Source organism: Nonomuraea sp. NPDC005983, from assembly GCF_040614375.1.
Lineage (GTDB): Bacteria > Actinomycetota > Actinomycetes > Streptosporangiales > Streptosporangiaceae > Nonomuraea.
On the sequence record NZ_JBEXUP010000051.1, the window covers coordinates 1 to 53382 of the forward strand.

A 53382-nucleotide genomic window follows, 5' to 3' on the forward strand; every position below is an offset into this window, starting at 1 on the left:
TGCTTCGCCAGCCACTGGGCGGGCGTCACACTGTTGTCGGCGGCCATCGTCTGGTTCTCCTTCGATCTTGAACTTGCTACTCGAAGGATCACTCGATGGCCGTCTTCATTTCACGACGCCACGCCTGTGACCAGGCCAGACTCGTACACCACTCCCGCGGACGCAACCCTGCCTGACTCTGTTCGACGCGGCCTGAGGAGCTCTGCGCCCCGCAGGATTTGCTGCACGATCTCCTCCAGTGGGCTGTTCTCCCCGATGATCGTCTCGGAGCCGTCCGGCAGCACGTCTCGCTCTATGTACCACTGCCGCATCTCGATGGCGCTGAACTGGGAGCGCTGAGGCCGGGTCTCATGCCTTCGTAGCGTCTCCTCCCAGGAGACGTCGAGGTAGTAGGACGAGGTGCTGCCGAGATGATCGCGGCGCAGCGCTTGGAGCATCTCCCCGTACCGGCTCGCAGTGAGGATGCCCTCCAAGATCACGTGATAGCCAGCATCCAGGGCGTGACGACACATGATGTCGATCAACCCGATGTTGACCGCCCCTGGCTTGTCCAGCTCGCGCAGGATGTCACGTCGCACCACGTCCTGGCTGATCAGGGCCAGCCCGCGGCGACCGTAAACCTCTCGCAGGGCTCTGGCCACGCTCGACTTACCCGAGCCAGAGTTACCGCGAATGACGACGAGTGCCGTTTCAGGTGAGCCTGTTCGCACGCGGTCACCGTAGCGGCTCTTTGCAGACAGCGAGGTCACATCCAGCCCCGCGACTCCGACACTGCCCGTGGCTTGCCGTCACAGGCGCCCCGACCTGCCCGGTCTTGTGGATTGAGCTCGGGGCGGCGATGTGTTCCACCCCATCGGGGGTATCCCGCGTCTACCCCTGCGGTGTACAGAACATATCCGCTGGGCGAGAACGCGCCGCCCTCGGGCCCGGCCGGTCCCTGCTCGCCCCGCGCCCCGGGCGAGCCCTGAATGCCGGGGACGGCGAGGTCGAGCTCCACCACCTGGTGGTGCTGCTCGATCGTCAGCGAGATGCCGCCGTCCTGCTCCACCGTCAGGGCAGGCCCGGCGGGCTGCTGGACGACGAACTCCACGTCCGGGTGGCTCATCGTGTCACCTCGCCGGTCACACGGACCGCGCCGGCCAGGAGGCGGAGCGGGCGGCCGCCGGCGTCCACGAGCTCCAGGTCGGACACGCCGATCCGCCACGTCCAGGCGGCGGACGTCTCCCCGGGGATGTGCAGCGCTACCTTCCCCGCGGCCGCGTCCGTGATGGCCAGGCCGCCGGTGGCCAGGTCGTACAGGAGGGGAGCGTCTGCGCCGTGGTGGGCGCGCACGTGGGCGCGGACGGTGCAGCCGGTCAGGTCGAGTGGCGGATGCCCGGAGGCTTGGGAGCGGACGGTGAGGACACGGTCGTAGTCGGTGCCCTGCTCGATCAGCAGGTCGTAGGTTGCCGCGGCCATGAGCGGCATGGTGGCGGCCGGTGGGGGCTTGCGTCCTGGCCCGAGATGCGTGAAGGGCCCGCCCCCGTGTGGGCCTGGCGACACGTTCCTTAACGACAGGCTGAAATGCCAGCACGGCGACCGCCTGCCGGGAAAATGATCAGGTGGACGATGACGTCCTCCCCTTTCCTCCTGGAGCGCTCGTGTTCAAACGCTTGGTCATGTCCGCCGCCCTGGTCGGCTGCACGCTCATCGGCGTAGCCGGGCCGGCCCAATCGGCGGCCCGCACCCCCGCACGGCTCCTCACCGCAGACGCCTTCCAACAGGACTGCCTCGATGCACACAACACCTACCGCGCTCGGCACGGGGTACCGGCGATGCAGAGCGACCCGCAGATCGTCGCATTCGCCCAGAAGTGGGCCGCCGAGATGGCCAGGACGAGGAAGTTTGAGCACAGCACAGCTGATGTAAGGCTGCCACTCCACCGAGATGGTAGCTGGGGAGAGAACACGTTCTACTCCATGTCCTCCGCCCCCGGCCAGGTGGTCTCCTGCGCTGAGGTCGTGAAGGGCTGGTACGACGAGATCAAGGACTACGACTTCAACAACCCCGGCTTCTCCCAGAAGACTGGTCGCTTCACCCAGGTGGTGTGGAAGTCCTCAACCAAGTTGGGCTGCGGGCGGGCCACCACCAGCGCAATTCCCGGCAGGACCGAGACGTACATCGTTTGCGACTATGCCCCGTTGGGCAACCTTGCCACTGCCGATCTCTTCAAGGAGAACGTCTTTCCGGGTAGGTAACCCGAGCGGGTGGGAAGCAGCGCCGCTGCTCCCGCCCACCGAGTGGCTGACCGACCAGTGCGGTGAATCGGCGGGCGAAGGCGGCCCGGGAGAGTTCGGCCTGCCAGCAACCCCGAACTGGCCCTACTGACTCTCGGCGAGATCCGACGCCTGCTCATTCGACTGCTCATCAGGACCGCTCACACCGAGGGGGTACTACTGGCGGCTTCCGAAATCGCGGAGAAACGGGTCCCGTTCCCATGTGGACAGCAGGCTCGAAGGGATCGTGAGGTCCCGCGCGGAATCCTGGCGGTTCGAGCTGGCGGCGGGCCGGTACCGATCGGTGTCCCTGTGCCAGCGGTACGAGCCGGCAGCCCAGCCCTGGATGGCTTGGGCATGCCGCAGGACGGCACGCTGAGTCTCAGGATCCGCATGCAGGTCGTGCAGCGCTTGCGGGAGGTCCGTCTCGACGTTCTCTTCGAGAGTCCTGACCCGGCCCGTCAGGATGCGGTCAACGAAGGAGACCGCATCCTTGAGGGAGACACCGAGGAGTTCCTGGGCCACGTGCACGATGTTGTTCCTCGCGACGCCCTCGCGGACTTCCTTGGGATAGGACACGATGTCGTTGTGCAGATCGACCGTGTCCCGGAATGAGTCGATCAGCACAGTGAATGGCCGGGTGCCCCGGATGTCATCGGGGATCTCCCAACCGAGCGAGTGCTCCATCAGTAGTGCGCTGCACCCGGCCGCCCCGTAGTCGCGGCGCATCTCGGTCTGCTCGATGAGGTCGGGAAACCGGTGGCGTTCGAGGTTCTCTATCTCCCACAGCGACGCCTCCAGGAACTGCCGTACGGACCTGGTGTACAGCAGGCGCCACGGAATCGATACCGAGGGCGCCGTGCGGCGCCACAGGTCGGCCAGCGCACGTTCCACAGGATGCTCGGCGGGTGGCACCAAGCCGGGTGTCATGATCGGCATGAATGCCATCAGGCGCTCGATACGTTGCAGGATCTGCTCCCGGTTACCAAGAGCTTCACACCCGGCGCTGAAGACGTCGTCCAGGCACCAGATGAGGCTGTGCCAGCCAGACAACAGCTCCAGCTCCTCGGCACAGGCATGGGGATAGGTCCAGGCGGTGAACCGGGTGAAATCCGCCCTGTCGAAGGTCTCCGCACTCCAGCCGCCGTGGTCCGAGTCGGTGCCCAGCGGCTCAAGCAGACCCACAGCGCATGCCCAGGCGCGAACTCGCGGACGGACCGCCGCCAGGTGCGGATTCACCCTGGCCTGGAACGGCATATAGAACAAGGGGAGCTGGAAGGCGTCCGTCAACGCGGCCTCCTGGATGGTGCCGTCAGTTCGAGGTCACGCTCGCTGGGGCGTGGAGCGGTGGATTGCCAGCCACTCGGCAGATCAAGGAGCGCGATATCGCCCGTGAGGCTACTGGTTTCCAGCTTCGATCGGGTCGCGGGTCTTGGCGACGCATTCCCGGTCAGCCTGGAATCGTCTGATCGGACGACCGTCCGGCGGCCGCCCGCATCCAGGAAGGTCCACCACAGCTCCAGGCCCTTTGCATAGCTCTTGACGGTGTTGGGCGAGCGGTCGGTCGAGCGCAGGAACTGCAGGTACCGCTCGACCGGTTCGACGACTCGATAGTCCTCACCCAGCACGGTCCACACCGCCCCCTCCGGAGCGACAACCCGTTGTGTGAACGCCATATAACCCTCTGTCGCAGTCGTTGGCGGCAGCACCCTACGGCATCGGATATCTCTCCGCTGACGAACACGGAACTCAGTCAAGATGGCCTGTCGCTAATGTCAGCGGCGCTCCTTTCTGTACGGGATAACATCTAGTGCCGCTAGCAGAAGCCTGGGACTCCGGCGTCTACGCCTGGGATGCCGCCCAGCGCCAGGACTACGCCAACGACCTGCGTGAACCATGGCACCTCGTTGCGGTCACCGCCCGCGCCAACCGCCAAAAATCCGACCAAGACCCTGCCACCTGGCAACCCCCGTACGAACCGGCCCGCTGCCGGTACGCCGCCGAGTGGACGGCGATCAAAACCCGCTGGCAACTGAGTGTTGATCCTGCTGAACAGCAGGCTCTCAACACCGTCGCGGCCGCATGCTCCCCGACCAGCGTCTCCCCGAGCTGACCGACAATCAGCGCTGACCCCCGCAGTCGCCGCACATCTGTGGCATCCCGCCCCGCCACCCCGTGGGCCTAGGTAGCTATTCGGGCCGGTGGTCGAGGTGGATCAGCTCGGGCGGCAGGGCCGGGAGGGCAACTCCTCGGGCGCGCATCGTCTCGCGCAGGCGGGCGAGCAGTTCCTCGGCGTGGCCGGCCTGCTCGGTGTGGAGGGTGCGCGGCGTCCTTCCACGCGTTCCTGTGCGGCTCGGTGTCGTCGTCGGCGCGGGCTCGGGCGGCGGCCGCGCGGGTGCGGGACGTCCAGTCGGCGAGCACCTTGTGGTGGTCGCGCAGGAGCCGGAGCTCGGCGCGCGGGCCGTCTCCGTCGTCGTCCTGGTCGTCGGGGAGGGGCGCGGTGCCGTCGAGCCAGGCGAACGTCTCCAGAGGTTCGGCCTCGACGCCGGGCAGGATCTCCACGCTGTCGCCGGCGAGCGGAGTGAGCAGGGCGAGCGGCGGCACGTCCAGCGCCTTGGCGACAACGAGCAGCTCGGGGACGCTGATGGTAGCGCGCTGGCCGAGTTCGAGCTTGGCGAGGTTGGATCGTTCGACGGGGTAGCCGAGGCCGCGCGAGCGGGCGGCGATGAGGATGCGGCGGAAGGTGCGCCGGGATGTTGGCGAGTACCGGCGGACGATCACGTGCCAGGGCGCGGTCCGAGTTGCCGGCGGGATATTCCACGCCTGGAGCGGGGCGGGGTCAGGGGCTCGCTCCTTGATGAGGCGGGGCAGGTAGGGCGGCACGATGCCCGCACTCGATGCGAGATCGCCCATCAGCCCGAAGGGCTTGGTGGGGTCCGCGGCTCGGATCAGGTCATATAGTGTGCTAGCGGTCCGGTACCGTGCGCCCGGACGGAGACGAAAAGGACGGCCGCGGTGGCCCGCCGACGTATGGCACTGTCATGCGTAAGTCGTGCGGAACGCCGACGACCTCATAACGGACGACACTGGGGAGCGAACCCGCGCGGCGGGAGTGCGGAGACATGACTCACGATCGCCCCGACTCTCCAACAGGTTCCGCACGTCCTGCCGGTTCGATCACCATGCTGATCCCCTGTGCGCTGCGCACGCGCCGCACCGGGCCCGGGCCGACGCCTACGAACCGCCCCTCGCTCGAGGCTTCAGCGGCACCATGAGAGGCACGGGAAAGTGGCCGGTGGTGAACGCACGCCGGTTCGAGAGCTTCGTGCGCTGGTCTACATACGCCATCGTCTCCACCCCGATCTCCACACTCCCCGGCGGCCTCGTCAGCGCCCAGCCGCTCACCACGGAGAACGTCGCCCTGGTGAGCGCTGTGGCCGTTGTCACGTCGGCACTGGTGTGTTGCAACATCGCGGTCAGCCGATGGAGCTTCAACGCCCTCGAAGGAGGCGGCAAGCGCCTCCCGATCGTCCTCGTCGTCACGTGGCTGCTCCTGCTCGCCGCCGTCCTCGCGGGGGCCGCCGTCCTCCCGATACCGGCCATGCGGGTGGTGGCGGCCACTGCGATCGCCTCAGCGGCCGCGAGCATCGTCCCCATCCTCAACGCCCGCCGCACGCTACTTCTCAACGTCGCGATCCTCGTGCTCGCCATGCCCCTCGTGGCCGTCTTCCAGATCGCGTTGCTCGTGGTCTGCATGACGCTGGTCAGCGCCGTCCTGTGGATCTGTTGGTCCAGCGTGTGGATGCTGAGCGTCCTGCGCGAACTGCAGGACTCACACGAGGACCGTGCTGCACTCACCGTCGCAGAGGAACGCTTGCGCATCTCCCGCGACCTCCACGACGTGTTCGGCCGCACGCTCACCGCGATCGCCGTGAAGAGCGAGCTCGCCTCCGAGCTCATCCGCCGCGGCCGCGACGACCGCGCTGCCGCGGAACTGAAGGAGGTGCGACGACTGGCCGACGAGGCGGGCACGGAGGTCCGCAGGGTCGTCCGAGGCAACCTCCAGACGACGTGGGAAGGCGAAGTCTCTGGCGCCCGCGCACTCCTGGGTTCGGCCGGCATCACCTGCACGGTCACCGGCGAAGCGGTACCGGCACCCTGCGCAGAGGCGCTTGCGTGGGTCGTCCGCGAAGGCGTCACGAACGTCCTACGTCATTCCTCGGCGACACAGGTGACACTCACCACAACGATCGACGCCGGCGAGGTCCTCCTCACGATCGCGAACGACGGAGTCAGTGACAGCAGTCCCGCCCGATCCACCGCGGACGATTCCGCCCCCTCGGACCCAAACGCCGGCACAGGACTTCGGGCGATGTTCGACCGAATCCGCGCGATCGGAGGGCGCGCTGAGACCCGACGGGACGGGAACTGGTTCCTGCTGGAAGCCGCCGTCCCCCTACCGAAAGAGCCCGAATGATCCGCATCCTGATCGCCGACGACGAGCACCTGATCCGCGAAGCGATCGCAGGTCTGCTCGAACTCGAGGACGACTTCGAAATCGTCGGCCAGGTCGCCTCAGGCGACGAGGCGCTGAAGACCGCGCTGCGTCTGCGCCCCGACGTGGCTCTCCTCGATCTGCAGATGCCTCCGCCCGACGGCATCGAGGTCGCCCGGCAGCTCACGAACCAGTTGCCGGAGTGCCGCAGCATCATCGTGACCTCCCACGGCCGGCCCGGGTACCTGAAATCCGCGCTCTCGGCAGGCGTCCGCGGGTTCCTGCCGAAAACCACCTCATCGCGCAATCTCGCACAAGTCGTCAGGAAGATCGCCGCGGGCGGGCGGCATGTGGATCCAGAACTCGCAGCCGAGGCGATCGGTGCGGGCGACTCGCCCCTGACTCCGCGCGAAGCCGACGTCCTCGCGCTCGCGCGCGACGGCGCGCCCGTGGATGAGATCGCGCAGCGGGTGTCCCTGTCACGGGGGACAGTGCGCAACTACCTTGCCGCCGCCATCGCAAAGCTCGGCGCTTCGAACAGGCACGAGGCGGCGCGCATCGCCGCCGAGCACGGCTGGATCTGACGAACCGCCTGGCCTCGAAGATCGATCGCACACTCACGGGGTGGGGAACTCGGCGTGAGTATGGCCCGTGAACACGACCACGGGTCGCCAGATTCCTTCGCCGGGAAGTGCCGGTGGACGGTGCCGGGGCCAACGCCCGCGCGGCGGGCGATCTCGTCGAGCGAGACGCCGAGGCCCTCCGTCGCGAACAGCTGCTGCGCGGTCCGCAGGACCCGCTCGCGATTGCGCCGCCGGGTGAGCTGAGATCAGGATCTCCTGCGCCTCCCTGGCGCGGATCGCCGCCAAGACCGGCATCCCCTCACTTCACCGGTACCCGTCGACCGCGCCTGCTCAGTGCGCCAGCAGGTCGTCCAGTTCGGCCGCGAAGAACATGGCGGGGTCGAATCCCATTCCGGTGAAGTGGCCGGCGAGTTCCAGGGACAGGACACCGTGCAGCCGGGCCCAGAAGCTCAGGGCCCGGTGCAGGACCGCGGGCGAGGCTGGGTGGCCGTCCGCCCAGTCGCGGTGGTCTGCCAGGTGTGCGTCGAACGGCGTCGCGGGACTGTCCGAGGGCAGCGCGATGCAGGCGTCGAGCAGGATCGCCATGGTCTCGGACGAGATGAGCGTGATGTCGTCGGGCGCGTGGTAGCCGGGGACGGGGGTGCCGTAGATGAGGAGGTACCGCTGGGGGTCCTCCAGCGCCCAGGCGCGCAGGGTGTGTGCCAGTGCGGCCAGGTCGGCGCCTGCGGCGGAGGCCGAGCGGAGAGCGTCGGCGAGGCTTCGGTAGGCGTCTTTGATGAGCTCGGTGATCAGTTCGTCGCGGCTGGCGTAGTAGCGGTAGAGCGCGGGCCCGCTCATGCCCATCTGCTTGGCGATCGCATTGAGGGAGAGCGCGGACGCCCCGGTCGTGGCGATCTGCTCCCGCGCGCGTTCCTTGATCTCCGCGCGTACAAGAGTCCGGTAGCGCTCGCGGGGGGTCTTCGTGTCCGTCTCCGCCATGACCTGCCACCTTCCCCGCACGTGACGCTACATCTTGAAGGTTTCGTTAGAGGCTACCACGAACCTTATGGACGCTCCCTCTTGGCGCTTTCGTCGGGTTGATCGCCGCCGCGTCCGCCGCGCTCATCGTGGCCATCCTTCGAGCCCGCCGGCGCTGAAGGAGCGTGCCGGCCATGTCCCTTGCCTCCCAGGAGACGTCACGGGACCATCACGTGAACGGTCGGGAGGCTTCGTCCAGTGCCCGGCGTAGCGCAGGCACCGATGGGGCGCCGTCGAGGGAGCCGTCCTCGCCCCTGAACAGCCGGCAGGACACGCTGAACGGGACATCTGGGGCGGCGAACGGGTCGACGCCGTCGATCAGCAGGGTCGGTGAACCGCGCATCCCGGCCCGCTCCGCCTCTTCCTGGTCGCTGATCACCTTGCGGGTCACCGTCACGTCCGGCCTGCCCGCCAGCGCCTGCTCCACGCGCTCCTCCATCAGCGGCCCGTTCGGGCAGCCCGGCACCGCCAACACCGTCAGCTCCAGCATGAGTGTGAGGTTCCTCTCTCAGGTCGGCGGTGCCATCTCGAGGACCGCACTCATTCACTCGCGCGCCCGGACTCCGTCATCCGGCCATGTCATCGTCGCTCCGCCTCCCCAGTATCCGGGGAGAGACGGAAGGAACCACACGTGAGAACCAGTCCCGGTCCCATGCTGCCCCGGATCGCGGCCGCCGTACTGGCAACCGCCGCGATCGCCGCGTCGGCGATATTAACGCCCCCCACCGCGCCGGCGAGCGCCCAGTCAGCGGAGCGCACCGACCCCGCGAACCCGCGCTTCAGCATCGCCGTCCTGCCCGACACCCAGTACTTCTTCGACGGAGACCCCGGCGACACCGCGCCGCTCGACGCCGCGGTCCGCTGGATCGACCGCAACCGCGAAGAAGAGAACATCGTCTTCACCACCCAGCTCGGGGACATCACCGAGAACGGCGCGAAGGAAGAGTTCGCCGAGGCCGACAAGGTGTTCCGACCGCTGGACCTGAAGCGCATCCCGTACAGCGTCCTGGCCGGCAACCACGACATCAAGGCGAGCACGGGCGACGACCGCGGCCCCAGCCCCTACCTGGACACCTTCGGCCCGCAGCGATTCCGCAAGTCCCCGGCGTTCGGCGGGGCCTCCCCTGACGGCTACAACACCTTCCACACCTTCACCGCCGGCGGCCGCCAGTGGCTGGTGCTGGCGTTGGACTGGAAGCCGTCGGACGCCACGCTGACCTGGGCGCAGGACGTCATCGACCAGCACCCGAAGATGGCGGTCATCCTCACCACGCACGACTTCGTCTCGACGGAGGAGCAGGCGGGGCAGGCCGTGCTGTCAGGCAACGGCGAGAACATCTGGAACAAGCTGGTCGCGAAGAAGGACCAGATCTTCCTGACACTGAACGGACACTACTGGCCGGCTGGTCGTACGACGCTCAAGAACGCCGCCGGTCACGACGTGCACGCGCACATCACCAACTACCAGGACCGCTACTACGGCGGCAGCGGCATGATCCGGCTCTACCGGTTCGACCTGGCACGCGACACGATCGACGTCGAGACGTTCTCGCCCTGGATCATGGACAAGCCAGCGCGCGACCGCAACCCGCTGGAACAGCGCGAGATCGAACTGACGGACCCGGCCAACCGCTTCTCGGTGCCGATCGACTTCACCGAGCGCTTCGCGGGCTTCGCGCCTGAGACTCAGCCGGCGCCGCGCCCGGCCGAGGCGATGGTCATCCCCGGCACCGTCGCCTACTGGCGGTTCGACGAGCGGCGCCCGGACGGCACCGCGGTGCCCGAGAACACCGCGGTGCGGGACCTGTCGGGGCGGGGCAACGACCTCACCCGGGTGACCATTTCCGGCAGCGGCGCGGACGCGCTGACCTTCTCCGGCGAGCACCATCCGGCCCAGCCTGGTCACGGCAGCCTGCTCTTCAACGGCTCGAAGAATCCGGCCCGCGGCGCGTACCTGCGGACGTCCGACAGCGCGCCGCTCAACAAGGAGACGTTCGAGCGCGGCTACACCATCGAGGCGTTCATGAAGCTGCCCGCCGACTGGAACTCCTCCCACGCGTGGATGGGACTGCTCAGCCGCCTGGGGGCCGGTGCGGACGCCGGTCGGACCGGCAGCGACCCGCTCGAACCGGTCGGCACGCTCAACATCAGCGACGGGCACGGCGCCCAGTGGGCGGTCTTCCCCCAGCGCAGGGACGACATCTCCACCAACTGGAGCCACGAACTGCCGACGGACACCTGGGTTCACGTGGCGGTGGTCAACGACGGGCGCCAGAACGTCATGTACATCGACGGAGCGAAGGTGCTGCGCAACCCGTCCACGCCGGCGGTCGGCATCGCGACGGCGGGCAAGCCGTGGCTGGTCGGCGCGACGACGTATGACCGGGTCGTCGAGCAGGCCTTCTACGGCAGGATCGGCGACATCCGCATCGTGGACCGCCCCCTGCGCACCGAGCAGTTCATGACCGCGGTGCCGCGCGGCGACTGATCGGGGCGTGGCACGCCGAACTCCGGGGCGGGGCCGGCCTCGCCCCGGAGGAACGGGCCAGACGGGTCATTCGGCCTTCCAGGTGCGCGCGTCACCGTCCTGGACCACGCGGCCGAACTGCACATCGGCGAAGTGGAGGCCGACGCCGAGGGTGTCGGAGGCGCCGAGCTCCTCGACGAGGCGGCGCCGGACCCCGGTGGACGCGGCCGGGGCGTGGTCGTCAGCGGGCTGTTGAGATAATCCAGCGCGTGAGTACGAGCATGAGGGCGGACGGGATCGCGCCGACGTGGGTGCTGCGTCCCGCTGGGCCGGAAGACGTCGAGGTGATCGCGGAGTTGCGGGCGACGGTGATGCGCCCGGACCTGCAGCGGCTGGGCAGATTCGACGAACGCAAGGTGCGGCAGCGTCTGCGCGATTCGTTCTCCGCTGAGTACACGTCGGTCATCGTGGCCGATGGCGCTCGTGCGGGCTGCGTGACGTTGCGGCCGGCCGCGGATGGATGGTGGCTGGAGCACTTCTACCTCGCCCCGGAACACCAGGGCCGCGGCCTGGGTTCGGCCGTCCTGCGGGCTCTGCTGGCGCGAACGGATGCCGAAGGCGTGGTGGTCCACCTGAACGTCCTGCAGGGGAGTGCCGCGCAGCGGCTGTACGAACGCCACGGGTTCACCGTGGAGACCCAGGACCCGATCGACGTCTTCATGGTGCGACAGCCGGCCGCGAGCAGGCCTGCATGACCACGCACGGATTCACGCTCACCGCCGAGGGCCCCTTCGACTTCGGCGCCTCGCTGCGCTTCGTCGAGGACTGGCCGGCCACCAGCGCGCTGCCGTCCGACGGGCGGGCGCTGCGGTTCGCCTACTGCGCGGAGTCCGACTGGCTGCCGATCGGCGTGAGTGTGACGGCCGCGCCGGGCGGGGTCGCCGTCGCCACGACGCGGGCCGCGGGGCCGGGAATCCGGGGCGAGGTGGCGCGGATCCTCTCCCTTGACGTCGACGGCGCAGGCTTCGCCAAGCTCGGCGAGGCCGAGCCGGTGCTCGGCGACCTGCAGCGGCGCAGCCCCGGCCTGCGGCCGGTGTGCTTCTGGAGCCCGTGGGAGGCGGCGTGCTGGGCCGTGATCGTCCAGCGCTCGTCGATGCTCATCGCCTCCCGGATCAAGCAGCGCATCGCGGACCGGTACGGCGCGAAGGTCACCGTGGACGGCCGGTCGTACGCGGCCTTCCCGCCGCCCGTCACGTTGCTGGAGGCCGGCGGCCTCGGCCTGCCCGTGCAGAAGGAGGAGTGGCTGCGCGGGCTGGCCCGCGCGGCGCTCGACGGCGTGCTCACCACCGAGCACCTGCGCGCGCTCGCCCCGGAGGAGGCCCTGGCCGAGCTGCGCGCCCTCCCGGGTGTGGGGCCGTTCTCCGCGGGACTGATCCTGATCCGCGGCGCAGGCGCGCCGGACGCGTTCCCGGGCGACGAGCCGCGCCTGTTCGCCATCCTGCGCGAAGCGTACGGCCTGCCGGAGGACGCGCCGTCGGCGGCGTACCGGAAGCTGGCCGAGGCGTGGCGGCCCTACCGCTCCTGGGCCTCTTTCCTGTTCCGGGCCTCCACCTACGGCGTCATGGACGACTGAGCGCCTTTCGTCGTCAGACAGTGAAGGCGCCGCTCAGCAGCGCGACACGAGCGTGGCGGAGCAGCGCGTCCGCTACTGGGGTGCGGGGATCGCGGCCAGCAGCTCGCGGGTGTAGTCGGCGTTGGGGTGCTCGAAGATGTCGTCCGCGGTCCCGCTCTCCACGATCCGCCCGCGCTGCATCACGTGGACGGTGTGCGAGAGCATGCGGACCACGGCCAGGTCGTGGCTGATGAACAGGTAGCTGAGCTTCAGCTCCCGCTGCAGCTCGGCCAGCAGCTCGAGAATCTGCGCCTGGACGAGCACGTCCAGGGCGGAGACGGCCTCGTCGAGCACCACGAGCTCGGGGGAGAGGGCCAGCGCCCTGGCGATGGCGACCCGCTGGCGCTGGCCGCCCGACAGCTCGTGCGGCAGCCGCTGCGCGAGCGAGGCGGGCAGCGAGACCTGGTCGAGCAGGCCGGCGACGGCCTGCTTGCGGCTGGCCGCGGTGCCGACGCGGTGCACGCGCAGCGGCTCGCTGATCGACTTCTCCACGGTGTAGCGGGGGTCCAGCGAGGCGTAGGGGTTCTGGAAGACCGGCTGCACGCGGCGGCGGAACGCGAACAGCTCGCGCCGTCCGAGCGAGGTGACGTCGGTGCCGTCGAAGCGGATCTGCCCGGACGTGACGTCGTCCAGGCCGAGCAGCAGGTTCGCGGTCGTTGACTTGCCCGACCCCGACTCGCCGACGATGGACACGGTGTGGCCGCGGGGGATGCTGAAGCTGACGCCGTCGACCGCGGTGAACTCCGCCGCGCTGCCCCTGATCGGGAAGACCTTGCGCAGGTCCTCGATCTGGACGAGGTCGTGGGCGTCCTGCGGCGGCTCGGCCAGCCGCACCGACGACAGGCTGGGCACAGCGCGCAGCAGCCGCCGGGTGTACTCGTGTTGCGGCTCGGCGAGGATCTCGCGCGCCGGGCCGCCCTCGACGAGCTCGCCCTGGTACATGACGGCGACGACGTCAGCGCGCTCGGCGGCCAGGGCGAGGTCGTGCGTGATGAGGAAGACGGCCGTGCCCATCTCGGCGGTCAGCTCGGCGAGCTGGTCGAGGATGCGCCGCTGGACGGTCACGTCCAGCGCGGACGTCGGCTCGTCGGCGATGAGCAGCTTGGGACGGCAGGCCAGCCCCATGGCGATGAGCACGCGCTGCCGCATGCCGCCGGAGAACTCGTGCGGGTACTGGCTGATCCGCTGCGCCGGGTCGGGGATGCCGACCATGTCCAGCAGCTCGATCACGCGCGCGTGCGCGGCCTTGCCGGAGGCGACGCCGTGCACCTCGAGGGCCTCGGCGATCTGGTCGCCGATGCGCATGAGCGGGTTGAGGTTCGACATCGGGTCCTGGGGGACGAGCCCGATACCGGCTCCCCGGATGGCGACCATCTCGCGCTCGCCGGCCTCGGCCAGGTCGCGCCCGTCGAAGAGCACCTGGCCGCCGGTGATGCGGCCGTTGTCGGGCAGGAGGCGGTTGACGGCGGCGGCCGTGGTGGACTTGCCGGAGCCCGACTCCCCGACGACCGCGACGGTCTGGCCCGGCATGATGTCCATCGAGACGTTCTTCACGACGGTGACGTCCTGCTTGCCGCTGCGGAAGGCGACCGACAGGTCACGGATGGCCAGGAGCGGCGTGCTGCTCGTCATGTTGTCCTCGATCGTTGTGTGGTGGCCTTCAGCAGGTCGTGCCAGAGGACGTCCGTGGGCACGGGCGCCCCGTCGACCAGCAGCCGGTTGCTGACCATGACCAGGGAGATGTCGCGGTCGGGCACGAAGCCGATGGCGCCGCCCACGTAGCCGGGATGGCCGAGCACGGTGACGGTCTCGTCCCGGACCTGGAGGTCGTATCTGCGGAAACCGAGCGCCTGCTGGGCGTCGGGGCCCGGCGCGAAGAACTCCCGCGCGACCTCGGGCCGCCACAGCCTGTCGTGCTCGCGGTAGCGCGACAGCGCGGCGCAGTAGCGCAGCAGGTCGGGGACGGTGGAGAAGAGCCCGGCGTGTCCCGAGACGCCGCCGAAGGCATGGTGGGCGTTGCCGTCGCTGACCTGCCCGATCACCGGTTCCAGGCGCCACCCGGCGAAGTCGGCGCTGCGGAACGGAACGGGGTAGGGCTGCTGGGAGTCCAGCATGCCCATTTCGACCCGGTCGTCCCGCGCGCTCATGGCCACCTGCGGGCCCGCCGGGCGGGCGTACCGGGTCGAGGTCAGGCCGAGCGGCTCGGTCACCAGCTCCGCCACGGCCCGGTCGAGGGGCAGCCCCGTGACGGCGGCGACGACCTGCCCGAGCAGGATGAACCCGAGGTCGGAGTAGTGCCGCTCCTGGCCGGGACGGTAGCGCGGCGGCGGCAGCTCCCGCTGGATGTAGAGCGGGTACCACTCCCACAGCCCGCCCCTGTGCAGAAGCAGGTCCCGCACGGTGATGCCGTCGAAGCAGCCGGGCAGGTGGCGGCGCACCGGCGCGTCCAGGTCGACGAGGTTGTCGGAGACGAGACGGATGAGCGCCGTCGTGGTGGCGACGATCTTCGTGATCGAGGCGAGGTCGTGGTGGGTGTCGAGGGTCATCGGCGCCTCGCCGACGCGGACGCCGTCCTCCCAGCGCACGGTGCGATGACCGGCGCACTCGGTCAGCTCGAACCACGGGGTGCGCGCCGCGGTCACGATGCCGGGCGGCACGGTCACGCCAGCTCCTTCGTCAGCCGCAGTTCGGGCTCGCCGAACTCGGGCGTGACGCGTTCGGTTCCGTCGGGAGCCCAGCCCTGGCGACGGTAGAACCCGATCGACGGCAGGTTGTCGCGGAACACCCACAGGAACGCCGTGGTGGTTCCGGCCGACGCCAGCGCGTCCTCCGCCGCTCCGAGCAGTCGCGCGCCGAGCCCTCCGCCCTGCGCCCCCGGGTGCACGTAGAGCGAGTGGACGGTGTCGCCCGAGAAGCGCGTGAGACCGCGGACCCGGCCGTCGTCCTCCGCCACGACGGCCGGCTTGCCCGTCCACAGCCCGCGGGCGCGCTCCGCGGACATGGCCGACACCAGGCGCTCGGGCAGCACCCTCGGGTAGCTCTCGTGCCAGCAGGCGAGGAAGACCTCGACGATGCCGTCCACGTCGTCAGGGGTCGCGGGGCGCAGTCTCATCGAGCCACTCTCATCGGCCCACTCTCATCGACTCAGTCTCATCGGCTCAGCGTGAGCGAGCGCGGCCGGTCGGCGATCGGCGCGGGCAGGACGAGCGGCCCGGCTCCCGGCGTGAGCGTGCCGAGGACGCGGGCGGCGCGCGCGCCCGTTCCCGCGGGGACGGTTCCGGGCAGGCCGTGCGCGGTGCACCAGCCGATGAGGGCGAAGGCGATCGCCTCCTTGTCGTCGGCGGGAGCGCCGTAGTCGTCGGAGAGCGCGACCGTCACGCCGGAGAGCGCGTCCCGCAGCCCCTTCATGAGGACGGGGTTGCGGCAGCCGCCGCCCGAGACGACGAGCAGGTCCACGCCCGCGGCCAGGACGTCCCTGGCGACCGTCCGCACGGTGAGCTCGGTCAGGGTCGCCACCAGGTCGGCGTCGGAGACCGAGTGTCCCGCTTTGGCGAGCGCGTCCTCGACGTAGGCGAGGTGGAACAGTTCCTTGCCGGTGCTCTTCGGCGCGGGCAGCAGGTAGTACGGCTCGTCGAGCAGCACCTCGAGCAGGCGCTCGTCGACCCGTCCCGAGGCGGCGATCCGGCCGTCTTCGTCGAAGCCGCGCCCGCTCAGCCCTCTGCTCGTCACGACGGCGTCCACCAGCGCGTTCGCGGGGCCGATGTCGTAGGCGTACAGCTCGTCGAGCCCGCGCACCACCGTCATGTTGGCGATGCCGCCCAGGTTGAGCGCGGCGGCGCTGCCCGGGTGCCCGGCGAGCAGCAGGGAGTCGAGGACGGAGACCAGCGGGGCGCCGTGCCCGCCCGCCGTGATGTCGCGGATGCGGACGTCCGACAGCACCGGGGCGCCGGTGCGCTCGGCGATCCACGCGGGCTGGCCGATCTGCAGCGTGCCGAGCGCGTGCGCGCCGTCGACCCAGTGGAACACCGTCTGGCCGTGCGAGACGACCAGGTCCACCGGCCCGGCCTGCTCGATCGCCGCGGCGGCGGCCTCGGCGAAGCTCTGGCCGATGAGCGTGTCCAGGACGCACACCTCGGCGAGCGTCGTCGGCGCGGGAGGCAGCGCCTCGACCAGCCTGGCGCGCAGCTCCGGCGGGTACGGCGTGGTGGCGGTGTGCTCGACCCTGCCGTTCAGCACGCCGCCGGCGAGGTCGAAGTCGACGACGGCGACGTCGATGCCGTCATGCGAGGTGCCGGAGATCATTCCGAGGACTCTCATACCTGCTCTCCTAGCGCGGCCCGCAGCCGCCCGCCGCTGCGGGCCAGCCGCGCCGCGGCGTCCTGGGGGCTGAGGTCGAAGCGGGAGGCCACGACCGCCTGTTTCACGTTGAAGCCGTTCTGGCTGAGCACCGCCAGCGCCTGGTCGCGCCCGGCGCCCGTGATGGTCCGGACGATGCCGACGGCGCGCTCGCGCAGCTTGCCGTTGCTGGCCTTGACGTCGACCATCAGGTTCCCGTACGTCTTGCCGAGTTGCACCATGACGATCGTCGAGAACATGTTGAGTACCAGTTTCTGCGCGGTGCCCGCCTTGAGCCTGGTGGAGCCGCTGATCACCTCCGGGCCCACGAGGACCTCGATCGCGTGCTCCGCCTCCTCGCTCAGCGGGCTGCCCGTGTTGCACGACAGGCCCACGGTCAGCGCCCCGCGCTCCCGCGCGCGCCGTACCGCGGCGAGCACGAACGGGGTGCGTCCGCTCGACGCGATGCCCACCACGGTGTCGAGCGGGCCGATCCCGGCCGCGTCGACCGCCGTGACGGCGGCGTCCTGGTCGTCCTCCGCGCCCTCGAGGGGGGAGACGATCGCGCCCTCGCCGCCCGCGATGATCGCGAAGACCTGCTCGGGCGGGGTGCCGAAGGTCGGAGGGCATTCGGACGCGTCGAGCACGCCGATCCGTCCGGGGGTGCCCGCGCCGACGTAGACCAGCCGTCCGCCCGCCTTCATCCGCTCGGACGTGGCCTCGATCGCCGTCGTGATCTCGGGCAGCGCCTTGGCGACCGCGCCGGGGACCGTGGCGTCGGCCCCGTTCATGGTCGCGGCGAGCTCGGCCACGCTCATCTTGTCGATGCCGGAGAAACGGGGGTCGGTCGACTCCGTCGTCAGATCTGAGAGGTTCACCGCTTGCCTCGGTTTCTCGGGTCGAGAGTGTCGCGAAGGCCGTCGCCGACCAGGTTCAGGCCTACCACCAGCAGGACGACGACCGCGCCCGGCGCGATCAGCGTCCACGGGGCCACGAAGACCAGGCTGCGCGCCTCGAAGATCATCGATCCGAGGGACGGGGCCGGAGGCGGCGTGCCCAGGCCGAGGAAGCTCAGCGACGCCTCGGTGAGCACCGCCCATGACAGCGACAGGGCCACCTGGATGACGATGATCGAGGTGATGTTCGGCAGCACGTGCCGCAACATGATCATCCATCGGCTCTGCCCGGTCGAGGTGGCCGCCTTGACGTACTCGATCTCCCTGAGCGAGAGCACGGGGCCTCGGGTGACCCGGATGAAGATGGGCACGTAGACGATCGCGATCGCGACGGCGATGGTGAACCAGTTGCGGTCGAACACCGAGGCGAGCGAGAGCGCGAGCAGCAGCGGCGGGAAGGCGAACAGCACGTTGGTGACCCCGCCGATGGCCCCGTCGGCGAAGCCCCGGTAGAAGCCCGACACCAGCCCGCCGAGCGTGCCCACCACCGTGGAGAAGGCGACGGCGACGACCGCGATGAGCGCCGAGTTGCCCACCCCTGCCGCCACCCTGGAGAAGACGTCCCTGCCGAACTGGTCCGTCCCGAACAGGTGGTCGCCCGAGGGCGACAGGAAACGCGACGGCGGGTTCTGCGCGATCGGGTCGTGCGGCAGCAGGCCGAAGTACGACAGCAGCGCGACGACCGCCAGCAACGCGAGGACGACGCCGCCGATCAGGCTGCTGGGGCTCTTGCGCAAAGCGTTCATGAGGCGCGCACCCGCGGGTCGATGATCCGGTAGAGCAGGTCCGTCAGCAGGTTGACGATCACGAACGCCAGCGCGATGACCAGCACCGTGCTCTGCACGACCGCGTACTCCTTCTGCTGGATGCCCAGCAGCACCTGCCTGCCGATGCCGGGAACGGAGAAGACCTGCTCGACCACCACGGCCCCGCCCAACAGGTAGCCGAACTGCAGGCCCGTCATCGTCACGATGGGCACGAGCGCGTTGCCCAGCACGTGCCTGACCTGAAGGCGTCTCGGCGGTACGCCCTTGGCTCGCGCGGTGCGGACGAAGTCGTTCGAGCGCACCTCCAGCACGGCGGTCCGCGTGGTGCGCTGGATCGGCGCCGCGATGCCGAAGCCCAGCACGAGGGCGGGCAGGAACATCTGCTGCAGGTTGAGCAGCGGGTCGTCGAGCAGGCCCGCGAACCCCTGCCCGTTCGGGTTGAAGCCGAACGAGGCCGCCAGCACCGACAGCAGCGTCGTGGCCAGCAGGAAGGCCGGGATCGACAGCCCGCCCAGGCTCACGACCTGCCCGAGAGCGTCCCTGGGCGAGTTCGTCCTGGACGCGGCGAGCATGCCGAGCGGGACGCCGATCAGCAGGGCCAGCACGATGGAGAACACCGCCAGCTCGAAGGTGACGGGCAGCGAGTGCAGCGTCAGGTCCAGCACGCTCTGCTGCGAGCGTGCCGAGTAGCCGAAGTTCCCGCTGAACATGTTGCCGAGCCAGGAGAAGAACTGGGTGAACAGCGACTCGTCGAGGCCGTAGTAGTGCTCCAGCGCCACCCGCTGCGCAGGGGTGAGCGCGGCGGCCTCCGTGCCGAGCCCCGCGGTGATCTGGTCGCCGGGAATCGCCCGGAGCATGACGAACACGAACACGGCCACCCCGAACAGGGTGCCGAGCACGCCCGCCACGCGCCGGACGACGCGGTTGCGCACAAGTGCTCCCAGCATGGCTAGCCGAGCGTCGTCGTGCGCAGGTACTGCAGCGAGCCGCTGGCCATCGGGACGAAGCCCTTCACCTGCGACGTGGTGCCGGTGTAGGTGTAGCCGGTGAACAGCCAGATCCACGCGGCGTTGTTCTCGAGCTCGGCCGACACCTTGGCGTAGATCTCCTTGCGCTTCGCCTGGTCGGCCGTGGCCTTGCCCTCGGCGAACAGCTTGTCCAGCTCGGGCGAGCTGTAGCCGGCGACCTTGTTCAGGTTGCCCTTGCTGGTGAAGTAACGGCCGTACATCCCGTCGGGGTCGGGACGCCCGCCGTTCAGCGCGACGGCCGCGTCGAAGTCGCCCGCGACCCACCGGTCCACGAACGCCCCCGACTCCAGCACCTCGAGGTCCAGGTTGATCTTCGCCTCGGCGAGCTGCGCCTTGAGGTTCTGCGCCTCGTTGACCGAGGTCGCGTACTCGCCCTGGGAGACCATCGTCTTGATGGTCAGCCCGCCCGCCTTGCCCGCCTTGCCGAGATACTCGGCCGCCTTGGCCAGGTCACGCGTGGGGCACGGGCGCTGCTGCGGGTCCGACTTGAACACCGGAGAGGTGATCGGCCCCGTCACCTCGCCCTCGCCCAGCGCGGCGGTGTCGAGCACCTGCTTGCGGTCCACCGCGCACTGGATCGCCAGGCGCACGTTGAGGTCCTTCAGCTCGCCGTGGGTGGCGTTGAGCTGGAGGGCGTGGTAGTTGAGCTGCGGCGTCTTGGCGACGGTGATCGTGCCGCCGCCCTCCGCGGTCTGCGCGACCAGCGGGTCGTTGAAGACCGCGAGCTGGACGTTGCCCGACTGCATCGCCGAGACGATGGACGACTCGTCGGGGATCACCCGGAACTCGACGCCGTCCAGCTTGGGCTTCTCGCTGCCCCAGTACTTGTCGTTCCTGGCCAGCGTGATCGACTGGCTCGCGACGCGCTTCTTCAACGTGAAGGGGCCGGTGCCGTTGGGGGTCGTGTTGAGCTTCTCCTCGGTGTCGTCAGAGGAGAGCATCGCCATGTTGACCGTTGCCAGGTTGGCGGGCAGCGCGGCGTCGGGCGTGTTCAGGTGCAGCACCACGGTGTTCGCGTCAGGAGCCTCCACCGACTTGACCGAGGAGAGCGAGGCCCTCGCGACGGCGGCCGTGGCCTCGTCCATGATCTTGTCGAGGGAGGCCTTGACGTCCTTGGAGTCGAAGGCGCTGCCGTCACTGAAGGTGACGCCCTTCCTGAGGGTGAGGGTGAGGGTCTTGCCGTCCTCGGAGGGCTTCCACGACTCGGCCAGGCCCGGCACCACGTTGAGGTCCTTGTCGAACTCCGTGAGCGTGCCGTAGATGTTCGTCAGCACGTTGACGGCCTGGAACTGGGTGGCCTTCCAGGGGAAGAGCGTGTCGGGGTCGGTGGTGACGCCCACGACGAGGTTTCCACCCGACGTACCCGACGCGCCGGTACTGGTTGTAGGCCCGGAGGATGATGAGCAACCGGTGAGAGCGATGGACAGCGCTGCGGCTGCTCCGATCGCGGAGAACGCGCCACGGGACATGTGGCCTCCTCGGGCAGTAGGTCATAAAATTACGCAGACCATACCATCGCTGTACAATCATTCCTCAATAGGGTTGGTGAAGATGGCTGACGGCACCCTGCTCATCCGCATCCGGGCGGCCGTGCCCGCGCTGCGGCCCACGGAGAGGCGCATCGCGGAGCTGGTCGTCGGCGACCCCGCGAGCGCCGCCAACCTGTCCATCGCCGAACTGGCGGCCCGCTGCGAGACCTCGACCACCTCGGTGGTGCGCTTCTACAAGCGCATGGGTTACGCCCACTTCAAGGACTTCACCATCGACCTGACCAGGGAGGTCACGCGGGAGGAGCTCGCCACGTCGAACCTGCCAGAGGTGTCGGGCGACATCGACCGCCACGACTCCCTGGAAGGGATCGTGTCCAAGGTGGCGACGAACGAGACGCTCTCCATCGCCGACACCGCCCGCGCGCTGGACATGGACGCGCTCGGCCGGGCCGTGGCGCTGGTGCTGGCCGCCCGGCGCATCGACACCTTCGGAGTGGGCGCGAGCGCCCTCGTCGGGCTCGACCTGCAGCAGAAACTGTCGCGCATCGGCCGGACGGCCATCAACTGGCACGACTCCCACTCGGCCTGGACCTCCGCCGCCACGCTCAACGACACCTGCGTGGCCGTCGCCGTCTCACACACGGGCGCGACCGTCGACACGGTCGAGTTCCTGGCGATCGCCCGCAAGTCCGGCGCCGCGACCATCGCCATCACCAACTTCCACGACTCGCCGCTGGCGGCCACGTCCGACGTGACGCTCACGACGGCGGCGCGGGAGACCCAGTTCAGGTCGGGCGCGCTCGGCAGCCGCATCGCCCAGCTCATGGTCGTCGACTGCCTGTTCACAGGCGTGGCCCAGGCTTCCTACGACGAGTCGATGGCGGCCCTGCGCAACACCTACACGGTGGTCCACGACCGCATCGTCCACAAACGCGGCTGACCCTTCGCGATCAGGGTTGGGATTCTCGCCCTGGTGCGTGTGGTTCAGCAGAGCCGAATCTAGTCGTAACGATCGGACAAGATGATCACTTGGCATTTGCCTGCGCGCGCCAGCAGCACTCCCATTTTGCTGTTGACATACTCATAAGGGGCCTTTGCGTATGTTCCTCGCACCGAGTATCGGCTCGGCTCAATACCAAAGGAACGTGCTGTTTCTTCAATCCTGCCCTGATCGTAGAGATTCCCATCGTCCCCATGCCGTTCAAGCCCCGCATTCTTGAAGAAAGCAGGCCCCTGAGCGCAGTCGGTCGAGAAAGTCAACTCCAGCCAGTAGGGATCATTGTCCATTCTGGATTTGAATTTGACGCTGGAGGCGTCTTCTGGAAGTGTGATCTGGTGATCGGCCAGCACGTTGTCGAGTTTAAGCGTGGGTGCTGTGCCGGGGAGCGCGCGCGGGTCCGAATTGCGGTCAGTCAGAGGAGGGCCGGAGCATGCGCCCGGAGTTCCGACAAGAAGAGCGAGCAGAAAACGTGCGCCGACTCTGGTTAAATTCGCATCCATCTGCCGCCCCTTGTATAGAACCCGCACTTTATCACGGCCCGACTGGACGACCTCCACCTTGGAGTTGGCCGAGAACGCTGACCCGGTCCAGGCCGGTCAACTCGGTGATCTCAGCGAATTGGCGGTAGGTGTTCGTGCTCGAAATGGGTGAGGATGAGGGCGGCGCGGACGTTGTCGCCGTCGGATCCGGAAGGGACGCGGGCGCTCGGGCCGGTCAAGCAGGCGATCCTGATCATCCGCTGGTTCCTGGACGGCACGCGGATTGCCCAGCTGGCCTGTGACAACGGCGGCAGGCGGGTGGTGCGGTGGACGGCCCGTGGTCCCGCCGCCGTCCGAGACCGGCGCCACGCCGCACGCTCGGGCGGCGTTCGCACGCCGCGCCGCCGCGTTTGATTCCCATAAGAACGTATGAACGACCTCTCCCCCGCTGGGGGGAGTGAGGTCGCCTGGATAGGGGAGGTCCAGCCGTCGAAGATCGGAGACAGTGATCTCATGGCGATCAAGTTGATGACCCCGACACCGGCTGTACGCGATACCGAACAGCCAGTTCCGAGATGGGCGGTCATCACCGCTCATGCGATCCCTTTCCTGCTGCTTCCCCATTGCCTGTGGCGGCTGCCGTTCGCCTTCGACTTCAGGATGGGGGTGATCGATCCGAACGCGCCGGCATGGGTGTGGTGGAACGTCCCCTATGTCTTCGGGCTCAGCGTGGTGTCGGAGGCGGCGGCGCTGCTCTCACTCGGTCTGGTGCGGGGATGGGGTGAGGTCGCGCCCACCTGGCTCCCGATCGTTGGCGGGAGGCGCATCCCACCGTTGGCGGTGATCATCCCCTCCACTCTGGGCGGCTTGGCCGCGACCGCGATGTACGGAAGCGGGTTGCTGGCCTGGCTGCACGTCCCGGGATTCCACAGCTTGGGGTTGTCCAACGGCTGGTGGGAAGCACTGGCCAACGTGTGCATCGCCCCTGGGATGTTGTGGGGCCCCCTGGTGTTGGCCCTGACCTACGCCTACTACGTGCGGCGTCGTCGGTGAAGACGTCAGTGCAGCCCTCCTGAAATCATCGATCACGAAATGTGGGCCAGAACCCGCTTCAAGCCGTCACAACCACTGAGACGTTGTCGGCAAGGACCTGTAGCGCTGTTGATCGAGACCGACTGATGCTCCACTCCCAGCCCCAAGGGCTATGACCTCTGGTGGTCGGGCAAGCACAAACACCACGGCGGCAACGTCCAGGTCATCTCCGCCCCGGACGGCTTCCCGATCTGGACGTCTGAGGTACGGCCCGGCTGCGAGCACGACATCACCTGCTCCCGCAAGCACGGCATCCTCGGTCCCTTGGACGAGTCCGCCGGCGAGGGGCTGGTCACTCTCGCCGACCTTGGCTATGAGGACGCACCAGCCGGGATCCGCCTGCCGTACAAGAAGCCCAAGGGCGGCAGGCTGACCGACGAGCAGATCCAGTACAACTACGTCCATCGCGCGCTCCGCTCCGTCGCTGAACGCGCGAACGCCCAGCTCAAGATGCGTTTCAAGACGCTGCGGAACGTCAGTAAGTGTCCGTGGAGGATCGGCGCGATCGTCGCCGCCGCGCTCGTGCTCTTCCACCACGCGGCGCGGTCGAGGGCCTCGTGCAGAGTGGGTCCTTGAGCTGCGAGAACTTCGATTGCTTTGTTGATATAGCGGTAGGCGGTGGCTCGCGAGATACGATGATCGCGACCATTCTTGGTCGCGTCTCCACCGCAGTGCGGATGGCCGGTTGTGTAGGTGCTCGCTCCTGCTGCCGAGCTTGCCGAACCCATAACAGATGCGCTACTCGGCAGGACTGCGGGGCTGGCCCAACCTCAGCGGGTGCTCCTTTCGTCGGGCGGTGGCGAACCACCTCTAGGTAACAGCCTCTACTGCGGCCAGATCTGTGATGGGCGCTCCTACGTGGCCCGCTTCGCCGAATGGGTATCCACTCTGCAACCACAGGATCAGCCCACTCTCAAGGCGTTCGGTCTGGACCTGAAGACTCTGAAAGCAGCCGCACAGCAGGGGCGGATCTACGGCCTCATCTACGAGAATTATGATCCCAAGTCGCTGCTTGCGATCGCTGGGAATCCGCAGGTGAAGGCGCTTTATGCGGCGGCCGTCAGCCTCAAGTGCATTTCCGATAGTTCTGCACTGTGTGCTCCGGAGAAGGAGTGAAGAAACTCCTGTAAACGTTGTTTCGGATCCAGCTGTCATGCCGGCGTGGACACGCGGGTATCGCCTTATGCGCCGGACTTCGAAACACCGTACCTTCTCGACGAGCAGTCCGCGGTGCCCTAACTGTGCCATCTCATGACATTGGTTCCTCGCTGTCAGGCTTGGCGGGCGTAGGACGCGAGGCGATCGGCGAGCGCGGTGACGAGGTCGCGCAGTTCATCGGGGCGCTCGATGACGAACGGTCGGTCGAGTGAGGCGAGTACCGGAGGCAGCCAGTCGAGCCGCTCCGCCCGTAGCTCGACGCGCAGCCAGCGCTCGGCCGCCCGGTCCTGGCCTGCCGCGGGCTCGCGCTCCTCCAGCCTCGCGACGCTGGCGGGAAGGTGGGCGCGGATCTGCTCAACTGTCCCGTAGATCCGCAAGGTCACCTTATGCTGGTACTCAGCCGTGGCGAACCCTGACAACACGCGCTGTGCCGGACCAGGCCCCACGGGCGCTTCGAATGAGCCGGGCAGGGTTCTCGCGTCTGCGATGCGATCGAGCCGGAAGGTTCGGTCCTCGCCGATCTGGGCGTCCTTGCCCGTGACGTACCACCGGCCCGAATGGGCGACGATCCCGTACGCGTGCAGCGTGCGTTCGCTGCGCCGTCCGTCGCGGTCGGTGTAGCGGATCGAGACCGGTCGGCGGTGGCGCACCGCATCGGCGATGGTGAGCAGGACCCCAGCGTCCGGGGTGGCGAACTCACCGGGCTGATCCGTGAAGGCGAGAGCCTCCAGGAGTGTGTCGAGCCGGCGGGCGATGTGCTTGGGGAGCACCCGCCGGATCTTGGCCGATGCCGTCTCGCTTGCCGTGTGCTCCGTCGTCATCAACCCTGCTCGGCGGCCGGCGACCAGGCCGAGCAGGACGGCCAGCGCCTCGTCGTCGCTGAGCATGAGCGGAGGCAAGCGGTACCCAGGGGCGAGTCGGTACCCGCCGTAGCGGCCGCGCACCGATTCCACGGGCACGTCAAGGTCGATCAGCTGGTCCACATACCGCCGCACGGTGCGCCCTTCGACGCCGAGCCGGTCGGCGAGTTCGGCCACAGTCCGGGTGCCGCCCGACTGCAGCAGCTCCAGGAGTGTCAGCACGCGGCCAGTGGGTCGAGGCATGTTCACAGCCTACGTAAATACAGGACCGATTCTGTCCACTATTTCTTCTAGCCTGCGACGTGCACGACTCCAGCACAGCCAAGGAGATCCCCATGGACTTCGTCTCGATCCGCATCATCACCAGCGACGTCGCGCGCCTCGTCGAGTTCTACGAGCGAGCCACAGGGGCGCGGGCGACGTGGGCCACCGAGGACTTCGCCGAACTCAAGACCGCGGGCGCCACCCTCGCGATCGCCAGCACCCGCACCGTCCCGCTGTTCGCCCCGGGCTCTGCCCGCCCGGCGGACAACCACAGCGTGATCACCGAGTTCCTCGTCGACGACGTGGACCGCGTTCACCAGAACCTGACCTGCTTCGTCACCGACTTCGTCAACGAGCCCACCACGATGCCCTGGGGCAACCGGTCGCTGCTGTTCCGCGACCCCGACGGCAACCTCGTCAACTTCTTCACCCCCGTCACCCCAGCCGCCATCGAGAAGTTCGCACGTTGACGCCACGCACAGCCGCTCACGCGGGAGCCCTGAGATCCCAGGGCTCCCGATGAACGCGGCAGCCGAGTCCAGGGGCGCCACCAGCAGGGGACATCGGAACGCACCGCTGCCCCCCGAAGGACGTCTGCGCTTGTGCCGGCGGATCGGCGCCGGACGTCCGATCGCGCACGTCGCTGCGGAAGCCGGGATCTCCCGCCGCTGCCTGGCCAAGTGGTACGCCCGCTGGCGCGCACGGCGAGAACGGCCTGCTCGGCCGCTCCTCCCGCCGCGCCACCAGTCCCGCCCGCACCCCCGAGGGCATCGCTGACCTGGTGGAGGCATTGCGGCGGCAGACCAAGCACGGCCCCGCGCGACATGCTGCGGCGGCCGGAGGCGATCGTGGAGAGGCTGAACGCCCTTCTTCGCGGTTGGGCCGCGTACTTCCATTACGGACACCCCGCATGGTGACCGTCGTCTATGTGCTCCCCCCGCGTGGTTGCTTCCGCCGGGCGCGCCGCGGTGGCGAAGCGCAGGTCAGAGGGGAAGTGCGGCGGCCAGCCGGCGAATCACCTCGGCCTCGGCGGCGTTGTCGGCGCCGTCGGACGGTGCGTGCTCCGTGATGGCCGCTCCGACCACGTTGTCCAGGCGGGAGAGCAGCTCGATGAGCCGTTGCGGCGCCACCCCGTCCGGCTCGGGGTAGCAGATCGAGCCGAACGCCGCAGGGTCGAGGACGTCCAGATCGACGTGCACGTACACCGGGCCGGTGAGACCGTCGAGCACTCTTTCGAGGTCGTCAACCCCGTATGTCCTGACGGGGGCCTTGGCGAGGTACTCGCGTTCCACGTCGGCGCCCGCTCGGACCCCGGCGATTATCACCTGTTCGGGCGCCAACGGCTGTTCCGGGATGAGCGGTGCGGGCCCTTCGCCGAGCAGGGTGCGCAGCACCATCGCGTGGAAGGCGCCCGACGGCACGGTGTGCGGAAGGTAGAGGTCCGGGTGGGCGTCGAACCACAGGAGCGTCAGCCGGTCGCCGTGCCGGGCGCGGGCGGCGGCGATCGGCGCGAGGTCCACCCCGCAGTCGCCGCCGGTGGTGATCACCACATCGTCGATGCCGGCCAGGGCCTCCCGAGTCAGTCGCAGGTTCTCCACGAGCACGTCGAGCGCGCGTACCCCGTCCTCGGTCTTCCCGCCCGCCTCGAGCACCGGCACCGTGATCCGGGCATCGGCCGCGACGAGCTCGGCGGTACGTCGGGCACCCGGCGCGAGCCGCGGCGCAGCGTCCGAACCGGATCCTTGCCACTGTGGCACGCAAAGCACTGTCGTCATGCGGCGACGTTATGAGCCGCGATCGTCGCACCGCCAGCGGATTATCCGCCATCCTCGACCCTGGTGGCGGCGAGATCCACGCCAACCTCTGCCCCTCGTCGACCACCGACACGTTCGGCAGTCGGCTCGGTCACGCCAGTTTCAAGCCGTACCCGGCGACGATGGCGGTCCATGCATGTCGCCCGATCGATGTCGGTGATCTCATCGTCGACCCAGACGAATGAGCGTCCCGCTGCCCAGTCGACGAGAGCGCGGGTTTTCCAGTGCATTCCGAGCCGCCCCGAAACGATAGCCTGGCGGGCCCGGGCGCTTTTGGCAGGGATCATACGGCGAGGCGGCCTCCATCGACCGGAAGGACGGCGCCGTGAACGAAACTGGCGCGGTCGGTGGCCAGGTAGGCGATGGCGTCGGCGATCTCCTCGGCCGACCCGGGGCGTCCGGCGGGCGCGGCCGCGGCCAGCGCGTCGAGCGACTTGCCCATGGCAGCGGTGCCTTCGGTGCGGGTCGGGCCGGGGCTGACCGCGTTGACGCGCACGCCACGCGGCCCGTACTCGGCCGCCCACGACTTCGTGAGCAGCACGAGCGCGGCCTTGCTGGATCCGTAGAGGCTCGTCTCCGCCATGCCGAACTCGGCGACCATCGTGGTCACGTTGATGATCGCGCCCTTGCCGCGCGCGGCCATGTCGGGGGCGAGCTCGGCGACGAGGAAGAACGGCGCCTTGACGTTGACGTTGTACACCGAGTCGAAGTCCTCCTCGGTCATCTTCTCGGTGGGACCGAACGGGAAGACGCCGGCGTTGTTGACCAGCACGTCGACCTTCCCGAGCTCCTCCTTGGCCCGCCTGGCCAGGGACCGCGCCCCGGCCGCGTCGCGCAGGTCGGCGGGCAGGAAGACGGCCGTGCCGCCGGCGGCGCGGATGCCCTGGACGACCTGGTCGCCCCTGGCCTCGTCCCGGCCTGACAGCGCCACGTGGGCGCCGAGCCCGGCCAGCGCGATCGCGGCGGCCCGTCCGATGCCGCTGGTCCCACCGGTCACCAGCGCCGAGGTTCCCGACAGTTCTGTGGTCATGTTCGCCTCACCGTCTCCGTTGGACGAGCGGAGCTGCGGCCGGCACGCGCGGCGGCTGCCTCCCCGACCGGCCCCGGCGCCTGTCACGTTCACCTCGAACGGCTCGTCCTCGTTCACCGTCCGAGGCCCCAGCTGTCATGCCGCACCGTTATCCGGCCAGACATCTCCCGAGCCTTCCCTGATTTAGGGAAATAGTGGGAAAACGACGCGTAGGAAATCCTTGGCGGATCCGGGTGCCGGCGGCCTTGCGTGATCTCCACGTCGCCCGAGGTCAGGACGGCGAAAGCGCCCGCGTCAGGAGTCGAGGGCGGAGGAGACGCCTTGCCGGGCCAGCTTGTCACCCGGGTTGACCAGCAGGCACTGGTCGAAGGACAGGCAACCGCACCCGATGCACTCGGTGAACTGATCGCGCATGCGTTCCAGCTTCGCGATGCGGCCGTTGATGGCCTCGCTCCAGCACTCCGACGCCTTCAGCCACAGCTCGCGGCCGGGCGCTACATCGTGTGGCACGTACTCCAGTACGGCCTCGATCACCGACAGCGGTATGCCCACGCTCTGGGAGGCGCGGATGAACGCGAGCCTGCGCAGCGTGCTGCGGTGGTAGCGGCGCTGGTTGCCGACGGTGCGGCGGCTGGCGATGAGCCCCTTGCGCTCGTAGAAGCGCAGGGCTGAGGCGGGCACGCCGCTGCGGTCGGACAGCGCCCCGATGGTCAGCTCCGTGGCGATCGCTTCGGATTCCGGCATACGGCCAACCTAGCTTGACTTAAACCTTGGTTCAGCAACGAGCCTGGTTCCCGAGGCGGTGGAAGAACGCCGCACACCCCTTGTGGCCAGTGAAGGAACTGTCGTGCCCGAAGAGCCGCTCGAGCTCGCGATGATCGTCGGCAGCGTACGCGACGGCCGGCTCGGCCCGACCGTCGCGAACTGGATCGCCGGCCAGGCCCGCGAACGCGACGACTGGAACGTCGACGTCATCGACCTGGCCGAGATCGACCTGCCCCTGGTGCTACCGGATTTCGGCGGCCCGCGACCGTCAGCTTCCAGCACGCCTGGGGCCAGTTCGACGCGGACGGGAAGCCGACCGACCCCACCGGCTGCGACGCCGCCGCCAAGACCATGCTCGACCAGCTCACCTGGTGGGCGCTGACGCTGCGCAACGGCAGGACGGCCTGCCCGTACACCGCATGAAGGACGAGGAGACCGCGTTGAACGAGACCGTATCCCAGTGGATCAAGCGCCACGCGCACCCACTGACCACGCCGGCTCCGCAGGCACCGCTCGACGACCTGCTGCCGCTGCGTGACATGGCGGCCGATGCCGCCATCGTCGCCGTGGGCGCCTCGACGCGCCAGGCCTACGAGTTGTCGGCCATCGCCCATCGGATCCTGCGCTTCCTGGTCGAGGAGCTGGGATTCCGCTCGCTCGCCCTCGAAGGTGACGATCCTGGGCGCGTCGGGCTCGACGCGTACGTGCGGACCGGTCGCGGGGATCCGCGGGCGGCGCTGGCCGAGGCGCGGCCGTTCTGGCGGACGGAGGAGATCCTCGGCGTCGTCTCCTGGATGCGCGCCTACAACGAACGGCACCCGCACGACCAGGTCCGCTTCGCCGAGCTGCCCGAGAGTTCCAGGCAGGCTCCGCCGCCGCCGTCCCGTGAGGATCTGGAGAAGCGCCTGGCCGACGACGTGATCTGGTGGCGCGGACGCACAGGAGACAAGATCGTCTATTGGGGCGGCATCGCCCACACGGTCGTTTCCCCTGGCAGCCTGGGCGGCCACCTGCGCGAGCGGTTCGGGCCCGCGTACCTGTCCGTCGGCCTGACCTTCGAGGACGGCTCGCTGCCCGGGCCGGTCCCCGCCCCGCCGGCGGACTTCGCCGAGACGCTCCTGAGCACCACCGACATGGACGCGTTCTTTCTGGACCTGCGCGCCGCGCGTCCCGACCCGGTGCGCGCCTGGCTGGAGACCCCGGCCAGGACCCGGCTGGTCGGCCCGGCCCAGGACCCCACAGCACACCTGTCCGGCGGGTCGTTCGGCGACTGGTTCGACGTCGTCGCGCACCACCGGCGCGTGACCCCCGTCCACCTCATCTCCCAGTGACATCCAGGAAGGCACGATGAACACTCTCAACGGCAAGACCGCGCTCGTCACCGGCGCGAGCAGGGGCATCGGCCGGGCCATCGCCCGGCGCCTGGCGGCCGACGGCGCCCGCGTCGCCGTCCACTACGGCGGCAATGAGCGGGCGGCCAAGGAGACGGTCGCCGTGATCGAGTCGGCAGGCGGGCAGGCCTTCGCCCTGCAGGCCGAGCTGGGGGCGTCCGGCGACGCCGAACACCTGTGGGCCGCCTTCGACGCGCGAGCCGACGGGCTGGACATCCTGGTCAACAACGCGGGGATCCTCAACGACGAGCCCGGCATCGAGCACGTGACCAGGCAGCAGTTCGAGCGGATCTTCGCGGTCAACGCCACCGCCCCGTTCTTCGTCACGAAGCTCGCGCTGCCACGCCTGCGCGACGGCGGCCGGATCATCAACATCTCCACGATGCTGACCCGCGGCTCGGCCATGCCCCAATCCATCAGCTACGCCATGTCCAAGGGCGCGCTCGACGTCCTCACCTCGACGCTCGCCAAGCAGCTCGGACCCCGCGCGATCACCGTCAACACCGTGTCACCCGGCGTCATCGACACCGACATGCACGAGGGCAGACTCGTCGGGGACGCGCTGGCGTGGCTGTCGTCGCTGTCGCCCATGGGCCGCGTGGGCGTGCCCGAGGACGTCGCCGACGCAGTCGCCTTCCTGGCCTCCGACGACAGCCGCTGGGTGACCGGGCACTGGCTGGACGCCTCAGGAGGAACCCTGCTGTGAGCAGTACGCCGGTCCTGGCGTTCACCCGTGACTGCTCAGCTGTCCGCCAAGCCGCTGGACGGCAGGGTGGCCGTCGTCACCGGCGCCTCCAGCGGTATCGGAGAAGCCGCCGCCGAACACCTCGCGTGGCTGGGCGGAAGGTCGCGGCCCTGCCGCCGCGGGTGAGCCTGCAGGAGGTCATCGTCATGCCGACCGGCCAGGGCGGCTGACGACCGCGGTGCACGAGGTTCCCGAAGCGGACACGCGGCCGTCGGGTAAGGTCGAGCTTCCGATCCGGACGTGGCCGTCGAAGTCGCGACCCCGACGAAACCCGGCGCAATCTGGCCTGTCGGTAAGGACTGCCCCACCAGCCGCCATCTGTGATGTTTCGGCAGGCAGGAAGTGATGATCAGGCGGCCAGCGTGGCGATGATCTTGACGGTTGGGCGCTGCATGCACTCCGGGTCGGGTGGGGCCTTTCAGGACTGCCGCCAGTTCGGGCGAGCGGGCCGCCTCGGCGCTGCCGTACGCCGACGATGATGGCGGACGCCGGAGACGGCCTCGGGGCTCGTGAAGGTGCTGGCTGAGGTGATCGAGTTTGGCGCCAACCCCGAGGGCGGACGTGCCAGGGCGGGACGGGTCTCGCCCAGCTCACACCCCGGCCGATGATCGCTATCTTGCCAGATGGCGAAGGCCATTCCGCACCAGGGCATGGGCGCCGTTCGCTCGCTGCGCCGTTCACACCTCATTGGACCAGCAGGTTTAGGCCGGCTCGTCCACCCGGCGGTGGAGCCCGTCGAACAAGACGGCCAGAAGCTGATCACGATGTGCGGGGGTCCGCTCCACCGCCCAGGCGACTGAAGCGATCAGGGAGAAAAGGGCGGAAGCGTCAACGTCGGGGCGGATCGTCCCTGCGTGCTGGGCTCTGGCCAGTAGTTGCGCCCCGGCGGCCTTGACGGCTTGGCAGGTGGCGTGGAGTTCGGATGTGGGGTCGGCGAGGCTGTCGACGAGGGCGTCGACCAGACCGCGATAGGCCATGGCGTGCTCGACCGCGGCCGTCAGCCAGGTGGCCAAGGCCTGGTGCGGGGATGGGGAGGCGAGCAGCTCATCTGAGCGTGCGTTCAGACCGCGCAGGCTTTCGCCCAGCAAGGCCTCCAGCAGTGCCTGGCGGGTCGGGAAGTGCCGGTAGAGGGTCACGTTGCCAACGCCGGCGGTGCGCGCGATGTCGTTCAAGGAGGCGCCAACGCCGTGCTCGGCGAAAGCCGCCCGGGCGGTCGTCAGGAGCCGCTCGTAATTGCGTCGCGCATCTTTGCGCCCTACGGGCCGGGCCTGCGCTGATCGATCCGCCACGGGAACCCTCCACCATTTGCCAAAACGAGGAACCTCCTCATATCTTAGCCCATCGAAACCGAGGAGCTTCCTCGTTTCTTTGGGTTCCATCATGAGGAGTGCCATGACCGAGCAGAACACGCACGTGGCGAGAGCGGGATCCGGGCCCGCCGGTGCCGCCCGACAGCAGCGCCACCCCGACCTGGTGCTCGCCATCGTGCTGATCTGTCAGACGATGTTCATCCTGGACACCAACGTGGTGAACATCGCCCTCCCCGACATCCAGCACGACCTGGGCTTCTCTGCGGCCGGCCTGTCCTGGGTGCTCAATGCCTACATGCTGGCCTTCGGCGGTCTGCTGCTGCTCGGCGGTCGCGTGGGCGACATCGTCGGCCAACGGCGGGCTCTCATCGGCGGGGTCGTCATCTTCACCCTCGCCTCACTGGCCGGCGGGCTGGCCACATCGGCTGGGATGCTGCTGGCGGCCCGTGCCGGTCAGGGGATCGGCGCTGCCTTTGCCGCACCGACCGTACTCGCCCTCATCACCGTAGGCTTTCCGGACCCTGCACGCAGGGCTCGGGCGCTGGGAGCCTACGCGGCGGTCTCCGGCTCCGGCGCCGCGATCGGCCTCATCGCCGGCGGCATGCTCACCGACTGGATCTCCTGGCGGTGGGTGCTGTTCATCAACGTGCCGATCGGCGTCGTCCTGCTGATCCTGGCCCCGCTGTTCATCACCGAGACCGATCGCCACCCGGGCCGCTTCGATCTGGCGGGTTCACTGACCTCGACGCTCGGCATGAGCGCGCTCGTCTACGGCTTCATCCGCGCCGCTGAGCAGGGCTTCGGCGACGTGGTCACGCTCGGCGCGCTCGGCGTGGCCGCCGTCCTGCTGGTCCTGTTCGTGGCCGTGGAATCCCGTGCCCGGCAGCCGATCGTCCCGCTGCGGCTGTTCGCTGACCGCAACCGCGCCGGCGGCTACGTCGTGCTGCTGTTCGTCCTGGCCGCGGGCAACGGCATGTTCTTCTTTCTCACCCAGTTTCTGCAGCAGGTCCGCGGCTACAGCCCTCTGCAGGCGGGATTCGCCTTCGTGCCGCTGGCCCTGGTGATCCTGGCGTCTTCCGGTGTGGCGGCCCGGCTGCTGCCGCGCCTGGGTGCCAAGACGCTGATCGCCGTCGGCGCCGGGGCGATCAGCCTGGCCCTGCTGTGGATGACGCAGCTGACGCCCCAAGCCGACTACGCCCTGGCGCTGCTCGGCCCCATGATGATCGCCGGTCTCGGCATGGGCACCTTGCTGGTAGGAGCCACCACCGTGTTGTCCTCCGGGATCCGAGCCGAGGATGCCGGTGCCGCCTCTGGCCTGCTCAATGTTATGCAGCAGATCGGTGGTGCGCTGGGGCTGGCCATCCTCGTCACGGTGTTCGGCGCAGCCACGCGCGCTTCGCGTGGACCAGCCCACCAGGTCCTCACCGACGGAGTGACCACGGCCTTCACCGTCGCCGCCGCGTTCACCGCCTGCACCATCCTCCTGGCCCTGACCATGAAGAACCGGCCGGCTCCCACCGTCGAATCCGCAGCCACGGAGCAGCTCACCCGATGACGTAGGAAGTAACCCCACCTGCGCCGGCGATGAGATGCGGGCACGGGACACCCAGCGTACGTTTCCGTTTCGCCACACTCTGACCCCCGACTCTGGGGAGCAGCGGCCCCGCCTAAATCCGAGGGGCGCGCCCGCTCTTCGGTGAGGCCGACTCGCGCGACGCCACCCACCAGGTCGGAAGTGCCGGTTTGCCAATTGGTGTCGGCACTTCGCTGGTTTCCGGGACACCCTGACATCGATACGTTCAGGATGGAACCCGATTCGGGGAAGGAAAGTGCCGTCTCCGTGTGTTCTCGGCACTTTCCACGCACACATGCCCGCGGCGGCCGACAGGCCGCCACCTTCGTTGACCGTAGAAGAGGGATCGGCACCCCCGTGGCGCGCACTGGCGTCCAATCGGCGCGAGGAGCAGGAACTCGGCATGCTCTGTCTGATGCTCTTGCAGAGCAGCCTCGCCTACATCAACACCCTGATGATCCAAGACACCCTCGCCGAACCCGAGTGGGCCGAGGTACTCACCGACGTCGACTGGCGCGGCCTCACCCCGCTGATCGCCACCAACATGACCCCGTACGGCACCGTTCAGCTCCGGCCCGACCGGCGCCTCGACCTGGCCACCCCCACCCCGCCCACAGCTAACGACGAGGGACCAAGCGCATGATCTCGGGCCAAGTCGGCGCCGAACGCGCAAGCCGGAACCGCAGGCTGCCCGCCACCACCGACAACCGGCCACTCACATGGGCCAAAGCGGCCACCCGCCCCGAACCCCCGCCAAACGCAAGGCCCGCCAACTGGCCAAATACCTGCGCGAGGAGCGGCCCGACTACGCCTACCTCAAGGAGGTCTTCCGGCACCTGCGCGCCGAGCTCGACATCCAGGTGCAGAAACTGCCCTACGTCCCCACCGAGGCCGAGATCCGCAACTACTGCACCACCGTGTGGGCCGCGCGCCGTACCGGCGACATCGTGCTCATCAAGACCCTGCTCTACACCGGCGTCCGCGTCGGGCACGAGTGCGGTTTGAGGGGCCGTCATGACCCTGATGCTGTCACAAAGCATTCCCAGAACATGTCCGGTTCCACTCTTGAGTGAGAACGAGTTGTGACAGTGAAACGGCGATCCGGACCGCTTCCACGGGCCGCCCTTGATCTTGCTCCGGGAAAGGGTCGTTTGTGAGAGCCGATTCGTTTATGCGCCGAGTGAGGCCAGTGCCCGGCGAGTGACGTCGGCCGGGGCAGCAGCGATGACGTCATTGAGCGCGTCCATGGAGGACTGAAGGTCGCTGATGGCCTGAGCGATGCGGTCGCGCTCCTGGTGGAGGTCGGCGAGCAGGTCCGAGCAGGTGGGGACGAGGCGATCGCCAGTGTCCCGCAGGCACGGCAGGACCGTAGTGATTGTCGAGGTGTTCAGGCCGGCGGCCAGCAGGCTGCGGATGCGGCGGACGATGGCAACGTCCTCTTCAACGTATTCCCGGTAGCCACTGGGGCGTCGCTGCGGGTGGAGCAGACCCTGTTCTTCGTAGTAGCGCAGCAGGTGCACGGCCACGCCGGTCCGCCGGGACAGCTCACCGATGCGCACGAGGCCCTCCTGATGGTCGGGCGGACCTTGTCTGCCCGCCTTGACTCTCATACCGATATGAGACTTTAGCTTATGCGGCATGAACGTGAACAAGGGTTTCGCGACGCTTGCGGCATTGTGCGCGAGTGTCTTTGTCGTGGGTACCTCGGAGTACCTGATCGCCGGGCTGCTGCCCCAGGTCGGAGCCGATCTGGACGTCTCCGTGGGAACCGCAGGACAAGCGGTGACCGCATACGCGCTCGGAGTGGTGGCCGGAGGGCCCGTCATGGCGCTGCTGACCGCGCGTCTGCCGCGTAAGGGGCTCGCCATCAGCCTGATGCTGCTGTTCGCGGCGGGCAGCGCGATCAGTGCCGTGGCGCCTTCGTTCGGTCTGCTCCTGGTGGGCCGCGTGGTGTCCTCGCTCAGTCACGCCGCCTTCCTGGCTCTGGCGCTGGTGACGGCGACTCGGGTGGTCCCGGCTGAGAGGACGGGCTCGGCCATCGCCACCGTGGCCTCCGGCTTCACCGTGGCCACGCTCCTCGGAGTGCCCCTGGGGGCACTGCTCGGGCAGGGCGCCGGATGGCGGGCTCCATTCGCCGTGCTGACCGTTCTGTCCCTGGTGGGCACCATGCTCCTGGCCGCCATCCTGCCCCGGCAGGAGGCACCGTCCACGCGGCTGCGTGACGAGATACGCGTGGTGACGCGTCGGCCGGTCATGCTCGCCATCGCCACCACCGCGGTGGGCTTCTCCGGGGTCGCCACGGTGTTCACCTACATCGCCCCGCTGCTGATCCGCGTCTCCGGCTTCTCCGCCGCGGCGGTCTCCGGTCTGCTGCTCGCCTACGGCGCGGGTAGTTTCCTCGGCAACCTCACCGCCGGAAAGCTGACCGACAAGTCGATGAGCGCCACCGTACGCGGGGTCTTCGGCGGGTTGGCGGGGACGCTCTTGCTTGTCCCGTTCGCCGTGGTGTGGCAGCCCACCGCCGTGGCCGCGGTCCTGGTACTCGGCCTGCTCGCCACCGCGACCATTGCCCCGCTGCAGGGACTCATCCTGCACCATGCGGGCGCCGCCCCGAACCTGGCGGTCTCCGTCAACGTGGGCGCCTTCAACCTCGGGGCCGCAGCCGGCTCGGTCATCGGCGGCGCGATCGTCGCCGCCGGCGCTCTGCGGTGGACCGGCCTGGCGGGCGCGGTACTGAGCCTGATCGGACTGGCTCTCACCTATCTCGTCCTACCCCGGACACGGACGTTGGCGAAGGACGCCGAACACGAAGCCTCGATCGCCGCCTGATTCCCCGTCCACTCACCTTCCGCTTGATCCGGTCCCCCTGCCAGTCGTAGCTCGATCAGGTCCTCCGGCTCCCAGTCCTGCCGCATGCGCCCTACCCCTCGCCGTCACTCGTTCAGCTCAACGAGGCAGCCGGGACAGGGAAACGAGGGCTATGGCAGTTACTCAGCGCTACACGCCACCTGGCGGTAGCTATACGAGAACAGGGCCTATTCATCCTTGTGACTACTCATGTCGATGAGTACTATCGGCTGAGGATCTGGAGGTGGTCGGAGATGGCGTTGCGCCACGCGGTGCTGGCGACGCTGCTCGACGGGGAGTACAGCGGTTACCAGCTCGCCAAGCTGTTCGACGTGGGCGTCTCCAACTTCTGGTACGCCGCGCCGCAGCAGCTCTACAGCGAGTTGACCAAGCTGGAGGACGCCGGGCTGATCAGCGGGCGGGAGGTCGTCCAGCAAGGGCGTCCGAACAAGCGGGTGTTCCTCGTCACCGAGGTCGGCATCGACGAGCTGGCGTCTTTCGCGGCCTCCTCGGGCAAGCCGCTGCTCCTCCGCGACGACCTGGCGGTCAAGGTCCACGCGGTCGACCTGCTCGATCCGGCGCCCGTGATCGCGCAGCTTCATGAGCGTGCCGTCGAGGCCGCCGCCAAGCTCGAAGTCTTCGAGCGGGCCTTGGTGCACATGCGCGGCGACCTGGACGAGGAGTCGTTTCTGCGGCAGAGCGACCGGATCGGTCCCTACCTGACCGGCCTGGCCGGCTGCCGCCTCGAACGCCAGATGCGCGACTGGTGTCTGAGCACCGCGCAGACGCTGGGGGAGCGCGCGACCCAGCCGCACTCGGGAGGGAAGGCCTCATGAGCTTCAAGCGGTACGTCGCCCTCGGCGACAGCCAGACCGAAGGGCTCGGCGACGGAGACGACGTCCGAGGCTACCGGGGCTGGGCCGACCGGCTGGCCGAGCACCTGGCCCGGATCGACCCGGAAACGCGCTACGCGAACCTCGCGGTGCGGGGCCGGCTGGCCGCCCAGGTCCGCGACGAGCAGCTCGGGCCCGCCCTGGAGCTCCGGCCCGACCTGGCCACGGTCATAGCAGGGCTGAACGACCTCATCCGCCCCGGCTTCGATGCCGCCGAGGTCACCGCCTGCCTGGAGGAGATGTTCGCCGCTCTCCGCGCGGCGGGCGCGCACGTGGTCACCGTCACCTACCCCGACCCCAGCAAGATCGCCCCCATCGCCCGCCCGTTACGCTCTCGGGTCCTCGACTTCAACGCCCGCATCCGCGTCGCCGCCGCCCGCCACGGTGTCACCGTCGTCGACACCTACCCCCACGCCTTCACCACCGACGCAAGAATGTGGAGCACCGACCGCCTGCACGCCAGCCCCCTCGGCCACGCCCGCATGGCCGCCGCCATCGCCCACACGCTCGGCCTGCCCGGCAGCGACGACACCTGGTCCCTCCCGCTGGCCCCGCCGCCCCCGCCCACGGCCTGGCAGTCCATCGGAACCGAGCTGCGCTGGGTCGCCGCCTTCGCCGGCCCGTGGATCTACCGCCGCCTGCGCGGCCGTTCCTCCGGCGAAGGTCGCCGGGCCAAGCGCCCCCAACTCGCACCGCTCTCCAGCTCGGCCTTCCCCGAGTCCGCAAGCTGACCGTCTCGTCTCTACCGCGGTGAACGAGAGGCGCGGACTTCGACGGCGTCCAACGCCGGGGCGATGACGGCGGTCGTGTAGCGCAGTCGTGGAGGCCGCCGGGTTCCGCGGGTGACCACGGCGGCACCCGCCGGCCTCCACGCCGCGCTTTTGTCGGTGGCGCAGTGCACCATCGGGGCACCGACCTATCGCGAGGACAGGAGATGATCGTGTCGCCCACGAACCAGCAGGTGGTCCACCATGCGTTCCTCAAAGGCATGTACGACGACGGGTACTTCCCGGATCACGTCGTAGACAAGGGGAAGGCGATCCTCCTGAGGCTGTGCGAGCGGATCGAGGCCGAGCGGCCGTCGGATCTGGCGGCGCTGTACACGCTCACGGAGGCTGCGACGGAGGAGTTCAACGCGCTGGAGGCGGAGTTCGAGGCGGCGGGCAGTGAGATCGAGACCGTTGCACGAGAGGTGATCGCCGAGGACTTCTGGTTCGTGGCGTCGGCATACGGGTTCGCGGAGGCGGATGTGGAAAAGCTGATCGCAGCCCGCGATTGGTGATCGGGGCGATCTTTCCCGTCTTTCCGGGCCTCTCATCTACAGAGATCACAAAACCCGCTAATCTACGGCCGCATGTCAGAAGGACGGCACCAGCCGGGAAACGTGATGACACAGCGAGCCACCGATGACTGGCTGAGCGAGGACGATCGCCTTCCTCCCGACAGTTGGGGGCGCCGGAAGTCGGCGGGCCCAAGGTTGCCGTGGGCGATCATCCTCCTGATCACGGCCCTGGTGGCGGGGCGGTTCCTCCTGACCCCGCACCTGACGGCTCCGGCGCTGCGGACGTGGGCCACGATCTTTGTGGCGGTGTGCCTGCAGGCGCTGCCGTTCCTGGTGTTCGGGGTGGTGCTCTCGGCTGCGATCACCGCCTTCGTCCCGCCGTCGTTCTGGACGAAGGCGCTGCCCAGGCAGCCGTACGCCGCCGTCCCGATAGCGGGCGCCGCTGGGGCGGTGCTGCCCGGATGTGAGTGCGCGTCGGTGCCGGTGGCCTCGGGGCTGATGTCGCGCGGGGTGGCACCCGCCGCGGCGCTGGCCTTCCTGCTCGCATCCCCAGCGATCAACCCGGTGGTGCTGGTGGCCACCGCGGTGGCCTTCCCCGGCAATCCGGCCATGGTGGTGGCGCGCTTCGTCGCCTCCCTGACCGTGGCCGTGCTGGCGGGGTGGGCGTGGGCACGGTTCGGCCGTCCAGAATGGCTGCGCGTACGAACCCACACGGCGGCGCCGGGGCAGAGCAAATGGGGGAGCTTCGTCGAGGCGATGCGGCACGACCTGCTGCACGCCGGCGGATTCCTGGTCGTCGGCGGGCTGACCGCGGCGACTCTGAACGTGATGGTCCCAAGGTCGTGGCTCACCTCCGTGGGCGAGCTTCCGGTGCTGTCCGTGCTGGTGCTGGGGCTGCTCGCGGTGCTGCTGTCGATCTGTTCGGAGGCCGACGCGTTCGTGGCGGCGTCGATGACCGCGTTCTCGCCGACAGCGAAGCTGGCGTTCCTGGTGGTCGGGCCGATGGTCGACCTCAAGCTGATCGCGCTGCAGGCCGGAACGTTCGGCCGGGCTTTCGCGTGGCGGTTCGTCCCGCTGACCTTCACGCTGGCGATCGCCGTCAGCTTCGCCGCGGGCTGGGTGCTGCTGTGAATCGGGTGTCGCAGAACCTCCTGCTGCTGGTGGTGGCCGGCATGCTGCTGAAAGTCTCGCTCTTGTCCGAGACGTACGTGAACTACGTCAAGCCGGGGTTCCGGCCCATGATCATCGCGGCGGGCGTGGTGATGGCCGCGCTGGCCCTGGCCGGACTGCTCGGAGCCTGGCGAAACGCGCCGCGCGCCGACAACGATCAGGGCGATCACGGCCCCGACCATGGACACGACCACGGGCATGGGCCACGGGTGGCGTGGCTCATGGCCGTGCCCGTCTTCGCGCTGACGCTGGTCGCCCCGCCCGCCCTGGGAGCGTTCGCCGTCCAGCGCGAGGAACGGCCACCACCGCCCAAGGTGTCGGACTACCGAAACCTCGGCGGCGCCGGGGTGACACCGCTCGCCGTGGGCGAGTTCATCGGCCGTGCCTACGGAAGATCGCTGGTGGGCAAGCGGGTGAAGCTCACCGGCTTCGTGGTGAAGTCCAGCAGAACGGGCCAGTGGTACGTGGCCAGGATGCAGATGAGCTGCTGCGCCGCCGACGCCATCGCGCTCAAGGTGGCCGTCCGTGGCGCGTCCGCCCCCAAGGAGGACACCTGGGTGGAGGTCACGGGCACCTGGATCCCGTGGAAGGGCGGCAAGGTGCCGAACGGCTTCGTCGCGCCCGGCCTGACCGCCTCCGACGTCAAAGAGATCGACCAGCCCGCGGAGCCGTACGAGTGAGGTTCAGGGCCGCCAGCCCCACCCGCGTCCGCACTCGGCGCCGTCCCATGGGCGCATAAACGTTGAGGAAGGAGTGTCTTCGCCTCGCGCGTGCCGTCGATCGCAGGTGGTCTCGTTCGCCGTAGTTGGTGGGGGCGTCATCACCGATGCCCAACGGAAGCGAGGGAGACGACATGCGACAGCTGATGGTGACCACGTTCGTGTCCTTGGACGGGGTCATGCAGTCACCGGGCGCCCCCGACGAGGACCGCGACGGCGGGTTCGAGCACGGCGGATGGGTCGCACCACACTTCGACCAGGAGCTCGTCCAGCTGATGACCGCGCTGGTCAGAAGGGCCGACGCGCTCCTGGTCGGGCGCAAGACCTACGACATCTTCGCCGCCGCCTGGCCGCTGGCCGAGGCCGGCGACCCGATCGGGGAGAGGATGAACAACCTGCCCAAGTACGTCGCGTCACGGACGCTGGACACCGTGTCGTGGCAGAACTCGACGCTGCTCACCGGCGATGTCGCCGAGGCGGTCAGGGACCTCAAACGAGGCGAGGGCGGCGAGATCCAGGTCCACGGCAGCGGCAAGCTGATCCAGACGCTGGTCGAACATGACCTCGTCGACGAGTTCCACCTGCTGGTCTTCCCCGTGCTCATCGGCTCCGGCAAGCGGCTCTTCGCCGAGGGAACCATGCCGGCCGGCCTCAAGTTGGTCGACACCACGACGTCGAGCACCGGTGTCCTGGTCAGCACATACAGGCGGGACGGCAAGGTCGAGTACGGTGCGATGGGCCCCGAGACCGGCAACTGGTGATCGAGCGAAGCGACCGGATTCGTGGTGGAGACCGCCGACCGCGCCCAGGCGGTCGGGATCGGCGAGCTGCTTCCGTTCATGGATGGCGCCGTCGAGGCGCGGCCGCTGCTCGCGGCGTGATCGACGTCCAGTAGGCGCGCACCGTCGCGAGTGGGCCACGGTGCTCGCCGCGACGGTCCGCGTCACCCGCGACCCGGCTACTGGGGCGGTCACGAACGCCCACCGGGTTCGAGCACGCGGCTTTGCGGCGCGGCCGGCCCCAGCGGATACGGGCACGTTCTCGGCGTTGCGCGCCGAGCGCGTCTACCCGACACGAACTCTCCGACGATCCCCATGACTTCGTCGCGACCGAACTGCTCCACCTGCGTGCGGGGCTGACCGGCTCGACCGTCCACTCCGCCGCGGGCGCGAATGGCGCAAGCAGCAGGTCAGCGCCCGGCGTGGATGAGCCGAGGAACCGCCAAGTCATGAATCGGGCGTTAACCTGCCCCGACGATGGTCTGCGTATCGTGAACCCGGGTGAGTCCAGTGACCTGCGGTGACAGGTGGCAATGAGGGGGTTGCGATGCCTGGTGCCGGCGTCGATGCCGCGGCGCTGAAGCGGCGCATGGGTCGGGTAGGGGTCTGGAACACCACGCTGAGCGCAGAGTCGGCCTCGTTCGAGCGGGAGGCGGCCGCCGAGATGGAGAGTCTGGGCTTCGGGACGCTGTGGGTCGGTGAAAGCCCGAAGGGCAAGGAGGCGCTGGCCCATTCGGCGATCCTGTTGGGCGCGACGCAGCGGATGTTGATCGCTACCGGTATCGCCAACGTCTGGGTCCGCGACGCCACCGCCGCCTCGAACGGGGCGAACGCCCTCGCGGAGGCGTTCGGCGGCCGGTTCGTGCTCGGGCTGGGCGTGAGCCACGCGCCTTTGGTGTCGGTGAGAGGGCACGACTACCAAAGGCCGGTGTCGGTGATGCGCTCCTATCTCGACGCCATGGACGCAACGGAGTACAGCGGTCCGCTGCCGGAACCCGCTCCGCGGATGCTGGCCGCACTCCGAACCAGGATGCTGGAGCTGGCCGCGCAGCGCACTCACGGAGCACATCCCTACTTCGTGACCCTCGAGCACACCGCACGCGCTCGCGCGATCCTCGGCCCCGATCCTGTGCTGGCACCGGAGCAGACGGTCGTGCTCGACACCGACCCGGAGCGGGCGCGGCAGACCGCCCGTCGATTCACGTCCTTCTACCTTCGGCTGCCGAACTACGCGAACAACCTGCGCGACCTCGGCTGGGGTGACCAGGACCTCGCCAACGGCGGAAGTGACGCGCTGGTCGACGCCCTCGTGGCCTGGGGCGACCCGGAGACGATCATCGAGCGGGTGCGGGCGCACCACGACGCCGGCGCGGACCACGTCTGCGTCCAGCCGCTTGCCGAGACCGCCGGCGACATGGTGGAGCACCTGCGCATCCTGGCCCGTAGCGGACTGATCTCGGGCTGACGTCCCCCCGCCGCCCGAATCCGGACGTCACTCCTGCGGGATCAGGCGAGCCAGTTGCGCGGCGTTGACCTGCGCGTAGTCGCGGTAGCAGTTGTTCATGACCGCGTGGAGCGTGTCGGCGTCCTCGGCGAGGCGCCGCAGCCTCGAGGCCCAGTCCCGCAGTTCCCCCTCGCGGTAGAGGTAGCCGAACCGCTCGTGGATGTCCTTGCTCGTCCACTTCTCCGAATGGCCGTGGAACCGCACCACGGACAGGTCCGCGGTGGCGGCGAGCACGGGTGGGATGGAGTCGGGGTAGCCCTGCGGCATGTCGACGCACACGTACGGGATCGCGTACGAGGTGAGGAAGTCGAGCGTCTCGGACTGGTTCTCCTCGCTCATCCAGGTGTGGTTGCGGAACTCGACGCAGACCCGCAGCGGAGCGCAGCGCGCCTTGCACTCCAGGATGTACTGCTTGTTGCGGTTGCCGATCGGGAACCAGCGGGGAAACTGGAACAGGACCGCGCCCAGCCGGCCGGAGTCGTGCAGCGGCGCCAGCGCCGCCACGAACCGCTCCCACACCTGCTCGACGACCTCGGGGTCCACGTCGCGCAGGTAGACGTTCCGCTCGGCCTCGCCGAGGCGTTCCCGCAGGTCCTTGTAGAGCGCCGCGGGCCTGGTCGGGTGCTGGGTCAGCAGCGAGAAGGCCTTGACGTCGAAGGTGAACCCGTCGGGCGTCCGGTCACGCCACAGCGCGACGGTGCTCTGCGCGGGCGGCGCGTAGTAGGTGGAGTCCACCTCCACGATGGGGAACCGGCTCGCGTAGAAGCACAGCCTGTCGTGCGCGGAGGCAATGTCGCCGGGATACCACCCGGACTCCAGCAGCGTCCTGTCGGTCCACGAGGCGGTTCCCACCAGGATGCAGCCCATGTCCGGACCCCTACCCGAATCCGCCCCGACGCCGTCACCTCGTCGCGGCCCTGCTCCGTCCGGCGCTCCGCGTCGCCGCCCACAGTGCCAGCGCCGCGCAGCTGAACCCGGCTCCCAGCGCGCACACCCCCGCCCATCCGGCCGCTGCGTACAGCAGTGACGAGCCGATGGCCCCGAGGGCGCTGCCCGCCGAGTAGAAGATCATGTAGCCGCCGATGATCCGGCTCCCCGAGTCCGGCCGCACCGCGTAGATGAGCGTCTGGTTGGTGACGTGGACCGCTTGGACGGCGAAGTCCAGTAGCACCGCTCCGACGCCGAGCGCCCACAGCGACTGCTGCGTGAACGCCAGCGGCACCCAGGACACCGCCAACAGCCCCAGGCCGATGCCGGTGGTCCGCTGCGCCAGGCCGCGATCGCTCCACCGTCCGGCGGCTCCCGCCGCCAGCGCGCCGGCCGCACCCGCCAGCCCGAACGCGCCGATCGCCGTGTGCGACAGCGACCACGGCGGCTCGCTCAGCGGCTGCGCGAGGCTGCTCCACAGCGTGCTGAACGCCGCGAACAGCAAGAACGCCAGCAGCCCGCGCACCCGCAGCAGGGGCTCGCGCGCGAACAGGGTGACGGTCGAGCACACCAGCCGCCAGTACGGCACCCGCTGCATCGTTCCACCGCCGATCCGCAGGACGCGGTGCAGCGCCACCGCCACGGCGGCGGTCAGCACGGCCGAGGCGAGATAGACGGAGCGCCATCCGGCGAGGTCGGCCAGCAGCCCTGACACCGTGCGGGCCAGCAGGATACCGGTGATCACCCCTCCGGTGACCACCCCGACGACGCGTCCTTGCTGGGCCGGCCCGGCCAGCGACGCCGCCGCGGCGACCATCGTCTGGGTGACCACGGCCGACAACCCCACCCCGCACATCCCCGCGAGCAGGACGGCGGCTCCGGGCGCCAGCCCGACGGCCAGCAGCGCCGCCCCGAGCAGGGCCAGCTGGACGGTGATCAGACGGCGCCGGTCGAGCAGGTCGCCCAGCGGGACCAGCAGGAACAGGCCCAGCCCGTAGCCGAGCTGGGTGACAGTGACGATCGCCCCGAGCGTGGCCGGGCTGAGGGAGAACTGCTGCCCGAGCGTGACCAGCAGCGGCTGCGCGAAGTAGACGTTGGCCACCGCGCCGCCGCAGGCGACGGCGAACAGCAGGATCAGCCGCCGGGGCAGCGCGGAGGCCGGGCCCATGCCGATGGTTCGCTCGCCGGCGCGCGTCGACGCTTGGTTGCCGCGGGTCATCAAGCACCCACTCTCCATGTCGGTTGCATGTTGCTACCTGGCAGACCGTAGCCGAGCGAGGTAGCATGTTGCAACTAGCGAAGGAGAGAGCACCATGGTCACCCGGACGAGGTTCGACACCGACTCCTGCCCTGTCGCCCGGTCGGTCGACGCCATCGGCGACTGGTGGTCGCTGCTGATCGTGCGGGACGCCTTCGACGGCAGCCGCCGCTACGGCGAGTTCCAGCGCAGCCTCGGCATCGCCAAGAACATCCTCGCCACCCGGCTGCGCTCCCTGGTCGAAGCCGGGGTCATGGACGCCGTGCCCGCATCGGACGGCAGCGCCCACCGCGAGTACGTCCTCACCGAGAAGGGCCGGGACCTCTTCCCCGTCATCGTCGCGCTGCGCCAGTGGGGAGAGGCGCACTGCTTCGACCCCGGCGAACCGCACTCCCGGCTCCTCGACCGCCACCAAGGACGTCCGCTTCGTCCACTGGAGATCCGCACCGACGATGGGCGCCCGATCAGCCCAGACGAGACGGTTGTGGAAAAGCTCGAGGACGCCGCTCCTTGACGTACCGGGTGACGATGACGCCGGTGCTCGTCACGGCGGCCACCAAGACGATCACCAGCGCCCAGACCGCCGCCGAGCGTACCGTCGGGCCGAAGCCGGGCGGCAGGAAGATCATCTGAACGGCCGCGCCGACCGGCACCGTGAGCTTCGCGACGAGACCGATCAGCCCGGGGCGCGCGATGCTCGCGCCCACGGCACCGAGAGCCGACCCGAGCACCAGGCTCGCAAGCCACCAGAAGAGCGTCTCCCGCCCGTACCAGGCCAACGGTTCCGCCCGCAGGAGGGAGTCCACCGAGTAGTACGCCGCCGTAGCCGCCGCCAGGGCCACCACCCCGGAGGCCACTCCCCGGGCGAGCCCGCCGGCCAGCCACCCCACGAGCACCGCCAAGGCCGCCCAGGTCCAGCCGGCGTCCAGCAGCAGGCTCACCACCGCCGCGCTCTCGGCGACCCACCCCCGCCCCGCATTCACCAACGCGCCCCCGACCTGCCCGTACGGGGAGGAGACGTCGTTGACGAGGGAGGTGATCGCGCCGAATGCCACGCCGATCAGGAGGGCGCTCACCACGCTGCGAATGCTCTTCATATCGCCGAGAATAGTGACATGCCCGATTCCTTAGCGGTGCTAAGGTGTCAGTGATGCGCACGAGCAAAGGGCCCGGTCTCAGCCGGCACCTGTTGATCGAAACGGCGTTGCGGCTGCTCGATGAGGTGGGGCTGGAGGGGTTGACGGTCCGGCGGCTCGCCGCCGAGCTGGGCGTCCAGTCGCCCGCGCTGTACTGGCACATCCGCACCAAGCAGGAACTGCTCGACGGGATGGCCGACCAGATCATCCAGGACGCCGGGATGGGCCCGCCCCGCGAGGGTGAGACCTGGCAGGGCTGGCTCGCCCGTCGGGCGTGCGCCTACCGCGGCTCGCTGCGCGCCCACCGCGACGGCGCCCGCATCGTGGCCAGCGCCACCCGGCTGGAACCGGCCACGATCCGGCTGTTCGACCAGGAACTGGCCGCGATGACCGAGCACGGGTTCACCCCGGGCCTGGCACTGCGGACCATCACGGCGCTGACTCAGTACGTCAACGGATTCGTCCTGCAGGAGCAGGCCGAGTGTGCCGAGCCCGCCGGGCCGCCGCAGGAGCGGCTCGCCGGGCTCGAGGAACTGCTCGGCGACGACGCGCCGGGAACCCTGATCGCGGCCTATCGCGAAGAGGGCGGCACGCTCGGCGAGCACGCCTTCGAGCACGGCCTGAGAGCTCTCATCGACGGCACCGCCGCTGCGTTGGCCCGCCAGGGGCCGACTCGCCCCACCTGACCCCCAACCCTCGGAACAGAGCAGGCCGCAGCGCCCAAGCGTTCCCTAGCCCTTGATGGCGCCCTGGGTGATGCCGTTGACGAAGCTGCGCTGGAACGTCAGGTACACCAGGACGATCGGGGCGATGACGATCAGGCTGGCCGCCGCCAGGAGCGGGATGTCCGTGGCGTACTGGCCGACGAAGAGGCCGAGGCCGCTCGGCGCGGTCCGCCGGTCCGGGTCCTGCATCATGACCAGCACCAGCAGGAACTGGTTCCACGACCACATGAAGTACAGGACCGACAGGGTGGTGATCGCCGGCCAGGAGATCGGCAGCAGCACCCGCACCAGGACGACGAGGTCGCGCGCGCCGTCGATCCGGGCCGCCTCCACCAGCGCGCTCGGGACGCCGGAGAAGTGGGCCTGCATCCAGTACACCCCGAACGGCATGAACAGCGCCGCCTCCGCCAGGACGATGCCGAGGTAGGAGTCGGTGAGCCCGACCTCGCGCAGGTTGAAGTAGAGCGCCACCACCACCAGCTCCACCGGCAGCGTGAGCCCCAGGACGAACCCGGTCGACAGCGTCCTGTTGCCCCAGACCTTGACAATGGTCAGCCCGTACGCGGCGAGCGTGGCCAGGACGAGGGTGAGCGGTACCACGCAGACCGCGATCAGGACGCTGGAGAGCATGAGGTTGCTGAAGTTGCCCCGTTCCCAGGCGAGCGTGAAGTTCTCCCACGACCAGCGGCCGGGGATGCTCAGCCCGCTGATCTGGGCGCCGGGGGAGTGCAGGGCGGCCAGGATGATGCCGGCGAACGGCAGGAGCACCATGACCGCCAGCACGATGAGGATCGCGTACCGGGCACCGACACCGCCGCGCATGCTCAACCCCTGTCTCTCGTGACGTATCGGATGGTGCTGACGACGGCGACCACGAGCACGGTCAGCACGACGGCCAGGGCGCTGGCGCCGCCGATGTCGCCTTCGTTGAACGCCAGCCGGTAGACGAGCAGGGCCGGTACGTTGGTCTGTCCGGCGGGCCCGCCGTTCGTCGTGACGAAGACGAGGTCGAAGCCGGCCAGCGCGGCGATCGTGGTGATCACGCCGGCGATCGTGATCTCTCTGCGGACGCCGGGCAGGGTGACGTGGCGGAACCGCCGGTACGATCCGGCGCCGTCGAGGGTGGCCGCCTCGTAGAGCGATGGGTCGATCTTCTGTGCGCCGGCGAGGAAGAGCATCATGCACAGTCCGCTCATGACCCAGGTGCCGATGAGTCCGAGCGCGACGAGCGCCAGGCCGTAGTCGCCCAGCCAGGCGCGGGTGATCGTGCCGAGCCCGGCGAGGTCGAGCAGTTGGTTGACCACACCGGACTCGCTGTAGAGCCAGCGCCAGGTGATGCCGACGGCGACCAGCGGCAGCACCTGGGGGAGGAAGAAGACGATCCGGTAGAACGTCATGCCTTTGCGTACCTTGCCCATGAGCAGGGCTGTCATGAGCAGCCCCGCGGCGATGGGGATGAACGAGAAGAAGACGATCAGTACGAGGCTGTGCAGGATCGCTTCGTAGAGCGCCGGGTCCTGGAAGATCTTGGTGTAGTTGCCGAGGCCGGCCCAGGTGGCGGGCAGGATGCCGTCCCAGTTGAGGAACGACAGGCGCAGGGTGTTCAGTGCCGGCCAGATGGCGAATCCGAGGTATACGGCGAGTGCGGGCAGGACGTACAGCCAGCCGCGCACGCGTCGTCCCCGCCCGGCGGTGGGCTCGCCGCCCCGGTTATGAGCCATGGTGTTGCTCCCATGACGACTGCAGGGAGCGCAGGAAGTCCTCGGTGGTCGTCCTGCCGCTGATGAGGCCCTGGACGCCCGGGGTCAGCTTGTCGATCATGCCGGGTGATGCGAAGTCGGGGAACGGGACGATCCCGTTGTGCTGCGCGACCGGTGTGAAGGCGGCTGCGATCTCTTGCGGCAGGCCGTCGCCGCCCAGTTCGGTTCTGGTGCTGACCGGCATGAACCCGGCCTCGAACTGGATCTTCGCTGCCTCGGGGGAGCTGAGGTAGTCGAGGAACGCGGCGGCGACGTTGGGGTGCCTGGTCTTCGACGAGACGGCGTAGGCGACGCTCGCCCCGGAGGCGACGTTCTTCGGCTGTTCGGTGGTGGAGGGCAGGAGGAAGAAGCCGACGTCGTCGCCCATCGCCTTCTGCAGGGCGGCGGCGGCCCAGTTGCCGGTCACGAGGAAGGCGCTCCTGCCTTGGGCGAAGGCGGCCTGTGCGTCGCTGTCGGCTGTGGCGTTCGCCGAGGCGGGGATATATCCCCTGTGTACCCAGTCGGTCAGTGTCTGGGTGGCTTTCTGCGCGCTTGGGGTTTCGATGGTGGCCCCTGGCCGGCCGTAGACCCAGGAGCGGTAGGCGTTGACGTCGCCGAGGACGTTGAGCAGTGCGTTCCAGATCTGGAAACCGCCGACCTGGAGGGCGCCGACGCTCAGCGGGGTCTGTCCGGCGTCTTTCGCCTTCCGCATCGCGGCCTCGAATTCGGCCAGTGTTCTGGGCACCTGTTTCACGGTCTTCCTGTTGTAGAAGACGCCGAGTACGGACAGTGCGCCGGGCGCGGCGTACAGGGCGCCGGTGCCGAGCCGTTTGGCTGATTTGTCGGAGCTGAGGACTTCGAGGCTGGCCGGTGGGAAGCGGTTCTTCCAGCCGTAGGCTCTGACCCATGGGCCCAGGTCGAGGATGAGTCCGGCCGGGACGAGGGAGCTCATCGCGCCGGGGTTGTACTGGGCGATGTCCGGTGGCCGGTCCGACGACATCGCCAGCTTGATCGACTTGATGTAGTCGTTGAAGGGAGTCTGCTGGGGTTTGATCGTGACGTTCGGGTGCCGTTTCGTGAAGCCGTCGATGAGCGCCTTGGTGGGTGGGTCGTCGGTGTAGGCGAGGGTCAGCGTGACCGGTTCGCCGGCGACGGTGGTGGACGCCGTGACCTGTCTCGTCGTGCCGCCGTTGGAGCCGCCGGTGCCCGCGCAGGCTGTCAGCGTGATCACGGTGCCCAGGCTCACGAGCCACCGAGCCGGTGCCGTCATCCGCATGCCCTTCTCCTTACTGCTCACCTGGGGCCTTACCGGGTCTCGTGGTGGGCGTTTCGCGCCGCGGCGACCAGTTGCTCATGTTCTCTCCCTGCCCTTGTTCGATGTGGGGGTAAGCGCTGCGGCCTGTCCGTGGGCTGGGACACCGTGCTGCCGCTCCCGCTGACGTCCCTTCCCCATGGCCGCGACGAAGGCGGGCCTCTACGTCAGGCGCACCTCGCCCGCCAGGGCGTCGTGGCGGAGAACGTCTCTGCCGCTGCGCGAGCTCGGCAGGCGGGCGTGGCCGCGCTGGGCGAGCTGTGGGCGGCGTGGTGGCCAACGTTCGGCAACATCGGCGTGTTCAACATGGTCAGGGTGGCGCCGGCGGCGTGGTGGCTGTACGCGTTCGCGCTCGGCACCGCGGCCGGCACCCTGTTCCGGCGTACGCTGCCCGCGATGGCGCTGGTCGTGGGCCGGGGTGGCGGTGACGATGTTCACGCTGTTCCAGCTGAGCACCCTGCGCCGCCCCGGCTGACAGAGGGCGCGGCTTGAGGAGAGCACCATCGAGCCGCACGAACTGCGGCGCTGACGTGCCCCGGCAGGCCCTCCGCGCCGGGCGGTAGCGGCTCTTCCGGAGACACACGAGCCCCGTCGACGCGCAGAGCTGCGGTAGCCCGGGACGTTCAGGCCCCCTGGCTGGTCGCTGATGGCGGGAGGTCGCGGCGGCGCTGGGTGGCGGCGAGCGCGGCCCAGTCGTGCCGCCCGAGACCTGCGTCGACGTTCTCCTGCAGGAGGGTCCGCAGCAGGTTGCCGACGGGCAGGTCGAGCCCGTTGTCGGCGGCGGCGGCACGGGCGAGGTTGACGTCCTTGAGGCCGAGGACGGTGGAGAAACCGGCCGGCTCGTACGCGTCCCGGACGATTCGGTCGGCGTAGCCGGAGTACACCGGCCCCGGCACGATCGTGGAGGTCAGCACCTCGACGACGTCAGCCGCGTCGAGGCCGGCGCGTTCGGTCAGGCTGATCGCTTCCGACAGGGTCTGGATCGCCGAGGCGATGAGCAGATTGCCGGCGATCTTGACGATGGTGGACCGGACCGGATCGTCCCCCAGGCGCCAGGTGCGGGCGCCGATGACGTCGAAGACCGGTTGGGCCCGCTCTATCAGCTCCGCCGGTCCGGCGGCCAGGATGTTCAGCTTGCCGGCCTCGGCGACCGGGACACCGCCGAACACCGGAGCCGCAACGTACCCGACCCCGTGTCGCGCGTGCGCCTCGGCGGCCGTGCGCGCCAGGGTGGGGCTGACGGTGGCCATGTTGACGTGGATCGTCCCCGGACGTGCCGCGGCCAGCACCTCGTCGCGCAGGAACACTTCGGTCACGGCGTCGTCGTTCGCCAGCACCGACAGCACGATGTCGGCCTGCAGCGCCTCGGCCGGAACGGTGACCGCTCGCGCGCCCGCGTCCACCAACGCCCGGACCGGTGCCTGGCTGCGGTTCCACACCGCGACCTCATACCCGGCGTTCAGCAGGTTCCGGGCGATCGGCGCTCCCATCGATCCCAAGCCGACGACGGCGATGCCACTCATCTCGCATTCCTTCCGGTTGAACCATTTAAGACGGTTCAACTATGGCATGTGTGACCCAGCTGAAGCGAACCGGCTAAACTGGTTCGTCCGAGATGAGGGGGTTTGCATGCCGTCCATGCGCAGTGGCTCCGGCGAGTCGTTCCGCCTCGACAACGAGAACCTCGGCTTCCGGTTCACCGCCACCCTGAGCGACCGCTATGGCGCACCGTACGAACGCCTGACCGGCCCGGCGCGGCTGACCGAGTGGCTGCGCCTGAACGAGCTTGACTGGTCCGAGACCGAGGCGACGCCCCGAGACCTCGACCTCGCGCGGCGACTGCGCGAAGCCGTCCACCGGGCCGGGACCGCCGTCGTCCACCGCGAACAGATCGCAGACGCGGACCTCGAGCTGATCAACCGGATCGCACGTGCCGGCCAGGCGCGCCGTCAGCTCCGTCACCTTGGAGCGCACTGGACCACCACCGGCCCGCACCCGATCCGGGACGCGCTCGGCGTGATCGCCTCCGAGGCGATCGAAACCCTCGGCGGTGCCGACCGCGACCGCGTCAAGACCTGCGACAACCCCGGCTGTCGCGGGCTCTACGTCGACACCAGCCGCGGCCGGAACCGCCGCTGGTGCTCGATGAACACCTGCGGCAACAAGGCCAAGAAAGCCGCCATCGGCGCCCGCGCCGCAACGGTCAGATGATCTCGATGTCGTCGCCGCGGACCTGGCACGAGGTCCCGCTCGGGCAGGCGCCCGCCGAGCGCGCAGGGCTGCCGGGGTAACCCGGCTTCGGCGCCGCATGCCGGTGCGACGACACGCCGGGGTCGATCAGGACTCGACCGCGTCAGATCCTGACGGACGCCCGCGCGTCACGGCCGCTCGTGGACAGACCGGCCGCCACCAGCGCGGTGACCAGCGCCACGGGCACGGTCGCCCAGGCCGTCCAGTACGGGCCGCTCTGCGAGGCGTGATCGTAGAACCGCGGCCCGACTGTCGGGTAAACGCACCAGAGCAGCAGCGGCCCCGCCATGCTCG

63 protein-coding genes and 3 pseudogenes are annotated in these 53382 nt (G+C 69.1%); 34 read left to right on the forward strand and 32 right to left on the reverse strand.

The features are described from left to right. Positions 1–110: 110 nt before the first annotated feature. From ABZ297_RS22375 to ABZ297_RS22385, 3 genes are read right to left on the reverse strand one after another with little or no spacing between them, the layout of a single operon-like run. Positions 111–710 (reverse strand): AAA family ATPase, encoded by a 600-nt coding sequence (locus ABZ297_RS22375; RefSeq protein ID WP_355349244.1) that lies wholly within the window; start codon positions 708–710, stop codon positions 111–113. A gap of 35 nt (positions 711–745) precedes the next feature. Next, positions 746–1105, reverse strand: coding sequence for a hypothetical protein (locus tag ABZ297_RS22380; RefSeq protein WP_355349247.1), 360 nt, complete (start codon positions 1103–1105; stop codon positions 746–748). Next, the gene (locus ABZ297_RS22385) at positions 1102–1458 is read right to left on the reverse strand and encodes a hypothetical protein (RefSeq protein ID WP_355349250.1); all 357 of its coding nucleotides are present in this window, start codon (positions 1456–1458) and stop codon (positions 1102–1104) included. The genes ABZ297_RS22380 and ABZ297_RS22385 overlap by 4 nt, the downstream gene beginning before the upstream one ends. 143 nt (positions 1459–1601) lie before the next feature. Here ABZ297_RS22385 and ABZ297_RS22390 point away from each other — a divergent pair, with 143 nt between their 5' ends. Beyond that, on the forward strand, positions 1602–2237 hold the full coding sequence (locus tag ABZ297_RS22390; RefSeq protein WP_355349253.1) for a CAP family protein: 636 nt from the start codon (positions 1602–1604) through the stop codon (positions 2235–2237). 195 nt (positions 2238–2432) lie between these two features. Here ABZ297_RS22390 and ABZ297_RS22395 read toward each other — a convergent pair whose 3' ends face one another. Continuing rightward, positions 2433–3545 carry a hypothetical protein gene (locus ABZ297_RS22395; RefSeq protein WP_355349256.1) on the reverse strand — a complete coding sequence of 371 codons (1113 nt, stop codon included), beginning with the start codon at positions 3543–3545 and terminating at the stop codon, positions 2433–2435. Further along, positions 3542–3892, reverse strand: coding sequence for a site-specific integrase (locus ABZ297_RS22400; protein WP_355349259.1), 351 nt, complete (start codon positions 3890–3892; stop codon positions 3542–3544). The genes ABZ297_RS22395 and ABZ297_RS22400 overlap by 4 nt, the downstream gene beginning before the upstream one ends. A 173-nt stretch (positions 3893–4065) precedes the next feature. Between ABZ297_RS22400 and ABZ297_RS22405 the strand changes: the two genes are divergently transcribed. Then, entirely contained in the window at positions 4066–4368 is a 303-nt protein-coding gene (locus ABZ297_RS22405) for a DUF1524 domain-containing protein (protein ID WP_355349262.1), read from the forward strand. 68 nt (positions 4369–4436) lie between these two features. On the opposite strand, the gene ABZ297_RS22410 is transcribed toward ABZ297_RS22405, so the two are convergent. Further along, positions 4437–5168: a hypothetical protein gene (locus ABZ297_RS22410; protein WP_355349265.1), complete on the reverse strand. Its 732-nt coding sequence runs from the start codon at positions 5166–5168 to the stop codon at positions 4437–4439. A 385-nt stretch (positions 5169–5553) separates the two neighbouring features. Between ABZ297_RS22410 and ABZ297_RS22415 the strand changes: the two genes are divergently transcribed. After that, complete coding sequence (locus ABZ297_RS22415; RefSeq protein ID WP_355349268.1) at positions 5554–6732, forward strand: histidine kinase; 1179 nt, start codon at positions 5554–5556, stop codon at positions 6730–6732. After that, complete coding sequence (locus tag ABZ297_RS22420; protein ID WP_355349271.1) at positions 6729–7334, forward strand: response regulator transcription factor; 606 nt, start codon at positions 6729–6731, stop codon at positions 7332–7334. Before ABZ297_RS22415 ends, ABZ297_RS22420 begins: the two co-directional genes overlap by 4 nt. Here the strand turns inward: ABZ297_RS22420 and ABZ297_RS22425 are convergent. The 3 genes from ABZ297_RS22425 to ABZ297_RS22435 form a co-directional block, all read right to left on the reverse strand. Further along, positions 7250–7543 (reverse strand): helix-turn-helix domain-containing protein, encoded by a 294-nt coding sequence (locus tag ABZ297_RS22425; RefSeq protein ID WP_355349441.1) that lies wholly within the window; start codon positions 7541–7543, stop codon positions 7250–7252. The two genes, ABZ297_RS22420 and ABZ297_RS22425, sit on opposite strands and share 85 nt — an antisense overlap. Positions 7544–7664: 121 nt before the next feature. Next, positions 7665–8312, reverse strand: a complete 648-nt coding sequence (locus tag ABZ297_RS22430) for a TetR/AcrR family transcriptional regulator (RefSeq protein WP_355349273.1) — start codon at positions 8310–8312, stop codon at positions 7665–7667. 208 nt (positions 8313–8520) lie between these two features. Continuing rightward, positions 8521–8841, reverse strand: a complete 321-nt coding sequence (locus ABZ297_RS22435) for a thioredoxin family protein (RefSeq protein WP_355349276.1) — start codon at positions 8839–8841, stop codon at positions 8521–8523. A gap of 141 nt (positions 8842–8982) precedes the next feature. Here ABZ297_RS22435 and ABZ297_RS22440 point away from each other — a divergent pair, with 141 nt between their 5' ends. From ABZ297_RS22440 to ABZ297_RS22450, 3 genes are all read left to right on the forward strand, one after another. After that, positions 8983–10839, forward strand: coding sequence for a LamG-like jellyroll fold domain-containing protein (locus ABZ297_RS22440; protein WP_355349279.1), 1857 nt, complete (start codon positions 8983–8985; stop codon positions 10837–10839). 260 nt (positions 10840–11099) lie between these two features. Next, positions 11100–11573, forward strand: a complete 474-nt coding sequence (locus tag ABZ297_RS22445) for a GNAT family N-acetyltransferase (protein WP_355349282.1) — start codon at positions 11100–11102, stop codon at positions 11571–11573. Beyond that, the gene (locus ABZ297_RS22450; protein ID WP_355349285.1) at positions 11570–12451 is read left to right on the forward strand and encodes a hypothetical protein; all 882 of its coding nucleotides are present in this window, start codon (positions 11570–11572) and stop codon (positions 12449–12451) included. The genes ABZ297_RS22445 and ABZ297_RS22450 overlap by 4 nt, the downstream gene beginning before the upstream one ends. A gap of 72 nt (positions 12452–12523) precedes the next feature. On the opposite strand, the gene ABZ297_RS22455 is transcribed toward ABZ297_RS22450, so the two are convergent. From ABZ297_RS22455 to ABZ297_RS22490, 8 genes are read right to left on the reverse strand one after another with little or no spacing between them, the layout of a single operon-like run. Then, the gene (locus ABZ297_RS22455; protein WP_355349288.1) at positions 12524–14122 is read right to left on the reverse strand and encodes an ABC transporter ATP-binding protein; all 1599 of its coding nucleotides are present in this window, start codon (positions 14120–14122) and stop codon (positions 12524–12526) included. Next, positions 14119–15153, reverse strand: a complete 1035-nt coding sequence (locus ABZ297_RS22460; RefSeq protein WP_355349291.1) for a serine hydrolase domain-containing protein — start codon at positions 15151–15153, stop codon at positions 14119–14121. Before ABZ297_RS22460 ends, ABZ297_RS22455 begins: the two co-directional genes overlap by 4 nt. Beyond that, positions 15150–15602: a GNAT family N-acetyltransferase gene (locus ABZ297_RS22465; protein WP_355349294.1), complete on the reverse strand. Its 453-nt coding sequence runs from the start codon at positions 15600–15602 to the stop codon at positions 15150–15152. The genes ABZ297_RS22460 and ABZ297_RS22465 overlap by 4 nt, the downstream gene beginning before the upstream one ends. A gap of 38 nt (positions 15603–15640) precedes the next feature. Further along, positions 15641–16807: an anhydro-N-acetylmuramic acid kinase gene (locus tag ABZ297_RS22470; protein WP_355349297.1), complete on the reverse strand. Its 1167-nt coding sequence runs from the start codon at positions 16805–16807 to the stop codon at positions 15641–15643. Further along, positions 16804–17703 (reverse strand): N-acetylmuramic acid 6-phosphate etherase, encoded by a 900-nt coding sequence (murQ, locus tag ABZ297_RS22475; RefSeq protein WP_355349300.1) that lies wholly within the window; start codon positions 17701–17703, stop codon positions 16804–16806. The genes ABZ297_RS22470 and murQ overlap by 4 nt, the downstream gene beginning before the upstream one ends. Further along, positions 17700–18527, reverse strand: a complete 828-nt coding sequence (locus tag ABZ297_RS22480; protein ID WP_355349303.1) for an ABC transporter permease — start codon at positions 18525–18527, stop codon at positions 17700–17702. Before ABZ297_RS22480 ends, murQ begins: the two co-directional genes overlap by 4 nt. Continuing rightward, positions 18524–19480: an ABC transporter permease gene (locus ABZ297_RS22485; RefSeq protein WP_355349306.1), complete on the reverse strand. Its 957-nt coding sequence runs from the start codon at positions 19478–19480 to the stop codon at positions 18524–18526. The genes ABZ297_RS22480 and ABZ297_RS22485 overlap by 4 nt, the downstream gene beginning before the upstream one ends. A 17-nt stretch (positions 19481–19497) precedes the next feature. After that, positions 19498–20916, reverse strand: coding sequence for an ABC transporter substrate-binding protein (locus tag ABZ297_RS22490; protein WP_355349309.1), 1419 nt, complete (start codon positions 20914–20916; stop codon positions 19498–19500). Between the two features lie 211 nt (positions 20917–21127). On the opposite strand from ABZ297_RS22490, the gene ABZ297_RS22495 reads away from it, so the two are divergent. After that, positions 21128–22006 (forward strand): MurR/RpiR family transcriptional regulator, encoded by an 879-nt coding sequence (locus ABZ297_RS22495; RefSeq protein WP_355349312.1) that lies wholly within the window; start codon positions 21128–21130, stop codon positions 22004–22006. 59 nt (positions 22007–22065) lie between these two features. Here ABZ297_RS22495 and ABZ297_RS22500 read toward each other — a convergent pair whose 3' ends face one another. Next, entirely contained in the window at positions 22066–22566 is a 501-nt protein-coding gene (locus ABZ297_RS22500; RefSeq protein ID WP_355349315.1) for a hypothetical protein, read from the reverse strand. A 198-nt stretch (positions 22567–22764) separates the two neighbouring features. Here ABZ297_RS22500 and ABZ297_RS22505 point away from each other — a divergent pair. From ABZ297_RS22505 to ABZ297_RS22520, 4 genes and pseudogenes are all read left to right on the forward strand, one after another. After that, positions 22765–22851, forward strand: a pseudogene (locus ABZ297_RS22505) (IS5/IS1182 family transposase); the annotation flags it as partial. A gap of 207 nt (positions 22852–23058) precedes the next feature. After that, complete coding sequence (locus tag ABZ297_RS22510) at positions 23059–23598, forward strand: hypothetical protein (protein WP_355349318.1); 540 nt, start codon at positions 23059–23061, stop codon at positions 23596–23598. A gap of 153 nt (positions 23599–23751) precedes the next feature. Continuing rightward, positions 23752–24213 (forward strand): annotated as a pseudogene (locus tag ABZ297_RS22515) (transposase family protein); the annotation flags it as partial. A 201-nt stretch (positions 24214–24414) separates the two neighbouring features. Further along, positions 24415–24753 carry a hypothetical protein gene (locus ABZ297_RS22520; RefSeq protein WP_355349320.1) on the forward strand — a complete coding sequence of 113 codons (339 nt, stop codon included), beginning with the start codon at positions 24415–24417 and terminating at the stop codon, positions 24751–24753. Positions 24754–24908: 155 nt separating this feature from the next. Here the strand turns inward: ABZ297_RS22520 and ABZ297_RS22525 are convergent, their stop codons facing one another. Next, entirely contained in the window at positions 24909–25898 is a 990-nt protein-coding gene (locus ABZ297_RS22525) for a YafY family protein (RefSeq protein ID WP_355349323.1), read from the reverse strand. A 92-nt stretch (positions 25899–25990) separates the two neighbouring features. Between ABZ297_RS22525 and ABZ297_RS22530 the strand changes: the two genes are divergently transcribed. Both ABZ297_RS22530 and ABZ297_RS22535 read left to right on the forward strand, forming a co-directional pair. Beyond that, the gene (locus ABZ297_RS22530) at positions 25991–26389 is read left to right on the forward strand and encodes a VOC family protein (protein ID WP_355349326.1); all 399 of its coding nucleotides are present in this window, start codon (positions 25991–25993) and stop codon (positions 26387–26389) included. Positions 26390–26438: 49 nt separating this feature from the next. Continuing rightward, a pseudogene (locus ABZ297_RS22535) lies at positions 26439–26652 on the forward strand (leucine zipper domain-containing protein); the annotation flags it as partial. Between the two features lie 250 nt (positions 26653–26902). Here the strand turns inward: ABZ297_RS22535 and ABZ297_RS22540 are convergent. Further along, positions 26903–27694, reverse strand: coding sequence for an arginase family protein (locus tag ABZ297_RS22540; RefSeq protein ID WP_355349329.1), 792 nt, complete (start codon positions 27692–27694; stop codon positions 26903–26905). A gap of 11 nt (positions 27695–27705) precedes the next feature. On the opposite strand from ABZ297_RS22540, the gene ABZ297_RS22545 reads away from it, so the two are divergent. After that, on the forward strand, positions 27706–27918 hold the full coding sequence (locus tag ABZ297_RS22545) for a hypothetical protein (RefSeq protein WP_355349332.1): 213 nt from the start codon (positions 27706–27708) through the stop codon (positions 27916–27918). Between the two features lie 98 nt (positions 27919–28016). Here ABZ297_RS22545 and ABZ297_RS22550 read toward each other — a convergent pair whose 3' ends face one another. Then, positions 28017–28763: an SDR family oxidoreductase gene (locus tag ABZ297_RS22550; protein WP_355349335.1), complete on the reverse strand. Its 747-nt coding sequence runs from the start codon at positions 28761–28763 to the stop codon at positions 28017–28019. A 294-nt stretch (positions 28764–29057) separates the two neighbouring features. Further along, entirely contained in the window at positions 29058–29507 is a 450-nt protein-coding gene (soxR, locus tag ABZ297_RS22555) for a redox-sensitive transcriptional activator SoxR (RefSeq protein ID WP_355349338.1), read from the reverse strand. 103 nt (positions 29508–29610) lie between these two features. On the opposite strand from soxR, the gene ABZ297_RS22560 reads away from it, so the two are divergent. From ABZ297_RS22560 to ABZ297_RS22575, 4 genes are read left to right on the forward strand one after another with little or no spacing between them, the layout of a single operon-like run. Next, entirely contained in the window at positions 29611–29910 is a 300-nt protein-coding gene (locus ABZ297_RS22560; RefSeq protein ID WP_355349341.1) for an NAD(P)H-dependent oxidoreductase, read from the forward strand. Between the two features lie 58 nt (positions 29911–29968). Next, a complete protein-coding gene (locus ABZ297_RS22565) occupies positions 29969–30859 on the forward strand; it encodes an erythromycin esterase family protein (protein ID WP_355349344.1) in 891 nt (296 codons plus the stop codon). Between the two features lie 16 nt (positions 30860–30875). After that, entirely contained in the window at positions 30876–31625 is a 750-nt protein-coding gene (locus ABZ297_RS22570; RefSeq protein ID WP_355349347.1) for an SDR family oxidoreductase, read from the forward strand. A 27-nt stretch (positions 31626–31652) separates the two neighbouring features. Next, positions 31653–31790 (forward strand): hypothetical protein, encoded by a 138-nt coding sequence (locus ABZ297_RS22575; protein WP_355349350.1) that lies wholly within the window; start codon positions 31653–31655, stop codon positions 31788–31790. A 575-nt stretch (positions 31791–32365) separates the two neighbouring features. Here ABZ297_RS22575 and ABZ297_RS22580 read toward each other — a convergent pair. Further along, positions 32366–33058: a helix-turn-helix domain-containing protein gene (locus tag ABZ297_RS22580; RefSeq protein ID WP_355349353.1), complete on the reverse strand. Its 693-nt coding sequence runs from the start codon at positions 33056–33058 to the stop codon at positions 32366–32368. A gap of 79 nt (positions 33059–33137) precedes the next feature. Between ABZ297_RS22580 and ABZ297_RS22585 the strand changes: the two genes are divergently transcribed. From ABZ297_RS22585 to ABZ297_RS22595, 3 genes are all read left to right on the forward strand, one after another. Further along, positions 33138–34529: an MFS transporter gene (locus ABZ297_RS22585; RefSeq protein ID WP_355349356.1), complete on the forward strand. Its 1392-nt coding sequence runs from the start codon at positions 33138–33140 to the stop codon at positions 34527–34529. 313 nt (positions 34530–34842) lie between these two features. Continuing rightward, complete coding sequence (locus ABZ297_RS22590; RefSeq protein WP_355349359.1) at positions 34843–35190, forward strand: Tn3 family transposase; 348 nt, start codon at positions 34843–34845, stop codon at positions 35188–35190. Positions 35191–35266: 76 nt separating this feature from the next. Further along, positions 35267–35620 (forward strand): hypothetical protein, encoded by a 354-nt coding sequence (locus tag ABZ297_RS22595; RefSeq protein ID WP_355349362.1) that lies wholly within the window; start codon positions 35267–35269, stop codon positions 35618–35620. A gap of 96 nt (positions 35621–35716) precedes the next feature. Here ABZ297_RS22595 and ABZ297_RS22600 read toward each other — a convergent pair whose 3' ends face one another. Then, on the reverse strand, positions 35717–36106 hold the full coding sequence (locus ABZ297_RS22600) for a MerR family transcriptional regulator (protein WP_355349365.1): 390 nt from the start codon (positions 36104–36106) through the stop codon (positions 35717–35719). A gap of 79 nt (positions 36107–36185) precedes the next feature. Here ABZ297_RS22600 and ABZ297_RS22605 point away from each other — a divergent pair, with 79 nt between their 5' ends. The 8 genes from ABZ297_RS22605 (at position 36186) to ABZ297_RS22640 (ending at position 43702) form a co-directional block, all read left to right on the forward strand. Next, positions 36186–37376, forward strand: a complete 1191-nt coding sequence (locus tag ABZ297_RS22605) for an MFS transporter (protein WP_355349368.1) — start codon at positions 36186–36188, stop codon at positions 37374–37376. A gap of 272 nt (positions 37377–37648) precedes the next feature. After that, a complete protein-coding gene (locus tag ABZ297_RS22610; RefSeq protein WP_355349371.1) occupies positions 37649–38230 on the forward strand; it encodes a PadR family transcriptional regulator in 582 nt (193 codons plus the stop codon). Further along, a complete protein-coding gene (locus ABZ297_RS22615; RefSeq protein WP_355349374.1) occupies positions 38227–39018 on the forward strand; it encodes an SGNH/GDSL hydrolase family protein in 792 nt (263 codons plus the stop codon). The genes ABZ297_RS22610 and ABZ297_RS22615 overlap by 4 nt, the downstream gene beginning before the upstream one ends. 203 nt (positions 39019–39221) lie before the next feature. After that, on the forward strand, positions 39222–39569 hold the full coding sequence (locus ABZ297_RS22620; RefSeq protein WP_355349377.1) for a DUF5713 family protein: 348 nt from the start codon (positions 39222–39224) through the stop codon (positions 39567–39569). A 105-nt stretch (positions 39570–39674) separates the two neighbouring features. Continuing rightward, on the forward strand, positions 39675–40700 hold the full coding sequence (locus tag ABZ297_RS22625) for a permease (RefSeq protein ID WP_355349380.1): 1026 nt from the start codon (positions 39675–39677) through the stop codon (positions 40698–40700). Positions 40701–40705: 5 nt separating this feature from the next. Beyond that, positions 40706–41419 carry a TIGR03943 family protein gene (locus ABZ297_RS22630; RefSeq protein WP_355349383.1) on the forward strand — a complete coding sequence of 238 codons (714 nt, stop codon included), beginning with the start codon at positions 40706–40708 and terminating at the stop codon, positions 41417–41419. Positions 41420–41592: 173 nt separating this feature from the next. Beyond that, positions 41593–42219 carry a dihydrofolate reductase family protein gene (locus ABZ297_RS22635; RefSeq protein ID WP_355349386.1) on the forward strand — a complete coding sequence of 209 codons (627 nt, stop codon included), beginning with the start codon at positions 41593–41595 and terminating at the stop codon, positions 42217–42219. A gap of 607 nt (positions 42220–42826) precedes the next feature. Beyond that, on the forward strand, positions 42827–43702 hold the full coding sequence (locus ABZ297_RS22640; protein WP_355349389.1) for an LLM class F420-dependent oxidoreductase: 876 nt from the start codon (positions 42827–42829) through the stop codon (positions 43700–43702). 27 nt (positions 43703–43729) lie between these two features. Here ABZ297_RS22640 and ABZ297_RS22645 read toward each other — a convergent pair whose 3' ends face one another. Further along, the gene (locus tag ABZ297_RS22645; protein WP_355349392.1) at positions 43730–44608 is read right to left on the reverse strand and encodes a DUF72 domain-containing protein; all 879 of its coding nucleotides are present in this window, start codon (positions 44606–44608) and stop codon (positions 43730–43732) included. A 34-nt stretch (positions 44609–44642) separates the two neighbouring features. Further along, the gene (locus tag ABZ297_RS22650; protein WP_355349395.1) at positions 44643–45887 is read right to left on the reverse strand and encodes an MFS transporter; all 1245 of its coding nucleotides are present in this window, start codon (positions 45885–45887) and stop codon (positions 44643–44645) included. A gap of 94 nt (positions 45888–45981) precedes the next feature. Between ABZ297_RS22650 and ABZ297_RS22655 the strand changes: the two genes are divergently transcribed. Further along, positions 45982–46440, forward strand: a complete 459-nt coding sequence (locus ABZ297_RS22655) for a helix-turn-helix domain-containing protein (protein WP_355349398.1) — start codon at positions 45982–45984, stop codon at positions 46438–46440. On the opposite strand, the gene ABZ297_RS22660 is transcribed toward ABZ297_RS22655, so the two are convergent. Beyond that, positions 46391–47023: a hypothetical protein gene (locus ABZ297_RS22660; protein ID WP_355349401.1), complete on the reverse strand. Its 633-nt coding sequence runs from the start codon at positions 47021–47023 to the stop codon at positions 46391–46393. The genes ABZ297_RS22655 and ABZ297_RS22660 overlap by 50 nt on opposite strands. Before the next feature lie 53 nt (positions 47024–47076). Between ABZ297_RS22660 and ABZ297_RS22665 the strand changes: the two genes are divergently transcribed. Next, a complete protein-coding gene (locus tag ABZ297_RS22665; RefSeq protein WP_355349404.1) occupies positions 47077–47748 on the forward strand; it encodes a TetR/AcrR family transcriptional regulator C-terminal domain-containing protein in 672 nt (223 codons plus the stop codon). A 45-nt stretch (positions 47749–47793) separates the two neighbouring features. On the opposite strand, the gene ABZ297_RS22670 is transcribed toward ABZ297_RS22665, so the two are convergent. The 3 genes from ABZ297_RS22670 to ABZ297_RS22680 are packed head-to-tail and all read right to left on the reverse strand — an operon-like array spanning position 47794 to position 50802. Then, a complete protein-coding gene (locus tag ABZ297_RS22670) occupies positions 47794–48609 on the reverse strand; it encodes a carbohydrate ABC transporter permease (RefSeq protein ID WP_355349407.1) in 816 nt (271 codons plus the stop codon). Positions 48610–48611: 2 nt separating this feature from the next. Further along, positions 48612–49508, reverse strand: a complete 897-nt coding sequence (locus tag ABZ297_RS22675; protein WP_355349409.1) for a sugar ABC transporter permease — start codon at positions 49506–49508, stop codon at positions 48612–48614. Next, complete coding sequence (locus ABZ297_RS22680; protein ID WP_355349412.1) at positions 49498–50802, reverse strand: extracellular solute-binding protein; 1305 nt, start codon at positions 50800–50802, stop codon at positions 49498–49500. The genes ABZ297_RS22675 and ABZ297_RS22680 overlap by 11 nt, the downstream gene beginning before the upstream one ends. A 129-nt stretch (positions 50803–50931) precedes the next feature. Between ABZ297_RS22680 and ABZ297_RS22685 the strand changes: the two genes are divergently transcribed. Then, positions 50932–51330 (forward strand): hypothetical protein, encoded by a 399-nt coding sequence (locus tag ABZ297_RS22685; protein ID WP_355349414.1) that lies wholly within the window; start codon positions 50932–50934, stop codon positions 51328–51330. Between the two features lie 131 nt (positions 51331–51461). Here the strand turns inward: ABZ297_RS22685 and ABZ297_RS22690 are convergent, their stop codons facing one another. Further along, positions 51462–52400, reverse strand: coding sequence for an NAD(P)-dependent oxidoreductase (locus ABZ297_RS22690; protein ID WP_355349417.1), 939 nt, complete (start codon positions 52398–52400; stop codon positions 51462–51464). 76 nt (positions 52401–52476) lie between these two features. Here ABZ297_RS22690 and ABZ297_RS22695 point away from each other — a divergent pair, with 76 nt between their 5' ends. Next, complete coding sequence (locus ABZ297_RS22695) at positions 52477–53049, forward strand: ABATE domain-containing protein (RefSeq protein ID WP_355349420.1); 573 nt, start codon at positions 52477–52479, stop codon at positions 53047–53049. A 142-nt stretch (positions 53050–53191) separates the two neighbouring features. Here the strand turns inward: ABZ297_RS22695 and ABZ297_RS22700 are convergent, their stop codons facing one another. Continuing rightward, positions 53192–53377, reverse strand: a complete 186-nt coding sequence (locus ABZ297_RS22700) for a hypothetical protein (protein WP_355349423.1) — start codon at positions 53375–53377, stop codon at positions 53192–53194. Between the last annotated feature and the right edge of the window lie 5 nt (positions 53378–53382).

Coding starts and splice junctions, on each gene's coding strand:
- ABZ297_RS22410 (WP_355349265.1), bottom strand. CDS start 5,168: ATGGGCGATCTCGCATCGAGTGCGGGCATCGTGCCGCCCTACCTGCCC.
- ABZ297_RS22570 (WP_355349347.1), top strand. CDS start 30,876: ATGAACACTCTCAACGGCAAGACCGCGCTCGTCACCGGCGCGAGCAGG.
- ABZ297_RS22470 (WP_355349297.1), bottom strand. CDS start 16,807: ATGAGAGTCCTCGGAATGATCTCCGGCACCTCGCATGACGGCATCGAC.
- ABZ297_RS22590 (WP_355349359.1), top strand. CDS start 34,843: ATGCCCGCGGCGGCCGACAGGCCGCCACCTTCGTTGACCGTAGAAGAG.
- ABZ297_RS22650 (WP_355349395.1), bottom strand. CDS start 45,887: ATGACCCGCGGCAACCAAGCGTCGACGCGCGCCGGCGAGCGAACCATC.
- ABZ297_RS22465 (WP_355349294.1), bottom strand. CDS start 15,602: ATGAGACTGCGCCCCGCGACCCCTGACGACGTGGACGGCATCGTCGAG.
- ABZ297_RS22545 (WP_355349332.1), top strand. CDS start 27,706: ATGAGCCGCGATCGTCGCACCGCCAGCGGATTATCCGCCATCCTCGAC.
- ABZ297_RS22430 (WP_355349273.1), bottom strand. CDS start 8,312: ATGGCGGAGACGGACACGAAGACCCCCCGCGAGCGCTACCGGACTCTT.
- ABZ297_RS22450 (WP_355349285.1), top strand. CDS start 11,570: ATGACCACGCACGGATTCACGCTCACCGCCGAGGGCCCCTTCGACTTC.
- ABZ297_RS22480 (WP_355349303.1), bottom strand. CDS start 18,527: ATGAACGCTTTGCGCAAGAGCCCCAGCAGCCTGATCGGCGGCGTCGTC.
- ABZ297_RS22385 (WP_355349250.1), bottom strand. CDS start 1,458: ATGGCCGCGGCAACCTACGACCTGCTGATCGAGCAGGGCACCGACTAC.
- ABZ297_RS22435 (WP_355349276.1), bottom strand. CDS start 8,841: ATGCTGGAGCTGACGGTGTTGGCGGTGCCGGGCTGCCCGAACGGGCCG.
- ABZ297_RS22615 (WP_355349374.1), top strand. CDS start 38,227: ATGAGCTTCAAGCGGTACGTCGCCCTCGGCGACAGCCAGACCGAAGGG.
- ABZ297_RS22610 (WP_355349371.1), top strand. CDS start 37,649: ATGGCGTTGCGCCACGCGGTGCTGGCGACGCTGCTCGACGGGGAGTAC.
- ABZ297_RS22680 (WP_355349412.1), bottom strand. CDS start 50,802: ATGCGGATGACGGCACCGGCTCGGTGGCTCGTGAGCCTGGGCACCGTG.
- ABZ297_RS22605 (WP_355349368.1), top strand. CDS start 36,186: ATGAACGTGAACAAGGGTTTCGCGACGCTTGCGGCATTGTGCGCGAGT.
- ABZ297_RS22455 (WP_355349288.1), bottom strand. CDS start 14,122: ATGACGAGCAGCACGCCGCTCCTGGCCATCCGTGACCTGTCGGTCGCC.
- ABZ297_RS22540 (WP_355349329.1), bottom strand. CDS start 27,694: ATGACGACAGTGCTTTGCGTGCCACAGTGGCAAGGATCCGGTTCGGAC.
- ABZ297_RS22500 (WP_355349315.1), bottom strand. CDS start 22,566: ATGGATGCGAATTTAACCAGAGTCGGCGCACGTTTTCTGCTCGCTCTT.
- ABZ297_RS22495 (WP_355349312.1), top strand. CDS start 21,128: ATGGCTGACGGCACCCTGCTCATCCGCATCCGGGCGGCCGTGCCCGCG.
- ABZ297_RS22670 (WP_355349407.1), bottom strand. CDS start 48,609: ATGCGCGGCGGTGTCGGTGCCCGGTACGCGATCCTCATCGTGCTGGCG.
- ABZ297_RS22580 (WP_355349353.1), bottom strand. CDS start 33,058: ATGGCACTCCTCATGATGGAACCCAAAGAAACGAGGAAGCTCCTCGGT.
- ABZ297_RS22510 (WP_355349318.1), top strand. CDS start 23,059: ATGGCGATCAAGTTGATGACCCCGACACCGGCTGTACGCGATACCGAA.
- ABZ297_RS22620 (WP_355349377.1), top strand. CDS start 39,222: ATGATCGTGTCGCCCACGAACCAGCAGGTGGTCCACCATGCGTTCCTC.
- ABZ297_RS22645 (WP_355349392.1), bottom strand. CDS start 44,608: ATGGGCTGCATCCTGGTGGGAACCGCCTCGTGGACCGACAGGACGCTG.
- ABZ297_RS22695 (WP_355349420.1), top strand. CDS start 52,477: ATGCGCAGTGGCTCCGGCGAGTCGTTCCGCCTCGACAACGAGAACCTC.
- ABZ297_RS22445 (WP_355349282.1), top strand. CDS start 11,100: ATGAGGGCGGACGGGATCGCGCCGACGTGGGTGCTGCGTCCCGCTGGG.
- ABZ297_RS22595 (WP_355349362.1), top strand. CDS start 35,267: ATGGGCCAAAGCGGCCACCCGCCCCGAACCCCCGCCAAACGCAAGGCC.
- ABZ297_RS22420 (WP_355349271.1), top strand. CDS start 6,729: ATGATCCGCATCCTGATCGCCGACGACGAGCACCTGATCCGCGAAGCG.
- ABZ297_RS22380 (WP_355349247.1), bottom strand. CDS start 1,105: ATGAGCCACCCGGACGTGGAGTTCGTCGTCCAGCAGCCCGCCGGGCCT.
- ABZ297_RS22530 (WP_355349326.1), top strand. CDS start 25,991: ATGGACTTCGTCTCGATCCGCATCATCACCAGCGACGTCGCGCGCCTC.
- ABZ297_RS22660 (WP_355349401.1), bottom strand. CDS start 47,023: ATGAAGAGCATTCGCAGCGTGGTGAGCGCCCTCCTGATCGGCGTGGCA.
- ABZ297_RS22640 (WP_355349389.1), top strand. CDS start 42,827: ATGGGTCGGGTAGGGGTCTGGAACACCACGCTGAGCGCAGAGTCGGCC.
- ABZ297_RS22700 (WP_355349423.1), bottom strand. CDS start 53,377: ATGGCGGGGCCGCTGCTGCTCTGGTGCGTTTACCCGACAGTCGGGCCG.
- ABZ297_RS22655 (WP_355349398.1), top strand. CDS start 45,982: ATGGTCACCCGGACGAGGTTCGACACCGACTCCTGCCCTGTCGCCCGG.
- ABZ297_RS22635 (WP_355349386.1), top strand. CDS start 41,593: ATGCGACAGCTGATGGTGACCACGTTCGTGTCCTTGGACGGGGTCATG.
- ABZ297_RS22675 (WP_355349409.1), bottom strand. CDS start 49,508: ATGGCTCATAACCGGGGCGGCGAGCCCACCGCCGGGCGGGGACGACGC.
- ABZ297_RS22550 (WP_355349335.1), bottom strand. CDS start 28,763: ATGACCACAGAACTGTCGGGAACCTCGGCGCTGGTGACCGGTGGGACC.
- ABZ297_RS22625 (WP_355349380.1), top strand. CDS start 39,675: ATGACACAGCGAGCCACCGATGACTGGCTGAGCGAGGACGATCGCCTT.
- ABZ297_RS22525 (WP_355349323.1), bottom strand. CDS start 25,898: ATGCCTCGACCCACTGGCCGCGTGCTGACACTCCTGGAGCTGCTGCAG.
- soxR (WP_355349338.1), bottom strand. CDS start 29,507: ATGCCGGAATCCGAAGCGATCGCCACGGAGCTGACCATCGGGGCGCTG.
- ABZ297_RS22665 (WP_355349404.1), top strand. CDS start 47,077: ATGCGCACGAGCAAAGGGCCCGGTCTCAGCCGGCACCTGTTGATCGAA.